Here is a 53979-nt window from a genome sequence, read left to right on the forward strand (position 1 = left end):
TGCTGCCGTTAGGCCCGAGGCTCGGGCATCTCAGGCGCGTTGGCGAAGGACCCACGGCGCTCCCGCATCGTCCGGTGCTGCCGTAGGCCCGAGGCTCGGGCATCTCAGGCGCCTTGGTGAAGGCCTCGCGGCGCTCCCCAAGCAGCCGGTACTGCCGTTAGGCCCGAGGCTCGGGCATCTCAGGCGCCTTGGTGAAGGCCTCGCGGCGCTCCCCAAGCAGCCGGTACTGCCGTTAGGCCCGAGGCTCGGGAAGTCCCAGGCGGCCTTCGGGGAGGACCCGCCCTCCCCCGTACGGCGGAGACGGTCTGCCGAACGGGACGAAGCCGGGGCCCCGCCGCCCCGGCCAGGCTGTACGTCATGACGACAGCGACCGCTCCCCGCCCCCACCGCCTCCACTCCCCCGCCCGCATCGCCCGTCGCGCCGCGCACCTGCTCGCGCTCTGCACCGTCCCGATGGGTCTGTGGCGGCTGGTGATGGCGACGGGCCTGCCCGTCGGCTACAGCGACGAGGTTCTGCGTGAGGTCTACGGGATCCCGGGCTGGGGCATCGCCTACGTCGTCGGCCTGACCGTCCTCCAGGAGGCCGCCGCGCTGCTCCCGATCCTCGTGGTCACCGGCCGCCTCCGGGTCCCCCGCCCCCGTACGGCCGTGGTCATCGGCTGGGCCCTGTCCGCCCTGGTGACGCTCTTCTGCCTGAGCCAGCTCGTCCTCGGCTTCCTCGTGGAGCCCGACCCGAACATGTCCCCCACCGGCCACACGGTCCTGAACCTCTGCATGGCTCCCCTGCTCGCCACGGGCCCCCTGCTGGCCTACGCCACCCGGGCGTACGCCAGGCAGCACCGCGCCTGAGCCGGCGGAAGGGGCGGTCAGAACTGGCTGGTGTCGAGGTCGAACCCGAGCGGCTCCGGGAGCGGCACGACCTCGGAGAGCTTGTACGTGGTCTTGCGGCCGTAGTCCTCGCCCTGCGGCTCCGTGCAGACGATCGCCTTGCCACCGTCGCGATCGATGAGCAGATAGACCGGAATCCCGGCGCGGGCGTACCCGCGGATCTTCTTCACCCGGTCGTTCCCGGCGGGGGAACGGGAGGTCACCTCGGCGACCAGCAGGACGGGGGACGGGTCGTGGTACTCGAGCTGGTCGGCGAAGCTGCCCTTCGGCGCGAGCACGACATCCGGCTCGACCTTGCCGCTGATGGAGGCGCCCGGGACGAAGAGTCCGATGCCGGTGTACGTGCGTAGCTGCCGATCCTGACGGCGAAGAATCACCTGCTCCGCCACTTCCGACACAATCTCTTCGTGCTCGCCATTGGCGGGAGGCGTCACGCAGATCTCCCCTTCGATCAACTCCACGCGCCACCCTTCGGGGGCGAGCGCACTGAACATGTCGAAGGCTTCCTCCACGGTCATGCCCGGGATCTTGTTCCTCGCCGACAGGACGAGGGACACATAGTCGGGCGTCTCCTCGTGCGAATCGGACGGCTCGTACTCGGGTACAGGCAGTGCCACGGCAGACCTCCTTCGCGCGGAGCGACCCTCTCAGCGTAGACCGCGGCCCGCGGCCGCCATCCGATCCCGTTCACCCGAACGTGCGGGCGATCTCCCCATCCGTGACACCATCGGTCCGTGCTCGACATCGGCTACTCCCTCTCCCGCCGCTTTCCCGACCCGCCGCAGACCGACTACCGCCGCGCGGACGTCCAGGCCCTGCGGCACGACCTCTTCTGCGGGGACGTCTACCTCGCGGACACCAAGGCGGACCGTGAGGTGTCCACAGCCTGGGGATGGGTGCCGGTGCTCGACTTCGCGTGGGCGCTGTGCGACATCGTCGAGCAGCTCGACCGCGATCCGCGCGGCAGCCGGGCCGCACAGCCGCAGTACGCCGAGCTGGACTTCACCGAGTCCACCGACCGGATGCTCTTCGAGCGCCGCTTCGGCTGGGTCGACGTCGAGGCCGACTGGATGCACGGCGACGAGCCGCCGCTCACCTTCAACCACGCCGAACTGCGCCGCGAGGCCCGGGACTTCCTGCACGACCTGATCGCCGACCTCGCCGACATGCACGAAGGCCTCGCCGACAACCCCGTGATCTGGGACCTCCAGGCCCGCTTCCCCCGCACCCCTTAAGCCCGCCCTCGGCCGCCCGCGGTCAGTCCTCCACCCGCACCCCCAGATGCGCGGCGAACACAGGCGCCAGATCCAGCAGCTGGCCCGTACTGATCACCGCTCCCGCCAGGGCGTCCACCCCGCGCGCGATCTCCAGCCGCTCCACCGTCCGCAGATCCACGTCCTTCATCCGGGCCGCGCCGAAGTCCGCCCCCGTCAGCACACAGTCCCGGAACTCCACCCGCTCGAGCCGCGCGCCCCCGAAGTCCGGCTCGTTCAGCACACACCCCTCGAAGACGACGTCCCGCAGCTTCGCCGTCCGCAGATTCGGGTAGTCGATCTTCCCTCCTCGCACCAGCACCCTCTCCAGGACCGCCCCGTGCAGCTGCGTCCCACCGAGCCGGGCGTCCACGATCTCCACGTCCCGCAGCGAGGCCCCGGCCAGGTCCGTGCCGACGCCCCGTATCCCGGTCAGCACGCAGTCCAGCACCCGCGCCGCGGTCAGCCGTGTCTCGTCCACGACGCAGTCGCGCACCGCGCAGTCCATGAACCGGGCCCCCGCCCCCGCCTGACCCGCCAGGTCGAGCCCCGTGAACGCCAGCCCGTCGTAATCCCCGTCCGGCTCAAGACCTCCTTCGTACGCCGTGAGGTCCGGCAGCCGTACCTCCGCCCGCCGCGCGGCCGCCACCGTCTTCTTCCTGCCTGTCGCCATGCCACTCATAGTGACGTGCGCCACTGACAACGCCCCGATGTCACGAACCAGGCCCCCCGCGCCGTCGCATGCGTGAGACCGACCCCAAGGAGCGTCACATGCAAGGGAACAGGGCACACATCACCGTCATCGGCGGCGGATTCGCCGGACTGACCGCGGCCATCACCGCCGCCGAGTCCGGCGCGCGGGTGAGCCTGTACGAGTCGCACCGCACGCTCGGCGGCCGCGCCCGTACCGCCGAAGGCCCGTACCGCACCAACGAAGGCCCCCACGCCCTCTACAACGGCGGCCCGCACTGGGCCTGGCTCAACCAGCGCGGCCTGATCGGCCCGCTCGCCTCCCTGCCACCGCTCGAAGGCCTCCGCTTCCGCATCCACCACGGTGGCGCCCTGCGCCGCACCCCGCCGCTCGGCATGCTGAAGCTCGCCCGCCGCGCCCCCGAGCAGGCCCCCGTCGACCTCGACCACCGCACCTGGGCCATCTCCGTGGCCGGCCCCGAGGCGGCCCGTGCCGCCGGCAACTACGTGGGCGTCGCACTCTTCCACCACGACCCCGGCGCGCTCTCCGCCCGCTTCGTCCAGGAGCGCCTGCACCGGAGTCTGGCGCTGCCGCCCGAGGCGCGGTACATCCGCGGCGGCTGGGGGCCGCTCATCGACCGGATGGCCGCGCGCGCCGGGGAACTGGGCGTACGGATCGAGACCGGCGCCCGCGTGAACTCCCTGCCCACCGGCGACGGGCCGGTGATCGTCGCCACGTCCCTGGACGCCGCCCGCCACCTCCTCGGCGACGACACCCTGCGCTGGGAGAGCGGACGTACGGTCCTGATCGACCTCGGGCTGCGCACCCGCAAGGGCGACCCGTTCGTCGTCTCCGACCTCGACGCACCCGGCTGGCTGGAACGCTTCACCGCCCAGGACCGCTCCCTCGCCCCCGCCGGGCAGCAGCTCGTCCAGGGCCAGCTGCCCATCGCGCCGGACGCCGCCCGGGCCGAAGGCATCGCCCACGCCGAGCGCCTGCTCGACCTCGGCTTCCCCGGCTGGCGGGAGCGTACGCAGTGGCGGCGCGAGGCCGTCGCCACGGGCCGCACCGGAGCCGTCGACCGGCCGGGCACCACCTGGCGGGACCGGCCCGCGATCGACCGCGGCGACGGCGTGTACCTGGTCGGCGACCAGGTCGCGGCGCCGGGCGTCCTCTCGGAGGTGTCGTTCAACAGCGCCGTGGAGGCGGTCTTCCTGGCCCTGGGTGCCGTACGCCGTGGCGCACGGCCGGCGGGCGTCTGAGCCGCCCCACCGGCCACCTCTTGACCTCAACCATGGTTGAGGTCAGAGGCTTGCCGCTGTCACCACACAGACCACGTACACGACTTCCGCGTACACAACAGGGGAGCCCGCCATGCACGCCATCCGCCTCCACGCCTTCGGCCCGGCCGAGAACCTCACGTACGAGGAGACCGACGCGCCCGAGCCCGGCCCCGGGCAGGTGCGGATCGCCGTCGCCGCGGCCGGCGTGCACCTCCTCGACACCGCCCTGCGCCTCGGGCAGAGCGGGCCCTTCCCCGCCCCCGCCGAACTGCCCACGATCCCCGGCCGCGAAGTCGCCGGCACGGTCGACCGCCTCGGCGAAGGCACCGACCCCTCCTGGCTCGGCCAGAAGGTCGTCACCCACCTCGGCCTCGCCCCCGGCGGCTACGCCGAACTCGCCGTCGCCGACGCGGCCAGGCTCCACTCCATCCCCGACGGCCTCGACGAGGCCGAGGCCGTCGCCATGATCGGCACCGGCCGCACCACGCTCGGCATCCTCCAGTTCGCCGACCTCGGACCCGACTCCGTCGCCGTCGTCCCGGCCGCCGCCGGCGGTATCGGCACCCTGCTCGTCCAGTACGCCAGGCACACCGGCGCCACCGTCGTCGGCCTCGCCGGCGGCCCCGCCAAGGTCGCCCAGGTCGAGAAGAACCGCGCCCACCTCGCCGTCGACTACACCCTCCCCGACTGGCCCGAGCGCGTACGGGAGTTCCTCGGCGACCGGCAGGCCACCGTCGTCTTCGACTCCGTCGGCGGCGCCACCGGCCGCGCCGCCGTCGACCTCCTCGGCAAGGGCGGCCGCCACGTCGTCTTCGGCTGGGCGGGCAAGGGCCCCCACGACGGCGAACCCCTCACCTTCTCCGACGAGGAACTCGCCGCCCGCGGCATCACCTCGCAGAGCGTCCTCGGCCCGGTCATGATCCAGAAGGCCGGCGGAGACATCCGCACCCTCGAAACCCAGTCCCTGGCCCTCGCCGCCGAAGGCATCCTCCGCCCCGCCGTCCAACGCTTCCCCCTCCGGGAGGCGCCCGCCGCCCACCGCGCGCTGGAGACCCGCGGCACGATGGGCAAGGTCGTCCTGGAGCCGTAGACCCCAGGGGGCGGCCAACCGCGGCCGCCCCCTCGCCTCAAGACCGGCTCTCTATCCCAGGTAGGGCGAAGGCCGATGGTCCAAGTAGTGCTGGATACGCAACCGCTGGGTGTGATGCACGGGCAGGCCGGAAAGTTCCTCGGGCCTTACGAACCGGAGTTCGGTGGACTCCTCCGAAATGGCGAGCGATCCACCGACGACCCGCGCGGTGAAACAGATATTGAACTGCCGACGTACTTCCCCGTCGCCGTACGCGATCACATGGCGAGGGTCGGTGTAAGTGCCGACGAGGCCAGTGATCTCCACATCCAAGCCGGTTTCCTCGCGTACCTCTCTGACGGCCGTCCCCGGGAGCGAGTCCCCCATTTCCATGCCGCCGCCTGGGAGCGCCCACAGGTCGTTGTCCCTGCGCCGCTGCAAGAGGATGCGGCCCTCGTCGTCGGTAACCACGGCCGAGGCGGCCACCACCAGACTGTTCGGCTCGGGGGCGTTCGGATCGTCGTAATACTCGGTCCGTGCCACGGATCTACCTCTCCACTGGCCGCGCGGTCTCCCAGACGGCGTCGAAACTGGCCGCATACGTGTCGAACATTCCACCCGCTCCATTGCGGCGCAGATGCCACACGGGGGCCCCGTACGCGTTTACGCCCCACACGTGCGCGTTGACCAGCATCTGGTCATCTGCCCGGTAGAGACTGTTGTAGAGCGTGGTCCCGTGCCTCCGCAGCTCTACTCCCGGCGTCCCGAGCAACGGCCCGTAATGCATCAGGCGTTCCGGCAGCGGGACTCGATGCCGTGCCCGAATTTTTCTTCCCGTCCGCGTTGTTGCACGTTGACGCTGTCGGCGTCACCGATGGCGATACGAACGGTGCATCCCTCGGCGGCGCGTTCCCGCACCAACTCGTTGAACCGGGGGTACGCCTCATGCAGGAACACGGCCGCGTAGACCAGGATGTCAATGCGCTCCCTGCCCTGAGTGATCAGGTCGCCAAAGGCAGAGACGGGGATGTCTGCGCGCTGGCCGTAAAGCGCCACAAGTTCGGGGCTCACTGCCCGGCCGCACGAGCTTGCCTGAGGGCGGGCCATAGTGCGTACACGTCTTCTCCCAGTGCCTCAGCCGCTTTGGTTGCGGTCGCACGTCTTGGTGTGCGACCCAGATTCACCCAGCGCTCGACGGACTTCGGGTCGACCTCTGCGGCAGTGGCCAGGTCGTCGTAGGTCCAGCCCACAGAAGCCAAGGCGGCCCGTAGACGCTCGTTCGGCATCGCCAGTCTCTCCCACCTCTCAGGACGTCGTAAGGGACGTTCTACCGCCCTCAAGACGTCCCGGGGTGGGAAACGTACGAGGTTCCAGCGTCCCGTTGATCAGCGAGAAGCTCGGGCCACGATGCGAGGGGACAGTGACTCATGGCCGAGAAGTGGAGACCGGCCACCGGTCGGTACGCGGTGGACGCGAACGGGACGCTTGGCCGGGTGGACCGCCGGTACGAAGGCAGCGTGTACCTGCGTCCGCCGGGCGGGGGACGGGAGTGGGCGGTCCCGCCGAGGAGCTGCGGGAGCCGACGGCGGAGGAGCTGGCCCAGGCCCGCGTGTTCGCAACCCCCGTGCCGGCGGTGGCGAAGTGACCCGGATGATTTACCGGTTCGTAGCGCACCGCATCAAGCGTCACCCCGACTCGGAGGCTACGGCGTCGGCCCGGTGCCTGCACGGTGAGTGCGGCTGGCAGGCCGAGCCCAGAGTGGACGTGGGCACGGTGGACCAGCAGTGCATGGACCACACCGGCCTGAACAGGGAACACACCACCTCCGCCCGGGCGTTCGAGGACGTGGCCCTGGTGGAGTGTGTGGAGGGCCCGGCGTGAGATGGCTTCCGGCATGCCGGCCGGACCACCTGGTCCGTGAAGGCAAGGACTGGCGGCTCGCCGCCATCGAGATTCAGCGTGGCGACCACGTGCATACCGGCCGATCATGGCGAATCGCGGCAACAGTGATCCGACGCCGGTGCAGGCACCACACATGGATCCATGTGGATTGGGTGGGGCCGGTGCCGACCCGGACGATCTTCCACTCGACAGCACCGGTGCACCTCCGCCGCCGGCCTTAATCCGCCCGTGCCGCGCAGACGGCACCTGGCCTCCAGCTCCTCACCCCGACCGGTTCGGCCTGACAACCCTGCCGGGCAGGGGTGAGTGGGTCTGGCTGGACAAGCCGGCCAGCCGCTCCCGGCTACCGGCTGACCCACCCCTGGCCCCCCACGCGCCCCACAGCGCCCTACGCGCCCGCCCCCAGCTCCTCCAGCGCCTCGTCCGTCAGCCGGTACACCGTCCACTCGTCCTGCGGCTTCGCGCCCAGCGACTTGTAGAAGTTGATCGACGGGGTGTTCCAGTCCAGGACCGACCACTCCAGCCGCTCGTAGCCCCGCGCGACACAGATCCGCGCCAGCTCCGTCAGCAGCGCCTTTCCGTGTCCGCCGCCCCGCTTCTCCGGGCGGACGTACAGGTCCTCCAGGTAGATGCCGTGCACCCCACGCCACGTGGAGAAGTTCAAGAACCACAGGGAGAACCCGGCCACATCCCCCTCGTCCGTCTCCGCGATGTGCGCGAACGCGGCCGGACGCTCACCGAACAGCGCCTCACACAGCTGCTCCTGGGTCGCCTTGGCCTCGTCGAGCGCGCGCTCGTACTCGGCCAGCTCGCGGACCATTTGGTGAATGACAGGGACATCGTCAGGTGTCGCATTACGAATCATGCGGCCAGCCTGCACGGCACCGGGTCACCGTGCCAGCAGATTCCGAGCAATGAGAACCTGCTCCTCGTCCAGCTCGGGCTCCTCGCCCTCCTCCACCGCGTCCTCGATGTCCCACAGGCCGTTCTGGAGCACCCGCCCCAGAGACCAGGCCCGCGCCCGATCCCGGTCCAGGCCCAGCACCTCGGTCATCAGGTCGAACCGCCACAGCGTCTGCGCCGGGTCGAAGTTGTCCGTCAGCGCCGGCAGCAGGTCGAAGCCCGGGTCGCCCGCCAGCGGCTTCGGGTCGATCGCCAGCCACGGCTCGCGCGGATCGTCCGGATGCGCGGCCAGGATGTTGTCGTAGTGCAGGTCCCAGTGGAGCAGCCGGTCCCCCGGCTCGCCCATCACCTCCCGTACCGCCGCCGCGCAGTCCAGCAGCACCCGCCGGTCGTCCTCGTCCCCGAGGAGCTTCACCGCGTCCGGCACCTCGGCGAGCATCCTGGCCGCCACCTCGCCGAGCCCCCGCAGCCCCGCCGGCGCCTCCACGGTCACCAGCCGCGCCAGCAGCTCCGCGAGGATTCCGACGGCGGCCCGGTCGTCCTCCATCGTCGACAGATGGCGTGTCTCGTCCAGCCGCTCCAGCAACAGCGTCCCGGTCGCCGGGTCCTCGGCCAGCAGCCGTACTGCCCCGTCGCCGGCCCAGGTCCGCAGCGCGAGCCCCTCGCCCGCGCTCTCCTCGTCGAGGAGCTGCAGCTTCAGCGCGGCCGGCACTCCGTCGTCGGCCCGCACCACCGGCAGCACCAGCGACGCCCATCCGTACATCGACGGGCCGTTCAGCCGCAGCCCCCACTCGTCGAGGAACCGCTCGGCCCGCCCGGGCAGGGCCGCGATGAAGGCACGACCCGCGTCACCATTGAAGTTGGCCTGACTCCGTACCAGCTCTTCAGGAATCTCGATCACGGAGCCGAGGCTACGACCCGGACGGGGGAAGATCGCGCGAATATCCAGTAGCGTCCCAGCACCACTCCCACCGGCAGGGACAGAGGAAGACAGCATGACCACGGTCAACGGCGGCATATCGTTCTGGTACGCGCAGGAGGGCGTCCCCGCCCCCCGCGAACCGCTTCCCGGCGACACCCAGGCCGACGTCTGCATCGTCGGCGGCGGCTACACCGGGCTCTGGACGGCGTACTACCTCAAGAAGGCCGTCCCCTTCCTCAACATCGTCGTCCTCGAGGCCAAGTTCTGCGGCTACGGCGCCTCCGGCCGTAACGGCGGCTGGCTCTACAACGGCATCGCCGGCCGCGACCGCTACGCCAAGCTCCACGGCCACGACGCCGCCGTCCGGCTCCAGCAGGCGATGAACGACACCGTCGGCGAGGTCGTCGACGTCTGCGCCGCCGAGCAGATCGACGCCGACATCCACCGCGGCGGCGTCCTCGAAGTCGCCCACAACCCCGCCCAGTTGGTCCGCCTCAAGGACTTCCACGCCACCGAGCTCAGCTACGGCGAGAAGGACCGCGAACTCCTCGGCGCCCGCGAGACCGCCGCCCGCGTCCGCGTCGCCGGCGCTGTCGGCTCCAGCTGGACCCCGCACGGCGCCCGCCTGCACCCCGTCAAACTGGTCACCGGCCTCGCGGCGGCCGTCGAAGCCCTCGGCGTCACCATTCACGAATCCACCCCGGTCGCGGAGATCCGCCCCAAGCACGCCGTGACGCCGTACGGCACGGTCCGCGCGCCCTACATCCTGCGCTGCACCGAAGGCTTCACCCCGAACCTCAAGGGCCTCAAGCGCACCTGGCTCCCCATGGGCTCCTCCATGATCGCCACCGAGCCGCTCCCGGAGGAGACCTGGGCCGAGATCGGCTGGGACGGCCGGGAGACCCTCGGCGACATGGCCCACGCCTACATGTACGCCCAGCGCACCGCCGACGACCGCATCGCCCTCGGTGGCCGCGGCATCCCGTACCGCTTCGGCTCCCGCACCGACAACGACGGGCGCACCCAGCCCGCCACGATCGACGCCCTGCGCGAGATCCTCGTCCGCTTCTTCCCCCAGCTCGCCGGGGCCGGCATCGCCCACGCCTGGTCCGGCGTCCTCGGCGTCCCCCGCGACTGGTGCGCCACCGTCACCCTGGACCGCTCCACCGGCCTCGGCTGGGCCGGCGGCTACGTCGGCTCCGGCGTCGCCACCACCAACCTCGCGGCCCGCACCCTGCGCGACCTGATCCAACAGGACTCGGGCCAGTCCGGCCCCACGGACCTCACCACCCTCCCCTGGGTCAACCACAAGGTCCGCCGCTGGGAACCGGAACCCTTCCGCTGGTTCGGCGTCCACACCCTCTACGCGGCCTACCGCACCGCCGACCGCCGCGAATCCACCTCCCCCACGGCCACCACGGACCCCCTGGCGAAGGCCGCCAACCGCATCTCGGGCCGCCACTAGCCCCCTCGCGAAAGAAGGGCCCCGGACGCTCTCCGGGGCCCGTACTCCGTCCTACTCCACGTCGATCCCGAAGTCCCCGACCAGCTCCGCCAGACCGCCCCGGTAGCCCTTCCCGCCGAGGACGAAGTCCCAGCCCCCATCGGCCCCGGCGGCGGAACGAACCGAGCACCAGCGCCGTCTCCCCCGGACGCCCGTCCGAGACGACGAGCCGGTCCAGCTCCGTACCGGCCGCGTCCCGCAGCCGGATCCCCGCATCGGTGAAGCCGGACAGGTCGGCCTCCGGATTCACCTCCGGATCCACCGCCGCCACCAGCACCAGCCGGTCCGCCCGCGCGGGCAGCCCGTCGAAGCCCACTCGTACGGCGGCCTTGTCCCCCGACGACGCACGCACCATCCGCACCGCACCCTCCGGCGTGGCGCGGTTGTTGAAGAACACGAAGTACTCGTCGCCGAGCACCGGCGCGCCCTCACACACCAGCGCGCAGACGTCGAGCGCCACCGGCCCCGACCAGTCCATCCCCAGCACGTTGAAGTCCTCGGCCGGCTCGTCGAGCGAGCCGCCGGCCGCCGGCGTCGGCGGGCGGCGCCCCGTCGCCCAGCCGGCCCCGCAGCCCATGGCGGTGCAGCAGGTCGACCAGCTCCGTACCGGAGATCAGGGTCAGCGGCTTGCCGTTGGCGAAGGTGTACGAACCCGGGCCGAACCCCGACGTCGTCACCAGCACCCCCTTGTTGGCGCCCGCCGCCTGCACCGTCCCGTACAGATCACGCACCGCGCTCGGCGGCACCGTGTTCCGGTACCGCTTCACCTGAACCAGGATCGAACCTCCGCTGATCGGGTCGGGATCCACGGCGTCGACGTCCACACCGCCGTCCCCGGACCTCCGCGTGGTCACCGCCTGCAGCCCCCGCGCCCGGAACAGCTCGGCGACGAGCCCCTCGAACTCCACCGGGTCCATCGCCAGCAGATCCGGCTCCTCACCGTCCCCCCTGCGAGACCACCCCCGAGCCGACCTGCTCCGGAACCCAGCGCCGGCCGCACCGCCACCCGCTGGTCCGGCCGCGCCGACACCTGCCCCGACAAGGGCCCGGTCAGACAGTCCACCGCACTGACCGCCGCAAAACACAAGTGTCCCGGATCAGTGTGATCCGGGACACAAGATTGGCGGAGCCAGTGGAGCCCCCTGTCGGGTTCGAACCGACGACCCCCGCTTTACAAGAGCGGTGCTCTGGCCAGCTGAGCTAAGGAGGCGCTGCGCATGAGTGTAACCGGAGGACGCCTCGGGCCGGTCGGGAATTTCGGCGCCCGCGAGTGCTGACAGATCGGACAGCGGCAGGTAGCGTCTCCCGCAGTTCACCCAGGTGGACTAGACCTACATCCTTCCTTTACTCGGATCGTCCGGCACGTTCCTGCCGGTGAAGGGACACATCACCATGGCCTCTGTCACGTTCGACAAGGCGACCCGGCTGTACCCGGGTTCCACCAAGCCCGCCGTCGACCAGCTCGAGATCGAGATCGCGGACGGCGAGTTCCTCGTCCTCGTCGGCCCCTCCGGCTGCGGCAAGTCCACCTCCCTGCGCATGCTCGCCGGGCTCGAGGACGTCAACGGCGGTGCCATCCGCATCGGGGAACGGGACGTCACCCACCTGCCGCCGAAGGACCGGGACATCGCCATGGTGTTCCAGAACTACGCGCTCTACCCGCACATGACCGTCGCCGACAACATGGGCTTCGCCCTCAAGATCGCCGGCGTGAACAAGAGCGAGATCCGCACGAAGGTCGAAGAGGCCGCGAAGATCCTCGACCTCACCGAGTACCTGGACCGCAAGCCCAAGGCGCTCTCCGGCGGTCAGCGGCAGCGCGTCGCGATGGGTCGCGCCATCGTGCGGGAGCCGCAGGTGTTCCTCATGGACGAGCCGCTGTCGAACCTCGACGCCAAGCTCCGCGTCTCCACCCGTACGCAGATCGCCTCGCTCCAGCGCCGGCTCGGCATCACCACGGTGTACGTCACCCACGACCAGACCGAGGCGCTCACCATGGGCGACCGGGTCGCCGTGCTGAAGGACGGCCTGCTGCAGCAGGTCGACACCCCGCGCACCATGTACGACCGCCCGGCCAACCTCTTCGTCGCCGGCTTCATCGGCTCCCCGGCCATGAACCTGGTCGAGGTCCCGATCACCGACGGCGGCGTGAAGTTCGGCAACAGCGTCGTCCCCGTCTCCCGCGAGGCGCTCTCCGCCGCCGCCGACAAGGGCGACACCACCGTCACCGTCGGCATCCGCCCCGAGCACTTCGACGTCTCCGGCGCCGAGAGCGACGAGGGCCTGGCCGTCACGGTCAACGTCGTCGAGGAACTCGGCTCGGACGGCTTCGTCTACGGCTCCACCCGGGTCGGCGGCGAGGACAAGGACCTGGTCGTGCGGGTCGGCGGCCGCTCGGTCCCGGCGAAGGGCTCCGAGCTGCACGTGGTCCCCCGCCCGGGTGAAATCCACGTGTTCTCCACCTCCACGGGTGAGCGCCTCAGCGACTGATCCACCCGTTCCGCGGACGATCCGCGGCCGCAGTACCACCGAAAGGCCCCACGCGCCGCGTGGGGCCTTTCGCGCACTCCGCACTTATGTCGACAAATACCCCGGCAGATCGACCAATTCGGACTCTCGCGTCAACACCCGATTCGAAAAGAACCCTCGAACCATCCCCCGCCCGGGTGACTAAATGTCTCCTAATCATCACTGGCCGCTACGCTCGCCCCGTGACCCACTCAGCCCGCCGAATCGGCCGCTCCCTCGCCCTCGTCCTGCCCGTCGTCCTGGTGCTCTCCGGAACGCTTGCGGTCACCGCCGTTCCGTGGGCCAACCAGGGCTCGGGGACCCAGATGCTCACCGCATCCTCGAAAGACGTCTCCGCGCGCGCCAAGTCGCGTGCTCCGCAGGATATTCTCCGTGACCGCCTTCTCGCAGAGCTTCAGGAGAAGGACCCCGGCGTCGCGTTGACGAGTCTCCAGCGCGAGATGAAGTACACCCCCTCGCTCGCCAAGCACTGCGTCGCCATCGCCCGCGCGCTCGGCCAGGCCGCCGTCCGGCAGTACGGCCCCACGCGTGCCCAGTCCTACGCCCGCCCGGTCTGCGACACCGCATACGCCTCGGGCGTCATGTACCAGAGCTGAGCCTTCGCTGCCTGTCAGCCGGTACGCATATCGTGCGCGGTATGCATACCTCTCCGACGCAGGCCGTGATCCTGGCGGGCGGCCAGGGTTCGCGACTGCGCCCGTACACCGACGACCGCCCCAAGCCGATGGTCGAGATCCCGGGCACCGGGACCCCGATCATCGGCCATCAGCTTTCCTGGCTCGCGTCCGAGGGCGTCACGGACGCCGTGGTCTCCTGCGGTCATCTCGCCGAGGTGCTCCAGGACTGGCTGGCCACCGCCGAGCTGCCGCTGCGGGTCAAGACGGTCGTGGAGAGCGAGCCGCTGGGCCGTGGCGGCGGCCTGCGGTACGCGGCGGCGCATCTGCCCGACCCCGAGCGGCCGTGGTACGCCACCAACGGTGACATCTGGACCCGCTTCTCCCTCCGCGAGATGGCCGCGTTCCACGAGGAGCGCGACGCCACGGCGACCCTGGCGCTGGCCCGGCCGCGCATTCCGTGGGGAGCCGTGGAGACCGACACGTTCGGCCACATCACCGACTTCATCGAGTCCCCGCCCTCGCCGTATCTGATCAACGCGGGGGTGTACGTCTTCTCCGCGGAGTTCACGACGCTGCTGCCCGAGAAGGGCGACCACGAGCGCACCACCTTCCCGCGGCTTGCCCGGGAGCGGCGACTGGCGGGCTTCCCGCTGCCGCAGGGGGCGTACTGGCGGGCCATCGACACCGCGAAGGACCTGACGGAGGCCGCGAAGGAACTGGCCCTCCAGACGCCCTGAGAGCCCGCGCCGGCGCCCGGGAGGCGTCAGCGCCACCGGGACCGCCTCGAACCCGCCTTACAGACGCCCCGAGGGGCGCGAGACCCCAAGGGAAGAGGCGCCACCGGGCCCGCCCTGAAGTCCGCCTCCAGGCGCCCCGAGGGGCGGTGCCCCCGGCCAACCGGCCCACCCGCCTGAGGCCGGTGAGGCCCCGGCCGACAGTGGCCACCGGCCCACCCGCCTGAGGGCCGCCCGCACGCACGTCGAAGGGCGGCCACCGCATTGCGCGGTGGCCGCCCTTCTCGCGTCCGTACGTCAGCCCAGGAGGCCGCCGATCGGGTTGCGGCTGTCGCCGCCGGTCGAGCCGCCGTCACCGGAGCCGCCGCCCGTGTTGCCGCCGCCGGACGAACCGCCCGAGCCGCCGCCCGAGCTGCCCGAGGAGGACGGGCCGGCGCTGGTCGCCCGCGGGGGCGCCGGCTGGGTCTGCTGGGGCGAGCTGGCGCCCTGGGTGGCGCTGGGGCGCGTACCGCCCTCGATGCGGCCCGTCTCGCGGACCGTGCCCTCCGGGGAGGGCTTCTCCGTCTTGGGGCTCTCGGCGGTCTCCGAGGCGGAGGGCTTGGGCCGCTTCGAGGAGGGGGCCTCGGAGGACGGGCTGCGCCGGCCCGGCTCCTGCGGCAGCGGCTGTCCGGGCAGGTGGTTGACCGGGTCTTCGTCGGGTCCGGGGACGGTCACCATCTCCGTGGACCGTACGGCTCCACCGAGCACGGAACCGACGAGCAGGGTCAGGCCGACGACCACCGCGGCGACGAGCGAACCGCGGCGCAGGACACGCCGGCGCAGGTCCCAGAGCTGGGAGCGGGGGCCGAGGGTGCGCCAGGCCTCGCCCGCGAGGCGGCCGTCGATGGAGTAGACGGGAGCGCCCGCGATGATCAGCGGGGACCAGGCGGCGAGGTAGATGATGTCGGGCGCGTCGTAGACCGGGACGGTCTTCCAGCTGACCGTGAGGATCAGCGCGGCGGAGAGCAGGGCGCCGATGACGGCGGCGACCCGCTGCCAGAGGCCGAGGACGGTGAGGACGCCGACGACGACCTGCAGGAAGGCGATGGTCAGTCCGGCGCCGACGGGGTGCTGGAGGGCGAAGTCCCGCAGGGGTTCGGCGAGGGTCCAGGGGTGGAGCGAGTTGAGCCACTTCACCATCGAGCCGCGTTCGCCGCCGTCGAAGTAGACGGGATCGCAGAGCTTGCCCATGCCGGCGTAGATGGAGATGAAGCCGAGGAAGACGCGCAGCGGGAGCAGGACGACGCCGAGGTTCATGCGGCGCCCGGGGTAGTAGGCGTGCCGGACGGGGTCGTTGCCGTGGCGCTGGCGGCGTACTTCGAAGCCCTCGTCCTCGTCGGGCTCCTGCTGGTACGACTCGTACGCCGCGTATTCGTCATAGGCGCTCTCGGCGCGCCGCATCGGCGGCAGCAGGGGTGTGGCGGTGGTCGGCGCGGTCCGGCCGGCGGGGACCACGGGGTTCTCCATGGTCTCGGCGGAGAGGTCGAGGCGCGGGATGACCTGCGTGGAGCCCGCGTCGAGGGTGCCGACCGCGGTGTTCTCCCGGACGGCCTGGAGCAGTCCCGTGGCACCGGGGTCTCCGGGGGCGGAGCGGCCGCTCCATACGACGGGGGCTCTGCGTCGCCCGGCACCGGCTCCGGTGAGGCTGGCGGTACGGGCGCCCGCGGGGATCTTCGGCTTGTGGGCCGGGGCTAGCTGGACGCGGAAACTGGCGTGGTTCACGATGACCTGCGCGGGATCGCAATGCACCTTGACCATGCTCAGCGCAGGCTGATCGTCGAACCCCGGCCGGGGCGTTCTGGTGTCCACACTCATCTAACCGAGTGACGCGGGTTTAGGACACTGCCTTGACGGCCGGTAAATGTCCGAGACCCGTCAAGATCGCCGGACATGGGAAAGGGCCCTGATCAGAGCGGTGTCCGCGCCGATCAGGGCCCTGTTCCGGGGCCGGGGCTCAGCCCTTGCGGCGCCGGGCGACCTCGTAGAGGACGATGCCGGCGGCGACGCCGGCGTTCAGCGACTCGGCGCCACCGGGCATGGCGATCCGGACGCGGTAGTCGCAGGTCTCGCCGACGAGGCGGCCGAGGCCCTTGCCCTCGCTGCCGATGACGATGACGACCGGGCCGTCGAGCGCCTCCAGGTCCTCGACGGTGTGCTCGCCGTTGGCGGCGAGGCCGACGACGGTGAGGCCTTCCTTCTGGAAGCCCTCCAGCGCGCGGGTGAGGTTGGTGACGCGGGAGACCGGGGTCCGGGCGGCGGTGCCGGCCGAGGACTTCCAGGCACCGGCGGTCATGCCGGCCGCGCGGCGCTCGGGGACGACGACGCCGTGGCCGCCGAAGGCGGAGACGGAGCGGACGATGGCGCCGAGGTTGCGCGGGTCGGTGACGCCGTCGAGGGCGACGATCAGCGGGTCCTCGTGGGCGTCGTAGGCAGCGGCGGTGAGGTCCTCGGGGTGCGCGTACTCGTACGGCGGGACCTGGAGGACGAGGCCCTGGTGGTTGAGGCCGTTGGTCATCCGGTCGAGCTCGGGGCGGGGGGCCTCCATCAGGTGGATGTTGCCGCGCTCGCCGGCGAGCTTGAGCACGTCACGGACGCGCTCGTCGTTGTCGATGAACTGCTGGACGTACAGCGTCGTCGCCGGGACGCCGTCGCGCAGGGCCTCGAAGACGGGGTTGCGGCCGACGACCATCTCGGAGGTGCCCTTGGGGCCGCCGCGGCGCGGGGCCGGGCGGCGGTGGGCGGCCTGCTTGGCCTGGGCGTTGGCGATGCGGTTCTTCTTGTGTCCCTTACGGGCGGAGGCGGGCGGCGTGGGTCCCTTGCCCTCGAGGCCCTTGCGCCGCTGGCCACCGCTGCCGACCGTCGCGCCCTTCTTGTTGGACGTGCGGCGGTTCCTGCGCTGGCTGTTCCCGGCCATGACTACCTGTTTCCTGTGAATCTCCATCTACACGTATATGTAGATCGTACGTTTATGAGCGTGTGCCGCCCGGCCTGCCGAGCGGCACATCAGTGGCGGCTCAGCGGCCGCCCAGCGTCCACCGGGGCCCGTCGGGGCTGTCCTCGATGGCGAGGCCGGACTGGTTGAGCTGGTCGCGGATGGCGTCCGCCGTCGCCCAGTCCTTGCGCTCCCGGGCCGCCTCGCGCTGCTGGAGCACCAGGCGTACGAGGCTGTCGACGACGCCGTGCAGATCCTCACCGCGGTCGGCCTCGCCGGCCCACTGGGGGTCGAGCGGGTCCAGGCCGAGGACGCCGAGCATGGCCCGTACCTCGGCGAGGCGGGCGATGGCCTCGTCCTTGTCGTCGGCGGCCAGGGCGCTGTTGCCCTGGCGGACGGTGGTGTGGATGACGGCGAGCGCCTGCGGGACGCCCAGGTCGTCGTCCATGGCCTCGGCGAAGACCGGCGGGACCTCCGCCGACGGCTCGACGGGGCCGCCCGCCTTCTCGACGACGCGCTGGATGAAGCCCTCGATCCGCGCGAACGCGGACTCGGCCTCGCGTAGGGCCTCCTCGCTGTACTCGATCATCGACCGGTAGTGCGGGGTGCCCAGGTAGTAGCGGAGCACGATCGGGCGCCAGTGCTTGACCATCTCGGAGACCAGCACCGAGTTGCCGAGCGACTTCGACATCTTCTCGCCGCTCATGGTGACCCAGGCGTTGTGCACCCAGTACGAGGCGAAGTCGTCGCCGTAGGCCTTGGCCTGGGCGATCTCGTTCTCGTGGTGGGGGAAGATCAGGTCGAGGCCGCCGCCGTGGATGTCGAAGGCGGAGCCGAGGTACTTGTGGGCCATGGCCGAGCACTCCAGGTGCCAGCCAGGCCGGCCCCTGCCCCACGGCGTCTCCCAGTCGGGCTCGCCCGGCTTGGTCGCCTTCCACATCGCGAAGTCACGCGGGTCGCGCTTGCCGGTGATGCCCTCCTCGGCGGGCTGGCGCAGGTCGTCGATGTCCTGGTTGGACAGCGCCAGATAGCCGGGGAAGGACCGCACGTCGAAGTAGACGCTGCCGTCCGCCTCGTAGGCGTGGCCGCGCTCGATGAGGCCGCGCATCATCTCGACCATCTCGGTGACATGGCCGGTCGCGCGGGGCTCGTACGTGGGCGGCAGGCAACCGAGCACGTCATAGCCGGAGTTGAAGGCGCGCTCGTTCTCGTAGCCGATGGACCACCAGGGGCGGCCCTGGTCGCCGGACTTCGCGATGATCTTGTCGTCGATGTCGGTGACGTTGCGGACGAAGGTGACGTCGTAGCCGCGGTACTCGAACCAGCGGCGCATGATGTCGAAGTTCAGGCCGGAGCGGATGTGCCCGATGTGCGGGGCCGCCTGCACGGTGGCGCCACAGAGGTAGATCGAGACGCAGCCCGGTGTGAGCGGGATGAAATCACGGATCTGCCGGGCGCTGGTGTCGTACAGGCGAATAGTCACCACTCCAGGGTAGTGGGCCCATAGCAGTGCCCCGCGACCCTTCCGCGGTCACGGGGCGCTTTTTTCGGAACTCCCGGGCGCCCGGGGCGTGGCGTACGGGCCCCAGGGTTGTCGCGCACAGGCCCGGGGGCTCAGGCCGTACGCACCACGAGCGCCGTGGCGATGGCGGCGAGGCCCTCGGCGCGGCCGGTGAGACCGAGCCCGTCGGTGGTCGTGCCGGAGACGGACACGGGCGCGCCGACCGCGGCGCTGAGCGCCTTCTGCGCCTCGTCACGCCGCTTGCCGACCTTCGGCCGTACGCCGATGACCTGGACGGCGACGTTGCCGATCTCGAACCCCTCGGCGCGGACGATCCGGGCGGCCTCGGCGAGGAGCGTGACACCGGAGGCACCGGACCACTCAGGGCGGGAGGTGCCGAAGTGGGCACCGAGGTCACCGATTCCGGCGGCGGAGAAGAGCGCGTCGCAGGCGGCGTGGGCGGCGACGTCGCCGTCGGAGTGCCCGGCGAGCCCGTACCCGTCGTTCTCGGGGCCGTCCCAGAGCAGTCCGGCGCACCACAGCTCGCGGCCCTGCTCGAAGGCGTGCACGTCCGTACCGATGCCCACGAGGGGCAGGCTGCTAGAAGCCATCGTTGGCCCTCCTGCGGGCGAGAACCGCCTCGGCGAGTACGAGATCCAGCGGCCGCGTGACCTTGAAGGCCTCTTCGTGGCCGGGGACGACGACGACCTGGAGGCCGAGCTGCTCCACCATGCTCGCGTCGTCGGTGACGTTGTCCCTGACGGTCGCGTGGGCGCGCACGAGCGTGTCGCGCTCGAAGCCCTGCGGGGTCTGCACCGCCCGCAGCAGGGACCGCTCGGGGGTGGCGACGACCGGCTCCGGCTCGCCCTTCTCGCCCGGCTGGACCTGCTTGACGGTGTCCGCGAGCGGCAGCGCCGGGACGACGGCCAGGGCGCCGTCCCGTACGGCCTCGATGACCGCGTCGACGGTGTCGACGGGAACGAGGGGCCGCGCGGCGTCATGGACGAGGACGGTCGTGATGGCGTCGGGGAGCGCTTCGAGCCCGAGGCGCACGGAGTCCTGACGGGTCTGACCGCCCGGGACCACGAGGTAGTCCGTGCGCTCGGGCAGGGCGTGGGTGTCGAGGAGGTTCTTGACCTCGCCGGCCCCGTCGGGCGGGGCGACCACGACCACGAGCGAGACGGCGCGGGAGGCCGCCATCGCGCGCACGGCGTGAATGAGCATGGGGGTGCCGTTCAGCGCGCGGAGCGCCTTGGGGGCGCCCGGGCCCAGGCGTACGCCCCGGCCGGCCGCGGGGATCACCGCGGCGGTGCGGGCAGGGCGCGTTTCGTCTGACATCGGTTGCTCTCCGGCAGGTTTGTTCGCTCGGCCGACGTGGGTATGGCCTTGGGGGCAACCCCCGGCCGAAGGTTGGGGGAAGGCCGGGCACGGCGCCCTTGACCGGACCCTTCCGTGACACTGGTTGAGACCAGCTGCGCCAACGGCCCGCCCGGCACGCGAGGGGTGGTTTCAGGGGAGTGATACGCAGACCGGTGCAGACATGCCGCAGCGCCCGGCGACAGGGCTGCGTTCACAGCTTGTCAGCGGGCACCGCGGCATTGGCCTATTGACCTGCGTCAGGACGCGAGGACCTCGTCGAGCAGGGCCTCGGCCTTGTCCTCGTTCGTGTTCTCCGCGAGGGCCAGCTCGCTCACCAGGATCTGCCGAGCCTTGGCGAGCATCCGCTTCTCACCTGCGGAAAGTCCGCGCTCGCGCTCCCGGCGCCAGAGGTCGCGTACTACTTCGGCGACCTTGATGACATCGCCGGAGGCGAGCTTCTCGAGATTTGCCTTGTAGCGACGGGACCAGTTCGTCGGCTCTTCGGCGTACGGCGCGCGCAGCACCTCGAAGACCCGGTCCAGCCCGTCCTGACCGACCACATCGCGCACACCGACGAACTCCGCATTGTCCGCGGGCACACGTACCGTCAAGTCGCCCTGGGCGACCTTGAGCACCAAGTAGGTCTTGTCCACGCCTTTGATCTGGCGAGTTTCGATGGCCTCGATCAGCGCGGCCCCGTGATGGGGATAGACCACGGTGTCGCCAACCTTGAACGTCATGTGACAGGTACCCCTTCCGTGGCTATCCAGGGTAACACGGATACGGCTTCTTCTGAATGGCGTTTTCGCAGGTCAGGGCATATCTCAGGGCTTGACAACAGCAACCGGAACGTGCTGCGGAGGACTTGCGGAAGGGGGTATTCGCAGGTCGGAGCCGCTGCACAGGGGGGCGGAAACGCGCACGCTACACACACTTGGCGGGCCTCAGGAGAGGCCGAACGTCCCGTTTTGCCGGTTCCTACAGGTGATCTTCCCGTACTCCGTTCGGCCGTCGGTCACCCGTACGGATGCATCCTCGCCGAATCTTGGAAATTGATCACCTTGCGATCGCTGAGTGATCGGGGATGGGTATTCGGGTAACGACGCGGACGGAATGCGGGACGGTTCCTGAATTGATCAAGGCAGTTATGTGAACAGCGGCACAAACGCCGGGGAGCGGCGTACGGAGCGGCCGTCGCCGCCGCCTTGGGGCGGGTCGGGTGCGGCGGGGGAAGGACGGCTCGGTAACCTGAGCGCGCTGACACAAGCACAGCCTGTCCAGTCCGTCCCGTACGTCCTAGGAGATGCCGCCGCCGTGAGCCGCAGCCTTCGACGCGGCGCCCTCGCCGCCACCGCCATCGTCTTCTCGATCGCCTCGCTCTCCGCCTGCGGCGCCGGCAACGACGCCCAGACGCTCGGCGTCAAGCCGGACACCGACACCGTCGCGGTGGACGGCGTCAAGATCCAGAACGCCCTGGTGATCACCCAGCCGAAGGCCGGGGAGGGCCCTGCCGTCGTCTCCGCGACGATCTTCAACAGCGGTCGCGAGGAGCAGACGATCGACTCGATCACTCTGCCCGGCACCAAGGCCACCGTGAAGCTGACGCCGGCCACGGGCGCGGACGCCGTCACCGTCCCGGCCGGCGGTTCGGTCATCCTCGGCGGCAAGGACAACGCCTCCGCGGTCGTCGAGAACGGCAGCGAGGCGGGTCGGGTCGGCGACTTCCAGGAGATCGTCTTCAAGCTGAGCGAGACCGGCGACGTCAAGATGGAGGCGCTCGTGGTCCCCGCCAAGAGCTACTTCAGTGAGTTCGGCCCCACCGAGGTCCCGCAGCCGACCGCGCCGCAGCCGGGCGCGTCGGGCTCCCCGGCCACCGGCGCGAGCAAGCCGGGCAAGCCCGGCGAGCCGGCCGACGACCCGGCGAAGGGCGCCTCCACGGCCCCCTCGGACGCCGCCTCGGCCTCGTCGTCGGCCTCCCACGGCGCCGGTCACTGATCGCGCGTACGGACACGTACACATACGGGTGCGCCCCGCCGGTGAAAACCGGCGGGGCGCACCCGTATGAGGCGGCCTGGTTCGTAGGGCTTACGAGTAGGGGCCTGGCCGTGAGGTCTACGGCTCGAACTTGTAGCCGAGGCCGCGGACCGTGACCAGGTAGCGCGGGGCGCCCGGGTCCGGCTCGATCTTGGCGCGGAGGCGCTTGACGTGGACGTCGAGGGTCTTGGTGTCGCCGACGTAGTCCGCGCCCCACACCCGGTCGATGAGCTGCATACGGGTCAGCACGCGGCCCGCGTTGCGCAGCAGCATCTCCAGCAGGTCGAACTCCTTCAGCGGGAGGTCGACCTTGCCGCCCGAGACGGTGACGACATGGCGGTCCACGTCCATCCGGACCGGGCCCGCCTCCAGGGCGGCCGGGGTGACCTCCTCCGGCTCGCCGCGGCGGCGCAGGACGGCGCGGATGCGGGCGACCAGCTCTCGCGAGGAGAAGGGCTTGGTGACGTAGTCGTCGGCTCCTATCTCCAGGCCGACGACCTTGTCGATCTCGCTGTCCTTGGCGGTCACCATGATGACCGGGACGTTGGAGCGCCCGCGCAGCTGCCGGCAGACCTCCGTACCGGGCAGCCCGGGGAGCATCAGGTCGAGCAGGACGAGGTCGGCACCGTTGCGCTCGAACTCGTCGAGGCCGTCGGGCCCGGTGGCCGCCACGGCGACCTCGAAGCCCTCCTTACGGAGCATGTAGGAAAGGGCGTCGCTGAAGGATTCCTCATCCTCGACGACAAGCACTCGGGTCACGGAAGGACCTCCGGGGCGGGGAGCGGTTCGGTGGTGTTCACGGTGTCGCGGTCGGGATCGGGATCGGGATCGGGGTCAGGATCGGCGGTGTCCGCACGGGACGGGCGGGCGCGGCCCGCTCCCGCCTCGGGCAGCCGCAGGGTGAAGGTGGAGCCCTGTCCTTCTGTGCTCCAGACGGTGACCTCCCCGCCGTGCGAGGCGGCCACGTGCTTGACGATGGCCAGGCCCAGGCCCGTACCGCCGGTGGCGCGGGAGCGGGCGGGGTCGACGCGGTAGAAGCGCTCGAAGATGCGCTCCTTGTCCTTGTCGGGGATGCCGATGCCCTGGTCGGTGACGGCGATTTCGATGAGGTCCCCGCCGGGTGCGGCGACCCGGCGCGCGGCGATGCCGACGCGGGTGCGGGCCGGTGAGTAGTTGACGGCGTTCTCGACGAGGTTGCCGAGGGCGGCGGCGAGCTGGCCGCGGTGACCCCACAGGCGCAGCTCGGAGGTGCCTCCGGCGGCCATGGTGATCTGCTTGGTGGAGGCCGTGTGCCGGGAGCGGTCGATGGCCTCGGCGACCAGTTCGTCGACCCGTACGGGCTCGGCGCCCTCCAGGGGGTCGTCGTTCTGGACCCGGGAGAGGTCGATGAGCTCCTGGACGAGGTTGGTGAGCCGGGTCGCCTCGATCTGCATACGGCCGGCGAAGCGGGTGACCGCCTCCGGGTCGTCGGAGGCGTCCATGACGGCCTCCGAGAGCAGGGAGAGCGCGCCGACCGGGGTCTTGAGCTCGTGGCTCACATTGGCGACGAAGTCGCGGCGTACCGCTTCTATACGGCGGGCTTCGGTGAGGTCCTCGACGAGCAGGAGGACCAGACGGGAGCCGAGGGGGGCCACTCTGGCGGAGACGGCGAGGGCCTCGCCGCGTCCCGTGCCGCGCCGGGGAAGGTCCAGCTCGACCTGTCGTATCTCGCCGTCTCGGCGGGTGTCGCGGGCCATGTGGAGCATCGGCTCCACGGCCAGCTTGCCGCCCCGGACCAGTCCGAGGGCGTACGCCGCCGAGCTGGCCTTGACCACGGAGTCGCTCTCGTCGAGGACGACCGCGGAGGAGCGGAGCACGGACAGCACCGTGTCTACGCCGGGCGGAAGCACGGCGTCGGTGTGCAGTGACGTACGGGTGGGTCTCGCCTGGTCGCGCTCGCTCCAGCGGAACGCCAGCATGGCGATCACGCCGGTGCACACCCCGGCGATCGCGGCCAATGCGGCGACCGCCGCGTTCACGTCCATGTATCCAGGTTATGCGTGGCCGCGGACACTCTCCCAGCCGTCTGAGTGGCTGCTCGAACAGTCGTCGCCCAGAGTTCACCGTGGGGATGTGGCTGGTTCATTTGGGGGGAAAGGGATCACTGGGCACGTCGCCCAGAGTTCACCGAGGGGAAAGGGCCGGTTCACTTGTCATGGAGAAGCCGGACGCGTAGGGGTCCGACCGTGGGAGCGTGAGGGTCCGAAGCCTCACCCGGACCCCGGTCGCTGTGTAGAGAGGGACATCCAATGCGGGACGCGTACCACGAGGAACTTGACTCGATCGGCGAGGGCCTGGTCGAGATGGCCCGCCTTGTCGGGTCGGCGATCGGGCGCGCCACGACCGCCATGCTCGACGCCGACCTGAAGCTCGCCGAGAGCGTCATCGCGGCGGACCAGAAGGTCGACGACCTCCAGCACGACCTGGAGGCCCGGGCGATAGCGCTGCTGGCGCGCCAGCAGCCGGTCGCCACCGATCTGCGGATCGTCGTCACGTCGCTGCGGATGAGCGCGGACCTGGAGCGCTCCGGCGACCTGGCCCAGCACGTCGCCAAGCTGGCCCGGCTGCGCTTCCCGGACACGGCCGTGCCGCGGGACCTGCACGCCACGATCCTGCAGATGGGGCAGCTGGCGCAGCGCCTGATGGCGAAGGCGGCCGAGGTCATCATCACGAAGGACGTCGACCTCGCGCTCCAGCTGGAGCACGACGACGACGAGATGGACCTGCTGCACCGGACGCTCTTCCAGCACCTGATGGACGACCGCTGGAAGCACGGCATCGAGACGGCCGTCGACGTGACGCTGCTGGGCCGCTACTACGAGCGGTTCGCGGACCACGCGGTCTCGGTCGCCAAGCGGGTCGTCTACCTGGTCACCGGCGAGTACGCGGACGAGCTCCAGCAGTCCGAGGCGCCGGTCGAGGGCGCATAGGCGTTCGTTCGACCCCTGTGCGCCGTTGATGCGCCCGGCTGTGTGGGCATGCAATGGGGAGAGGCGACGTACGCCTTTGAGGAGGACCCCATGGCCGAATCCCCCACGACCGACACCCAGCAGGACGCTCCGGTGGACGTCGTGTTCCTGCCCGTCCTCGGCGCCTGCGGCTGCGGTTCGGGCTGTGGCTGCGGCTGTCAGTCGGGCGCGCCGTGCCAGTGCGGTGGCTGCTGCGGCTAGCGAGGCCATCGAGTCCGAAGGGCTCCGCCTGCGGAAGGGCGGGGCCCTTCGGTGTCAGGCGCCCGTCGCGGGAGGAGCGTCGCCGGTGACGGCGGGTGACGTTGCACGGTGCGCGTCGAGGCGCGCGTCCAGGTCCCGGTCGAGGTCGAGGACGCCGACGGTCTGGCGGCCGGCGGTCTCGCCGGTCGGCAGGAAGCCGAGCTTGCGGTAGAACTCCCCCGGGCCGTGCTCCCCCGGCTCCCAGGACACGTACATCCGCGTCTCCCCGCGCCGCCGGACCTCCTCGGCCACGGCCGCCACGGCGAAGGTCCCGTACCCGCGCCCCTGAGCGTCGGCGGAGATGTTGAGCCGCCACAGGCCGCTGCGGCGGTCGTCGGGGTCCTTCTCCGCGTCCCACTGGATGTCGAGGAACGCCATCAGGAACCCGACCAGCTGGTCGCCGTCGAACATGAGCCGCGGCCAGGCTGTCTCGCCGTACGCGTACGCCTCGGCTAGCGAGTGCGTGACGGGGGCGACGTTCTTCTCCTGATCGGGGCGGACGCGCAGGCCGAGGGCGGCGTCGACGTTGTCGGGGGTGATCTTCTCTAGTCGAAGGGTCATCCGCGCACCGTAAGCGAAACGATCATGACGGCGCCCCTGGATTTCGTGCCCCGTGGCGGAGCCCCGGATTTCGGGCCCCCATGGCAGAGCCCCCGCCCGCGGAGGACCCGCGGGCAGGGGCTCGGTCGCGTCTTGCCAGGGGGTTACTTCTTGCCCTGGTTCTTCACGGCCTCGATCGCCGCGGCCGCCGCCGTCGGGTCGAGGTACGTGCCGCCCGGGTTGAGCGGCTTGAAGTCGGCGTCGAGCTCGTAGGAGAGCGGGATGCCGGTGGGAATGTTGAGGCCCGCGATGTCGGCGTCGGAGATGCCGTCCAGGTGCTTGACCAGGGCGCGCAGGCTGTTGCCGTGGGCGGCGATCAGGACCGTACGGCCGGCCAGCAGGTCCGGGACGATGCCGTCGTACCAGTACGGCAGCATGCGCTCGACGACGTCCTTCAGGCACTCGGTGCGCGGCCGCAGCTCCGGGGGGATCGTCGCGTAGCGGGCGTCGTTCGCCTGCGAGAACTCGTTGTCGTCGGCGAGGACCGGCGGCGGGGTGTCGTACGAGCGGCGCCAGAGCATGAACTGCTCCTCGCCGAACTCCGCGAGCGTCTGCGCCTTGTCCTTGCCCTGCAGCGCGCCGTAGTGGCGCTCGTTCAGGCGCCAGGAGCGGTGGACCGGGATCCAGTGGCGGTCGGCGGCCTCCAGGGCGAGCTGCGCCGTGCGGATGGCGCGCTTCTGGAGGGAGGTGTGCAGCACGTCGGGGAGCAGACCGGCGTCCTTGAGCAGCTCACCGCCGCGGACCGCCTCCTTCTCGCCCTTCTCGGTGAGGTTGACGTCCACCCAGCCGGTGAACAGGTTCTTCGCGTTCCAGTCACTCTCGCCGTGGCGGAGCAGGATCAGCTTGTACGGTGCGTCGGCCATGCGTACGAGCGTAATGGACGGCCGGTACGGAGACGGACCGGTGGCGGACGGCGGCGACGGTTGACGGCTCCCGTCAAATGAATGGCCGTCGAGACGCCCCGGCCAGTAGGTTGCAGTAGTAAGCCGCGGCCTCGCGGTCAGCCACTTACAGGGTCTGCCTGCCGCCTGCTGTCACACGCTGTCACCCCGGGGGAACGTCGTATGTCCATCGCCACGCTCAGACGCGCCGCCAAGGAGACCGTCTCAGGGCTTCCTCCCGCGTTCTGGTGGCTGTGGACCAGCACCCTGGTCAACCGCCTCGGCGGCTTCGTCGCCACCTTCATGGCCCTCTACCTGACCCTGGAGCAGGGCCACTCCGCCTCGTACGCCGGTCTGGTGGCCGCCCTGCACGGCCTCGGCGGGGTGATCTCCTCCCTCGGCGGGGGTGTGATGGCCGACCGCCTCGGCCGGCGCCCCACGCTGCTGATCGCCCAGCTCTCGACCGCGGTCTCGGTCGCCGTCCTCGGCCTGATGCACCACCCGGCCGCGATCGCCGCCATGGCCTTCGTCGTCGGCGCCGCCTCCAACGCCTCCCGGCCCGCCGTGCAAGCGATGATGGCGGACATCGTCCCGCCCGAGGACCGGGTCCGCGCGTTCTCCCTCAACTACTGGGCCATCAACCTCGGTTTCGCCGTCTCGTCGGCGGGCGCCGGGTTCATCGCCGAGTACAGCTACCTCGCCGGCTTCCTCGGCGAGGCCGCGCTGACCCTGGTCTGCGCGATCGTCGTCTTCCTCAAGATCCCCGAGTCCCGCCCGGACGGGACGGCCGGCCCGCTCTCCGCGCGGAAGCCGGACGAGGAGATCGGCCTCCGGGACGTGCTGCGCGACGGACGGTTCATGGGAGTCGTCGGACTCTCCTTCCTCATCGCGCTGATCTTCCAGCAGGGGTACGTGGGTCTGCCGGTGGCCATGGGCGCCGACGGCTTCTCCAGCTCGGACTACGGCATCGCCATAGCCGTCAACGGCGTGCTGATCGTCGCCCTGCAGATCCCCGTCACCCGCTTCATCCAGTACCGCGACCCGCGCAAGCTGCTGATCGTCTCGGCCGTGGTCGCGGGCTACGGCTTCGGGCTCACCGCCTTCGCCGACTCGATCGCCGTCTACGCCCTGACCGTGTGCGTCTGGACCCTCGCCGAGATCGTCAACTCACCCGTGCAGAGCGGTCTGGTCGTCCTGCTGTCCCCGGTCCACGGCCGCGGGCGCTACCAGGGCGTCTCCACGATGTCCTGGGCGGTGGCGGCGCTCGTCGCGCCGCTGATGTCCGGCTGGGTCATCGACCGGTACGGCGCCGAGTGGCTGTGGGGGGCGTGCGCGGTGATCGGCATGGTCGCCGGGCTCGGGTACTGGGTGCTGATGCGGGGCCTGCCGCGCGAGCCGATGGTTGAGAAGCCCTCGATGGAGAAACCCTCGGTGAAGGAGAAGGAGAAGGAGAAGGAGGCGGGGGCGGCGGAGGTCGTCGCGTGAGCCCGGTGCCGGGGCCTGCGCCCCAGGACGGACGTCCGTCAGTCCTCCGACGCTCCGGTCAGGTTCCGGAACGCGTCCAGGTTCCGCGTCGACTCGCCGCGCGACACCCGCCACGCGTACTCCTTGCGGATCGCGCTCGCGAAGCCCAGCTCCAGCAGGGTGTTGAACGCGCCGTCCGACGCCTCCAGGACCGAGCCCAGGAGGCGGTCCAGCTCCTCCGGGGTTACCGCCGCGAGGGGGAGCTTGCCGGTGAGGTAGATGTCGCCGAGCGGGTCGATCGCGTAACTCACGCCGTACAGCCGCAGGTTGCGCTCCAGCAGCCAGCGGTGGACGCCCTCCGCGTTCTCGTCCGGATGGCGGATCACGAAGGCGTTCAGGGACAGCGAGTGGCGGCCCACCCGCAGGGACAGGGTCGTGGACAGCTTGCGCGTGCCGGGGAGTTTGACGACGTACGTACCCGGCTCGGGGGACTCCCAGTCCAGTTCCGCGTCGTTGAGGGTGTCTTCGACGACCTGTCGCACGTCAGCCATGGTGCGAGCGTACGCGACGCCGGTGTTCCTGCATCGCCGCAAGGTACACGTCCGCCGTGCCGGACGCGGCCGTGTCCCAGCCGAAGGAGCTCGCGTGGCGGGCCGCCGCCGCGCCCATGCGCGGGGTGAGGCCGGGGTCGGCGGTGAAGCGCCGCAGCGCCCGCGCGTAGTCGTCCGGGTCGTGGCCGGAGACGAGGAAGCCGGTCACCCCGTCCCGTACCGCCACCGGCAGTCCGCCGACCGCCGCCGCGACCACCGGTGTCCCCGCCGCCTGGGCCTCGATGGCGACCAGGCCGAAGGACTCGCTGTACGACGGCATGACCAGCACGGACGCCGCGCGGAACCAGTCGGCGAGCCGGTCCTGGCCGACCGGCGGGTGGAAGCGGACCACATCGGCGATGCCGAGGCGCGCGGCGAGCTTCTGCAGCCCCTCCGGCTTGGCGAGCCCGCTGCCGCTGGGGCCGCCGACGACCGGGACGACCATCCGGGACCGCAGCGACGGGTCCTCCTCAAGGAGCCGGGCGGCCGCCCGCAGCAGGATGTCGGGGGCCTTCAGGGGCTGGATACGGCCCGCGAAGACCGGGATGAAGGCGTCCGCCGGCAGTCCGAGCCGGGCCCGGGCGGCCGCCCGCCCGTCCAGCGGGCGGAACCGGTCGAGGTTCACACCGGGGTGGACGACGGCGACCTTCGCCGGGTCCGCGTCGTAGAAGCGCGCCAGCTCGTCGGCCTCTTCGGCGGTGTTGGCGATGAGCCGGTCGGCGGCGGCCACGATCTGGGTCTCGCCGATGACCCGCGCCGCGGGCTCGGGGGTGTCACCCTCGGCGAGAGCGGCGTTCTTGACCTTGGCCATCGTGTGCATGGCGTGGACGAGGGGGACGCCCCAGCGTTCGGCGGCGAGCCAGCCGACATGGCCGGAGAGCCAGTAATGGGAGTGGACCAGGTCGTAGTGGCCCGGGCGGTGGCCGGCCCAGGCCTGCATCACCCCGTGGGTGAAGGCGCAGAGCTGGGCGGGCAGGTCCTCCTTGGGCAGTCCCTCGTACGGACCCGCGTCGACGTGCCGTACGAGCACACCGGGGGCGAGTTCGACGACCGGCCGCAGCCCGCCCGTGGTCGCCCGCGTGAAGATCTCGACCTCGATGTTGATCGCGGCCAGGCGCTTCGCGAGTTCCACGATGTAGACGTTCATGCCGCCCGCGTCCCCGGTGCCCGGCTGGTGGAGCGGAGAGGTGTGGACGCTGAGCATGGCGACCCGGCGCGGGGGCCGGGGCCGGCCGGGAAGCCGGAGCCTGGACGGCCCGGCCAGGGAGCCGGCGAACCGGGACACGTACTGGCTCACGGCGACGGTCCTTCCGCTGGGGGCGGGTCACTGGTCATCGGTCACTGGTCATCGGTCACTCGGCAGGTCGCGCCCTGCGCCGGCGGGCCGGCGGTCGGGCATGACGACCGGAGGGCGCGCGGCGTCCTCCAAGCCGCACAACACCGGAATGTGGTCTTTCATTTCCGCTTTGCCAATTCATTGCCGTGCCGGTCGGCGCGTCCTGACCGCTTACGCTCCTTCCATGGCCCCGCGCACCACCCTCCCCCAGAGCTCCGCCTGGGGGCACCCCCAGTCCGCTTCGCTCGTCGGCACGACGACCCGCGGGACCACCAACCCCAACCGGCTGCGCCGCATGGACCGCTGGATCGCCGCCGTCCACGGCCCGGCCCTGCGCCGCTGCGCCGACGCCCCGGTCGCCGTCGACCTGGGGTACGGGGCGGCCCCCTGGACCGCCGTGGAGCTCCAGACCCGGCTGCGTACGGCCGATCCGCGCACCCGGGTCGTCGGGATCGAGATCGAACCGGCCCGGGTGGCCGCTGCGAAGCCGTACGAGCGCGAGGGGCTGACCTTCGTCCACGGCGGCTTCGAGGTGCCGGTACCCGGTCAGGTCGACCTCATCCGCGCGGCGAACGTGCTGCGCCAGTACGACGAGGGCGAGGTCGCCCAGGTCTGGCGGCGGCTGTGCGGGCGGCTGGCGCCGGGCGGGCTGCTGGTGGAGGGAACCTGCGACGAGATCGGCCGCCGGCACGTGTGGGTGGCGCTGGGGCCCGAGGGGCCGCGTACGGTCACCTTCGCCACCCGCCTCGGATCGCTGGAGCGCCCCTCCGACCTGGCCGAGCGGCTGCCCAAGGCGCTGATCCACCGCAATGTGCCGGGCGAGCCGGTGCACGCCTTCCTGCGCGACTTCGACCGGGCCTGGGCGGCGGCCGCGCCGTACGCCTCGCTGGGCGCCCGGCAGCGCTGGATCCGTACGGCGCGGGAGCTGGCCGCCGACTGGCCGCTGGTGGACCCGCGGGGCCGCTGGCGGCAGGGCGAGATCACCGTCACCTGGGACGCCCTGGCGCCCAACTCGCCCTGACCCGGCGCCCCGGGCACGCCTGGCGGACGTGGCGCAGGGCACGGCCGGACGAGGGAACGCACTCGGACGATCTTTCGTCTCAGACGGGTGGATGTGGCCCGCCGGGCCGCCAGTACCTCTGTTGCTTTGGCATGACACATGGCACCATCGCCGATGTCATTGAAAGTTACTGACGGTAAATCAGGTTTCGTGTGTACTGGTGTGCATCCGGAGGGGGAAGCTTGTGAACCGACGCCGTAGCGCCACCGCCGCGATCACCGTGGCCTGCGCCCTGACGGTGCTGGGCACGTCCATGCAGACGGCGTACGCCGCCCCGCTGCCACCGCCCCCGCCGAAGAAGAGCCTCGAAGAGGTCCGCAAGGAGATCGACGGGCTGTACCGCAAGGCGGCCGTCGCCACCGACGCGTACAACCTCGCCGAGGAGCGGGCCGAGCAGCAGTCCGCCGAGATCGTGCGGCTCGCCAAGGCGATCGTCGCGGGCCAGGCCAGGATCGACGACCTGAAGGCCCGCGCGGGCGCGGCCGCCCGCGCCCAGTACCGCGGCGGCGGCCTGCCCCCCGAGGCGCAGCTCGTGCTCACCGACGACCCCCAGCTCTTCCTGGACGGCGCGGGCCGCATCCGGCAGGGCCAGAAGGCCACCAAGGACCTGATCGCCGAACTGACGCGGACCCAGGGCGAGTTGCGGACGTACACCAAGGACGCCAGCACCGAGTGGACCAAGCTGGAGGCCAACCGCGTCAGGCAGGCCAAGGCCAAGAAGGACATCAACGACAAGATCGCCGCCGCGAAGAAGCTGGAATCCCAGCTGGAGGCCGCGGAACTGGCCCGCCTGCTCAAGCTGGAGGAGCAGGAGCAGTACAAGAAGCAGAACGACTGGCTGAAGTCCGGCGTGCTCAAGGGGCTCAAGGGCGCCACGACCGAACAGGGCAAGGCGGCGGTCGCGTTCGCCACCAAGCAGATCGGCAAGCCGTACGTGTGGGGCGCCGAGGGCCCGGGATCGTACGACTGCTCCGGGCTGACCCAGTCGGCCTGGGCGGCGGCGGGACGCGGCATCCCGCGCACCTCGCAGGAGCAGTGGCGGCTGCTGCCCCGCGTGGACATCAAGGACATGCGGCCCGGCGACCTGATCATCTACTACAAGGACGCCAGCCATGTCGGGATGTACGTGGGCGGCGGCGCGATGGTGCACGCGCCGCGGCCGGGCCGGAACGTGACGATGGCCGGCGCGGGGTCGATGGAGATCCTCGGGGTCGTCCGCCCGGCGTCGTAGCGGCAGGGATCGTAGCGGCGCGTGCCGTGGGGCCGGGGCTCGTGGCGGCCGGCGTCGTGGCAGCGCGTGTGACCGATGTGCGCGGCCCCTTTGTGGGCATTCGTGCGTGACCGATGCGCGCGGCCCCTTTGTAGGTATTCGTGTGTGACCCACGCCATGTACCCGATGTGACCTACGACATGACGCACTGAAGCCGCTCCCGCGTGATGTTCGTCATGGCCCGGCGGTCAACTACCTCCCCATGCGCGGCATATGCCATCCACACTTCGTCGATCACCATTCCGCTGGGCCGCCGCGTACCGCTATGGTCCCCGTCTGGCGGGACGTCGATCGGCGTCCTGCCGCGCCCTCGGGGGGAGGGAAGGAAACCGGACCGATGCCCGTACCCGTACCGCGACAGCGGACCACCGCCTCCGTGGAGACCGTCGTCGCGGAGACCGCCCAGGGGACCGCCGCCCAGGCGACCCTGTCGAGCACCCAGTGCACCCCCGGCGGCGTCAGCGGCGGCGATCTCACCCTGCTGGTGATCGAGGACGACCCGGCGGGCACCTTCACCGTCCCCGAACTGCTCGACGCGGCCGGCACCCGCGTCCGGATCCGCACCGCCCGCAACCTCACCGAGGCCGAGCGGCTGCTCACCGACGACGTGCACTGCGTCCTGGTCGACCTCGCGCTGCCCGGCCGGCCGGACGACGCCCTGGCCCCGCTGCGGCAGGTCCTGCGGCTCGCCCCGCGCCACGCCGTACTCGCGCTCGCCGCCTCCGCGGACGCCGAGCTGGCGGCCGAGGCCGTACGTGTCGGGGCGCAGGACCATCTCTTCCGCGAGGAGCTGGACGGCCGGCTGCTGAGCCGGGCCATCCGCTACGCCGTGGAGCGCAAGCGCGCCGACTCGGTGCAGGTGAAGCTGGCCGAGTCCCGGCTCCGGGCGCAGGAGAACGCCCGCCTGGAGCGCGGGCTGCTGCCCACCCCGCTGCTGGACGGCTCCGACCTGCGGTTCGCCGCCCGCTACCGGCCGGGCCGGTCCCGGGCGCTGCTCGGCGGCGACTTCTACGACACCGTCCGCACCCCGGACGGCACGGTCCACGCGATGATCGGCGACGTCTGCGGCCACGGCCCGGACGAGGCCGCGCTCGGCGTGGAGCTGCGGATCGCCTGGCGGGCGCTGACCTTCGCGGGCCTGTGCGGCGACGAGCTGCTCTCCACGCTCCAGCAGGTGCTGGAGCACGAACGGGAGAGCGAGGAGATCTTCGCGACCATCTGCACGGTCGACATTGCGCCGGACGGCCGCCGGGCCGGTCTGTGCCTGGCCGGGCATCCGTCCCCGCTGATCGCCCGGCACGGCCGGGCCGCGCAGCTGCTGCCGTACGAGGACAGCGGCCCGGCGCTCGGCCTGCTGCCGAACGCCCGCTGGCCGCGCCGCCAGGTGGAGCTGGGCGGCACGTGGAGCCTGATGATGTACACCGACGGCCTGATCGAGGGCCGCTCGGCGGGGCCGGGGACGCCGCGGCTGGGCCAGGAGGGCATGGTCGACATGATCAACCGGCAGCTGGCGGAGGGCCTCGGCGGCGAGGATCTGCTGGAGGCGGCGGTGGCGCAGGTGCGGGAGCTGAACGGCGGCGAGCTGACCGACGACGTGGCGGTGCTGCTGCTCGACCGGCCCGGAGGCCGGTCCTAGGCCGGTCCTGGGCCGTCCTGGACCGGGCGTTACGGGCGTTCCAGGGGCGCGTTCGTCAGCGGTTGCCGTTGTACGGGCCGTACGGGCCGTCGCTGCTGGATCCGCCGCGCCGGCCGCCGCGGCCGCCGCCGGAGACCTGCTGGAGCGCGGGCCGGACGTCGACCATGAAGACGATGGTGGCGATGAGCCCGGCGATCTGCAGGAACAGCATCGGGACGAAGAGGTTCACGGCGACCACGATGCCGAGGATCACCAGCCAGAACGGCTTGGTCTTCTTGTCGGCCGCGCGGTAGGCGTCCTCGCGGGCCACGGCCGCGAAGACGAAGGCCACCACGGCGAGGACGAGCATGGCGAGGTAGAGCAGGGAGAGGAATGTGCCGAATCCCGTGAGCAACATGCTGAGCACCGCCTAGAGAGTGGAAAAAGCGCCTCGCGGCCAAGGTACCCGTAGAACGCCGTGGGCACCCCGATGGTGCCCACGGCGTTCCCGGATCTCCTCGTCGGTCACTTCTCGGCCGCGGGGGCCTTGCGGGCCGTGGCCTTGCGGGCGGGGGCCTTCTTGGCCTGGGCGCCCTGCGCGGGGACGTCCTGCCCCGTGGTCTGCCGGGCCTTCGCCGCGTCCTCGCTCTTGGCGGTCGCGGAACCGTTGGCGGCGCTCTTGGTCTCGGAGCCGTGCGCCTCGTCGCCGTTCGGCTCGACGGCCACGGCGATCTCGACGATCTCCTCGGCCGCCCCGCCGCGCCAGGCCTTCACGGCCTCCTCGCCGTGGGCGGCGACCTCCTCGTACTTCTCGCGCGCCTTCACCGCGTACTCGGCGGCCACACCGACCCCGCGGAGCGCCAGGTCCTGGGCGGTCTCACCGAACTTCTTCAGGTCGGTGTCGAGGCTGCCGAGCACCTCGGTGACCTTCGCCTGGACGGTGGCCCCGGCCTCCTTGGCCTGGGTGGTGACCTTCTCCTGGACGGCCTTGGGGTCGGCACTGCGCACGGCCTCGATCCGCGCGGGCGCCTCAGCGGCCAGCTGCTCGATCAGGCCGGGGACCTTGCGGGCCTGCTGGACGGCGAGGTCGGCCGTACCGGCGGCGAAGTAGAGGGGCGTACGCAGCTCTTCGATGATGGCCATGACTGGGGTTCCTCCCGGATGCGGTTGGGTGCTGCGAGGTCAGTCTTCGGAGGGGGGTGCGACGGCTGCGGCATCGGCGGTGTCGAGACCGTTCTCCTTGCGGAAGGAGTCGTAGATCTGGAGCAGCACCTGCTTCTGCCGCTCGTTGATCGAGGGATCGGCCAGGATGACGGCGCGCGTCTCCAGCTCCTCCCGCTCCCGCTCGTCCAGAATCCCGGCGCGTACGTACAGCGTCTCGGCGGAGATCCGCAGGGCCTTGGCAACCTGCTGGAGCACCTCGGCACTGGGCTTGCGCAGCCCGCGCTCGATCTGGCTCAGATACGGATTGGACACCCCGGCGGCTTCGGCGAGCTGCCGCAGGGAGAGCTGCGCGGTGCGCCGCTGCTCGCGGAGGTACTCACCGAGATTGCCGACGTTGAGCGATGCCATGCTTCCGAGGATGCCTCGCATCGCTAACAATTGCAAGCAAGCCGCTAGCTGGAGTGTCGCCACCGGCGTGTAGCCACCGACTCCCCCGGGAGCCGAACATCGTCGCGCCGCGCGTAGGGATCAGTCGACGGGAGCGCCGAACCACTGGCGCAGGCGGTCCAGCAGCTCCTGCTGGTCGTCGCCGACCCATGCCACGTGTCCGTCCGGCCGCAGCAGCACCGCGGGGACGTCCAGTTCCTCGGCCGGGTCGACGATGTGGTCGACCCGGTCCGCCCAGCCCGCCGCCGAGAGTCGGCCGGTGCGGTCGAGCAGCAGGCCACGGGCGCCGTGCATCAGCTCGTAGAGGCGGCCCTCCTTCAGCCGTACGTCACGCATCCGGCGGCCCAGCAGGTCGTGGCCCTCGCCGAAGTCGTAGCGGACTCCGACGGCGGTGACCATCTCGGTCACGTACCGGTTCACCTCCTCGAAGTCCATCAGCTTCGAGAACAGCTCCCGCAGCGCGGTCGCCCCCGGGTCGGTCCCCAGGAGGGTGATCTGCGCGCGGGTGTTCTCCAGGACGCGGGCGCCCACCGGGTGCCGTTCGGCGTGGTAGGTGTCGAGGAGCTCTTCCGGCGCCCAGCCGTTCACCTCGGCGGCGAGCTTCCAGCCGAGGTTGAACGCGTCCTGGATGCCGAGATTGAGCCCCTGCCCGCCGGTCGGCGGGTGGATGTGCGCCGCGTCGCCGGCCAGCAGCGCGCGGCCGACCCGGTAGCGCTCCGCCTGTCGGGTGGCGTCGCCGAAGCGAGACAGCCAGCGCGGCGAGTGCACCCCGAAGTCGGTGCCCGCGTACGCCCGCAGCTGCCGCTTGAACTCATCGAGGGTCGGCGCGGTCGCCCGGTCCTCGCGCACGCCGTCGGCGGGCACGACGACGCGGTACCTCCCCTCCCCGAGGGGCTGGAGGCCGAACCTCAGTTGGGTCTTGTGGACTTCCGCGACCACGGCGGCGATCGTCGCCGGGTCCTCGGTCGCCTCCATGTCACCCAGCAGCGTCTCGACCGTGGCGGGCTGGCCCGGGAAGCCGACGCCGAGCAGCTTGCGCACCGCACTGCGGCCGCCGTCGCACCCGACGAGATAGCGTGAGCGCAGCCGCTCTCCGTCCGCCAGTTCGACGGTCACCCCGTCCTGGTCCTGGCTCAGCCCGACCACTTCGCGGCCGCGCCGGAGTTCGGCACCCAGCTCGAGGGCGCGCTCTTCGAGCAGCCGCTCGGTCACCGGCTGGGGCGTGGCGAGGCCGTAAGGGTGGGCCGTGTCCAGCTGGTCGGGCCACGGCTTCATGATGCCGCCGAAAAGACCTCCGACCTGGAACTTCTCACTGACCGCGAGGAACCGGTCCAGCAGGCCGCGCTGGTCCGTCAGCTCGACGCTGCGCACATGCAGGCCCTGCCCGCGAGACTGCCCGGTCGGCTCGGTGAGCTTCTCCAGCACGACCACGCGCACGCCGTGCAGCCGCAGCTCGGCGGCGAGCATCAGCCCGGTCGGACCGCCGCCGACCACGATCACGTCGATCATCACACGCACCCATTTCCGCAGGTAGTTGGCTTGAGACCGGTGATTCTGCGCCACGACCGGGGCCTTGCCGCAAGCCCCCCGGTGCGCTATATGTTGAGAGTGGCAAGGAGCGGGTGACCTCCTTGCCTTTCCTATTTGCCCGGCGCCGAAGTTTCCGGGGCCGAGGAAAGTCCAGTTCTGGATAATCCGCGACGGACCGAATTGTTACGCTGGCGGCATGACCGCCATGGCACCCGCCCGCACCGAACCGGACCTGTCGTTCCTCCTGGACCACACCAGTCATGTCCTGCGTACGCGCATGTCGGCGGCGCTCGCCGAGATCGGGCTGACCGCGCGGATGCACTGCGTGCTCGTCCACGCGCTCGCCGAGGAGCGGACCCAGGCGCAGCTCGCCGAGATCGGCGACATGGACAAGACCACGATGGTGGTGACCGTGGACGCGCTGGAGAAGGCCGGACTGGCCGAGCGCCGACCCTCCGAGCAGGACCGGCGGGCGCGGATCATCGCGGTGACCGAGGAAGGCGCGCGGGTCGCCCGGCGGAGTCAGAAGATCGTGGACGGGGTCCACGAGCAGGCGCTCGCCTCGCTGCCCGAGGCCGACCGGGCGGCGCTGGTCAGGGCGCTCGGGCTGCTGACCGAGGGGCACCTGGCCACCCCCGTCGAGAGCCCCCGGCCGGCCCGGCGCGCCCGCCAGCGCGAGCAGTAGCGGCCTCTCACCCCGCCCCCCTCGCAAGAGGGTCACAAACAAATAGTCTGCAACGGAACTATCTGCTACGGTCTTTCTTGTCGGGCCCCTTCGGCGTGGGCCCCCGCGAACAGGAGAGACCCATGTCCGCCGCCTCCGCCCGCTCGTCCGGCCCTGTCCCCCGCTCCCGCTGGCTGGCCCTCGGAGTCATCGCCACCAGCCTCCTGATGATCGTTCTCGACGGCTCGATCGTGACCGTGGCGATGCCGGCCATCCAGAGCGACCTGGGCTTCACCCCCGCCGGCCTCAGCTGGGTCGTCAACGCCTACCTGATCGCGTTCGGCAGCCTGCTGCTGCTCGCCGGACGGCTCGGCGACCTCATCGGCCGGAAGCGGATGTTCCTCGCCGGCACGGCGGTCTTCACCGTCGCCTCCCTCCTCGCGGGCATCGCCACCACCCCGGCAGTCCTCATCGCCGCCCGCTTCCTCCAGGGCATCGGCAGCGCCATGGCCGCCGCCGTCAGCCTCGGCATCCTCGTGACGCTCTTCACCGAGCCCAAGGAACGCGCCAAGGCGATCGCCGTCTTCAGCTTCACCGGCGCCGCCGGAGCCTCCATCGGGCAGGTCCTCGGCGGAATCCTCACCGACGCCCTCGACTGGCACTGGATCTTCTTCATCAACCTGCCGATCGGCGTCGCCGCCCTCGCCCTCGCCGTCCCCGTCCTGCCCGCCGACCGCGGGCTCGGCCTCAAGGCGGGCGCGGACGCGATCGGCGCGCTGCTCGTCACCGCGGGCCTGATGACCGGCATCTACACCGTCGTCAAGGTCGAGGAGTACGGCTGGACCGCGGCCCACACCCTCGGCTTCGGCGCCCTCGCCGCCGTACTGCTCGCCGGCTTCTTCGTCCGCCAGGCCACGGCCCGCAGCCCCCTGATGCCGCTGCGCGTCCTGCGCTCCCGCAGCGTCGTGGGCGCCAACCTCGTCCAGATGCTGATGGTGGCCGCGCTCTTCTCCTTCCAGATCCTGGTCGCCCTCTACATGCAGAAGGTCCTCGGATACGGCGCCGCCAAGACCGGGCTCGCCATGCTCCCCGCGGCCGCGGTCATCGGCACCGTCTCGCTCGGCGTCTCCGCCCGCCTCAACGCCCGCTTCGGCGAGCGCAACGTCCTGCTCACCGGCCTCGTCCTGCTCGTCGGTGTCCTCGGACTGCTCGCCCGCGTCCCCGTCCACGCCAGCTACGTCACCGACCTGCTCCCGGTCATGCTGCTCGCCGCGGGCTTCGGCCTCGCCCTGCCCGCGCTGACCACGCTCGGGATGTCCGGCGCGAAGGAGGAGGACGCGGGCCTGGCCTCCGGGCTCTTCAACACCACCCAGCAGATCGGCATGGCGCTCGGGGTGGCCGTCCTCTCCACGCTCGCGGCGTCCACCACCAAGAGCAGCCTCGCGGCCGGCGCCGCCCCGGCCCAGGCGCTCACCGACGGCTACCACCTGGCGTTCGCCGTCGGCACCGGGCTCCTTCTCGCCGCGTTCGCCGTCGCCTTCACCGTGCTGCGGCGGCCCAAGGCCCCGGCCGACGACACCGCCACCGGCCCGGCGAACTCCTCCGCCCCCGTCCACGCCGCCCTCTGACCCCCGCCACCACCTGCCGGAGGCCCTCACGCGCGCGTGAGGGCCTCCGGCAGGTCGCGCGCGTGGACCACGTCAAGCCGGGAGACCGCCCGGGTCAGCACCACGTACAGCCGGTGCAGCCCGCGACGTTCGGCCGCCACGATGGCGGACGGCTCCACCGCCACCACGTGGTCGTACTCCAGCCCCTTGGCGATGCTCGCCGGCAGGACCGTCACGCGCGCGTGGGGCGGGAGCGCCTCGGCCAGACGCGGTACGAGCCCGTCCTCCGCGATCACCCCGACCGACCCCTCGTGGTCCAGCGCGGCCCGTACCGCCTCGGCCGCGCCCGCGACCACGTCGTCCACCCGGCGGAACGTCAACTCCCCGTCGCTCCGGAGCGATCGGGCCTCGGGCACCTCGGCCGCGAGCGACGGCAGCAGCCGGTTGGCGAGCTCGACGACCGCCGCCGGCACGCGGAAGCCGGTCGTCAACGGCACCACTGCGGCCTGCGGTTTGCCGAGGTGCGAGAGGTGCTCGGACCAGCTGCGGGCCGCCCAGGGCGTGGTGCCCTGGGCCAGGTCGCCCAGGACCGTGAGCGAACCGAAGTCCGCGCGGCGGCCGATCGCCCGGCACTGCATCGGCGAGAGGTCCTGTGCCTCGTCGACGACCACGTGGCCGTAACCCGCGGGCCGTTCGATCAGGCAGGCGAGCTCGTCGAGGAGGACGAGATCGGCCGCCGACCACTTCGCGGACCGGTACGAACGCGGGGGCGCGACCCAGCGGATCGCCGCCCGCTCCTCGGGGGTCAGCAGTGCGTCGCGGGGGTCGGTGAGGAAATCTGCGAGGACCTCCTCGGGGGTGACCTTCGGCCAGCAGGCGTCCACGAACGCGCTCACCGCCCGCGCCCGGGCGATCTTCCCGGTCCAGGCGGCGCCGCGCGGGCCCGACCGCCGCTCGGCCTGGAGCTGGACGGCGCGCACGGCGCGGGTCCGGATCCGCTCCCGGCCGACCGCGTACGGCGGCGCCTCGGCCCGTACCTCCTCGACGATCTCCGCGAGCGCCTCGCACGGCACCCGCCAGCGGTACGAACCGTCCGGCACCGCGAGGGAGTCGGCCGGGGCCGCCACCCGGGCGTAGAGCGCCCGGTGCAGCACGCGGGCCATCCGGGCGTCGTGCTTGACGACCGCCGCGGCCTCCGAATCGACGGCCCGGACCTCATGGCCGCGGCCGATCTCCTCCTCGACCGTCGACTGGCGGATGCCGGTCTCGCCGAGCGAGGGCAGCACTTCGGAGATGTAGGAGAGGAAGGTGCGGTTGGGGCCCAGGATCAGCAGGCCGCCGCGCTGGATCCGCTGCGGGTGGGTGTAGAGGAGGTACGCGGCCCGGTGCAGCCCGACGGCGGTCTTGCCGGTGCCTGGAGCGCCCTGGACGCAGACGGTCGTGGCCAGGTCGGCGCGGACGAGGTCGTCCTGTTCGGGCTGGATGGTGGCGGCGATGTCGCGCATCGGGCCCACGCGCGGCCGCTCGATCTCCCCGGCGACGATGGCGCTGATCCGGCTGTCGCCGGCCGCGAGGTGTTCGTCCTCCAGGCCGGTCAGATCGGCGGAGGCGCCGGTGCTCGCGGGAGCCCAGCCGAATCGGCGGCGTACGTCCACACCCTGTGGATCGCGGGCGCTCGCCTGGTAGAAGGAGCGCGCGACCGGGGCGCGCCAGTCGATGACGAGGGGCGGATCGGCCGGGCGCTCGCTGATCCTGCGGCGGCCGATGTGGTGGCGCCGGCCGTCCTGGAGGTCGAGCCGGCCGAAGAAGAGCGGGCCGGGTCGCTGCTCGCGGAGCTCCTTGGCGTGGCTGCGCAGGTGGTAGCCGAGGGCTTCGGCGTCGGCGCCGGACGCGGCGACGTCCTCGCCGGTGACGACCTGCTCGGCGGCGCCGTCGACCATGCGGTCGAGGGCGGTGCGGCAGGTGTCGTGGTAGGCCCGTTCCGTGGTGAGTTCATGGTCGAGTGACGTCATTGCACCGAGCATAGCCAATGACATAACCGAGTAACGTTTTTTACTTGGTAAAGATCGGCCCGTCCGAATCAGGTGAGCCCGTCCGTCAGCTGCCGGAAGGCGAGGTCGGCAGCGGCCACCGCGTCCGGGTACACCGCGTCGGCGCTCTCGCCTGCGGCGATCCGGCGGCCGTTCTCCTCGGCGAGGACCCGCCGGACGGCGACGATCTGCCCCGCTGCGAGCCGTGCGGCGAGCCCGCCGCCGAGGGCCTCGGCGAGCGCCTCCTCGGACCGCTGCTGGTACGCGTACAGCCGGGCCACCAGACTCGGCGTCCCGTACAGCAGCCGCAGGAAGGCGAGCACGCCGGCGTCGTCGCTCAGCCCCGTCACGGGATCGCGGCGGGCCAGCCCGTCCAGGAAGTGGCGGTGCAGCGCGGCCAGGGGGGACTCGTCCTCGGGGCGGGCGGCCACCACCCGGGACTCCTCGGCCTCATGGTCCGCGAAGCGGTGCAGGACCAGGTCCTCCTTGGCCGGGAAGTACCGGAACAGGGTCGGCTTGGAGACGTCGGCGGCGGCCGCGACCTCGGCGACCGAGACCGCGTCGAAGCCCCGGTCGAGGAAGAGGGCGATGGCGGCGTCCGAGAGGGCGCGGCGGGTCTGCCGCTTCTTGCGCTCACGCAGTCCGGTGGTCTCCATACGAGGAGGGTACGAGGCCACGCCGGACCTTCCCGCTCACATGCCCGCCGCCCGTCACCGCTGGAGCTTGGCTCAGAAGACGTCCGGGCACCAGGGCCGCCGCGACGTGCGCAGCAGCGTGTCCGCCAGCGCGGCCGCCCCCGGCGCCGCCTCCTCCACCCGGCCGAGCGCCACCAGCCGTACGACCGACTCGTCGCCCAGGCTCAGCGTCCCCAACTCGGCTATGTCCATGACCAGATCGGGCGACTCGGTGGCCGGCGCGCAGGACGCGCCGCCCGGCTCCGCCTCCAGCCGGTAGCGGCCGCCGGCCAGCCCCAGCCCGTCACGCAGCTCAAGCACCAGCCGCCCCGACGCGCCGTACGTCCTCGACTCAAGGAGCCGTACGGGATCGAGCACCCGCACCCACAGCATGTCCGCGTGCGTGATCAGCTGGGCCGCGCGCGGGTCCGGCAGGAGCAGCGGCAGCAGGTCGTCGGGGGCGCGGTAGCCACTGCGGACCGTGGTGATCCAGTCGACCGAACAGAGGTAGTGCCACAGCGCCCGCTCCGCCGCCGGTGTGAGGGCGAGGAAGTCCTTGACGGTGGCGGTGTTCAACGGCTGCTTGTTGTCCCCCCACTTGTCGTCGGCGGTGTAGGTGAGCATCCCCTCGGTCTCACCCGTCGCCGAGCGGTAGAGCACGGAGAACGGCTCGGTGTACGGATACGACTCCTCCCGCACCTGCCCCGTCACCAGATCCCAGCCACGCGTCTGACGGCTCACCACGCCGTGCTGCCGGGCGCGCAGCCGATCGTGCACCTCGGGGCCGGTCTTGCGGATCTCCGTGGTGTCCACGAGCTCGATCCGGCCCCCGTCCTCGGGCCCCGACCAGCGCGGATCGATCCCGGCGCGGCGCACGTCGACGGCCCACTCGGCGGCCCACGTCGCCGGGCCGAAGCCGTACCGGCCGTAGATCGGATACTCGGCGGCGATCAGCGTGGCGACCGCGTCACCCCGCTCCTTCGCCACCGCCAGATCGGCGGTGATCATCCGGCTGAGCAGCCCCCGGCGCCGGTGGGTCGGCGAGACGGTCACCTGGCTCACGGCGTTGGCGGCGAGCGGGGCGCCGCCGACACCGGTCAGCTCCTGGGCGAAGGAGCGGTACGTGGCGACGATACGGCCGCCGTCGAACACGCCGTGGACACGGGAGAGGTCGACGTGCCGCAGCCGGTGGGCCGCCTCCTCGGCCGCAATCACCGGCGGCTTCAGGAAGCCGGTCTTCAGGGCCTTCAACCAGTCGGGGAATTCGGACGCGCTGACCGTACGGACATCGAGGCTCATGACATCCACGCTAGGCGCACGCGTGAACGAGCCGCACCAGGATTTCCACAGCCCCGGTCATATCAACCGAGGGACAAGCGTCGGTCGTTCCCTCACATCAACAGGTCGTCGACCTGCGCCTCGCCTTCGCGGTAGCGGCGGGCGATCTCCGCGCTGCAGTCGTCGGCCGTCCGCTGCAACTGCTGACGGCGCCGCGAGACCTGCTGCTCGTACGCCGCCAGCCGCCCCATCGCCGCCTTCAGCTCCTCGTCCGTACGCGCCCCGAGGTCGGAAAGCTCCACCTCGCCGAGCATCTCGGCGGCCAGCAGGCGGTACTCCTCCCCCCGCGGCGTGGAGACCGTCACATGACGGGCGGAGGTGCGGTGCCGCGAGGGCGAGTCGGCCAGGATCTCCGACAGCCGGCCCACCACCCCCCGGTCCACGACATCCCGGTCCACCACCGGCGTGTCCGAGTCGGACCGGCGCGACAGCTCCGCCCGCAGGATGTCGATCCGCCCCTGGAGCAGCCGCCGTACGTAACTCAGATCGGCCTCGTCGCCCTGCGCGTCACGGCGCAGCGCCCGCAGCTCAGGAAGGCGCAGTTCCGCGATCTCGGGCCGCCGCTGGTCGGGCAGGGCCAGATCGACACTCCGTTGCACGGGCGGACGCATACTGCCGCCGCTCGCACGGGCCCGTGCCGTCGATACCGGACCGGGCGTCTGCCCGGCGCCAGGTGTACTCATCCACATCAGTCCCCTCGACCGGTGCGCAGCCGCACCGCCTGACTGGCATCGTGCCACTCCTCACCGTGCACGTGCAGGCGCTCTGCACCCGTTCGGCCCCCGGATAGGTTGGTGCGTATGCGAGCAGTGGTGCAGAGGGTCGACGGCGCGAGCGTCGTCGTGGCCGGTGAGACGGTCGGCGAGATCGTCGGCGAAGGGCTGTGTGTGCTGGTGGGAGTCACCCACGAGGACACACCGGAGAAGGCGGCGCAGCTGGCCAGAAAGCTGTGGTCCGTCCGCATTCTGGAGGGAGAGAAATCCTGTTCGGACGTGAATGCGCCCTTGCTGGTGATTTCTCAGTTCACCCTCTACGGGGACGCCCGCAAGGGCCGCCGGCCCACGTGGAACGCGGCGGCCCCGGGCGAGGTGGCCGAACCCCTCGTCGACGAGGTGGTGGCGCAGCTGCGGAAGCTCGGCGCGCGCGTGGAAACGGGCCGGTTCGGAGCGGACATGCGCGTCTCGCTCACGAATCACGGCCCGTTCACGGTGATCGTCGAGGTCTGACCCGCCGGCCCCATGGCCGGCCCGGGCCACGACCCCCCTCCGGCCGGGGCTACGGCTCGACGACGACTTCCTGCGCCGCCGCCGTGTCCCCGGCGACCAGCTGAGCATCCAGGGGCACATTGCGCTTCACCATCGCCAGCGCGATCGGCCCCAGCTCGTGGTGGCGGGCCGAGGTGGTGATGAAGCCGAGCTGGCGGCCCTCGGCACCGTCGGCCGCGAGCCGTACGGGCGTGCCGTGGCCCGGCAGGTGCACCTCACTGCCGTCCAGGTGCAGGAAGACCAGCCGGCGCGGCGGCTTCCCCAGGTTGTGGACGCGGGCCACGGTCTCCTGCCCGCGGTAGCAGCCCTTCTGCAGGTGCACCGCGCTGCCGATCCAGCCCAGCTCGTGCGGAATGGTCCGGTGGTCGGTCTCGAAACCGAGCCGCGGGCGGTGCGCCTCGATACGCAGCGCCTCGTACGCCAGGATGCCGACCGCCGGGCCGTGCTCGGCGGCGTACGACTCCAGCTGGGCCCGCGGCAGGAAGAGATCGCGGCCGTGCGCGGTCTCCCGTACGACCACGCCGTCCGGGACCGGGGAGATGGAACCGGCCGGCAGGTGGACCACCGCGAACTCGTCCGTACGGTCGGCGACTTCCACCCGGTAGAAGAACTTCATCGACTCCAGGTAGCCGATGAGCGCCTCCTGAGTACCGGGTTCGACATGAGCCCAGACCGTCTCGCCGTCGTCGACGAGATAGAGGGCGTGCTCGATGTGGCCGTTCGCCGACAGGATCAGCGCCTCGGTGGCTCGGCCGGGCGGCAGCTCGCTGACGTGCTGGGTCAGCAGCAGGTGCAGCCAGCTCAGCCGGTCCTCACCGGAGACGGTGACGACACCGCGGTGCGAGAGATCGACCAGGCCGGTGCCGGCGGCGAGGGTGCGCTGCTCACGGAACAGGTCGCCGTAGTGGGCGGCGACACCTTCGTCGCTTCCCTCGGCGGGGACGGCGCCGGGCAGCGACAGCAGAGGGCTCTTCATACGGGCAAGCCTACGACTCGGCGCTCCGCGCCTTCAGGGAGCAGTCCCGGCACCGCCCGAAGATCGCGAAGTGCTTGAGGTCCGTCTCGAAGCCGAACGTCTCGCGGAGCTTGCCGGTGAACTCGGCGGCGATGTCGACCTCCGCCTCGATCACGTCCGTGCAGTCCCGGCAGACGAGGTGGAGGTGGTGGTGCCGGTCGGCGAGATGGTAGGTCGGAGCGCCGTGCCCGAGATGGGCATGGCTGACCAGACCCAGCTCCTCCAGGAGCTCCAGCGTCCGGTACACCGTCGAGATGTTCACTCCCGACGCGGTCTTGCGCACCTCGACGAGGATGTCGTCGGGGGTCGCGTGCTCCAGGGTGTCCACGGCCTCCAGGACAAGCTGGCGCTGGGGCGTCAGCCGGTAGCCGCGCTGCCGCAGGTCGCTCTTCCAGTCGGTGCTCACCACGCCCTCCAGTGTAGGAGGACGCGGCGAGCCGCCCACAGGAAGAGAACGGCCTATTTGAACCTCTTGAACTACTTGAAGAAGGCGATGCCGTCGTCCGGCAGGTCACCGAGGCTGCGCGCCATGTCGGCGACCTCCTCGGGCGTGACGACCTTCTTCAGGTGCGCCGACATGTACGGCCGCAGCGGGACCTCGGGGGTGGCCTTCTCGCCCACCCACATCAGGTCGCTCTTGACGTAGCCGTAAAGTCGCTTGCCACCGCTGTACGGCCCGGAGGCGGCGGTACGCGCGACGGCGTCCGTCGCCAGGTCGATCTGCGGCTTCTGGTCGGCCAGCTCGCCGTACCAGACCTCGACGATGCCCTGGTCACGGACCATCGTGACCTCGACCTTGCGGTCCTTGTCGATACGCCAGTAGCCGGCCTCGCTCTCCAGCGGGCGGACCTTGTTGCCCTCGGTGTCGAGGACCCAGGAGTGCGAGACGTACTCGAGGAAGTCCCGACCGTCGTGACTGAAGGTGACCGACTGACCGAAGTTGCACTTCTCGGCGCCGGGGAAGTCGGAGACACCCGCTCCCTCCCACGTACCGAGGAGGAACGCGAGGGGGACGAGGTCCGGGTTGAGGTCGGACGGGATCTCGATCATGAGTTCAGCTCTGCCGGTCTCTCTGGGGGATTAGCGCTGGCCCTGGTACAGCTTCTTCACGGCCAGTCCGGTGAAGGCGAGCACGCCGACGCAGACCAGGACCAGGAGAGCTTCGAAGAAAACGATCACGGGTGCTCCTCGAATGAGCGTGAAGGCAGAACGGGCCGGACTCCAGCTTAATGGGCCGGGGTCCGGCGCTCGCTGTGAGGTGTGCGTCAGCCGAGCAGCTGGTTCTGCAGGGCGACGGTCTGCTGGAACGGCACCAGCGGCGCCGTCCCCTTGCGGGACTGGACGATCAGGGCGAGCGTGTCCCCCGCCTGGACGTAGGCCCACCGGGTCTGCTCAGGTCCGTGCGGCGCCTTCTCCGTGAAGGGGTACACCGCCGTGTACGCCACCCGGATCTCCCCGCTCAGGTCACTCTCGATCCGGCCCTCGGACGCGCCGACGAGCGCCGGCCCCGAGTCCGATCCGACCTTGAGGACGTTGTCCTTGAAGCCCTCGGCGTACGCCACCGAGCTGAACCGCACCAGATGGATCCGGGTGGTGGTGCCGTCCGGCATGGTCCAGGCGCGGGCGGCGATACCCCGCGGTGCGGCGTCCGCCAGGGCCTGCTTGAGCGCCGGCACGGCGTCCTTCTCGTAGACGGAGAGGAACTGGTCCACGGTGCCCCAGCCGCCGTTGATCTTCGCGTCGGGCTTCGCGCCGGCCGGCGCCGGCAGCAGCAGCGCGCGCAGGTCGGCGTGGTGGACCTCGCCGGTGTTGCCGGGGGTGAAGGGGCGCGGGGAGCCGGCCGGCAGGGCGGGCCGGGTCAGCTTCGGGTACGCCCAGCGGCCGTCGTCCTCGGTGGCGAGCCCGGGCACGTCGGTACGGTCCAGGGCGGTGATACCGGCGGCCGCTGCCGTGCCGAGCCCGGCACAGACCACCACGGCGGCGGTCCAGCGGGCGACGGCCCGCAGCACGCGCCGGTCGCGCGGCTTCGGCGCCGCGGGGGCGTCAGGGACGTCGGGAGCGCCGGGAGCGGCTTCGGTGACGATCTGGTCGGTCATACGTACTCCCCCGGGGACGCGATGTGGTCGAGCTGCTTCTTCACCAGCTCGGCGACCTCCGCCTTGTCGAACGGCTTGCTGCCGTACGCCGAGACGGTCACCGACAGCTCGGAGTCGTACGCCGAGCAGATCATTCCGTCGAGCCGGTCCCCTGGCTTGGTGCCGTCCTCCTCCTCGACCTGAGGCGCCACGAAGCACGCCGCCTTCGCGTGCCCCTTGACCTTCGGCCCCTTCGGGAACTCCAGCAGCGCGAAAAGGCCGGTGCGGAGCCCGTGCAGGTCGGCGAGATGCTTCTTGTTCTTCATGCGGGTGATCCTGATCTCGACGACGAGGACGTCCGCCTCCCGCTGGGAGACGAAGGAACGCATCGCCATGCCCTGAATGCCCAGCTTGCCGACCTTCTTCTCGAAGTCGCGGCGCTTCTTGCCGGACAGACCCCGGCCGTCCTCCTTGAGAACGGCGACCGCCTGCTTCTCGGTCAGCTCGCTGTCGTTGCCGTAGGAGTCGATGTCCGGCCCGAGGCGGTACCCACGGGGCACGGGCAGCAGCAGCTTGCTCATCGGCGTCGAGGCGCGGCCCTTCTCGACAACGTCGGCCGCCGGGTCCTTCCCGGCCGCGTCGGGCGTGGCCCAGACCGTGGTCGGCGCGGTGCGATCGGCGCCCCGCGCGGTGCTCACCGTGTAGGTGATCCCGCCGCCGACCGCCCCGAGGACGAGTACGGAGGGCAGCGCGGCGGCGAGCAGCCTGCGACGCCGAGCGCCCGCTGACGGCGCGCCTGTCGCCGGGGCCTCGGAAGCCGTGGGCGCCTCGGGAGCCGTAGGCGCCTCGGGGATCGGGTTCCGGTCGTCGCTCACAGGCGCTCCAGCTGTCGTTCGGCCAGCGTCCGGATATCGGCGCCGCTGATCTTCTTGGAGTCGAAGATGTGGATCTCGACCAGGACGTCGCCGCGGTGGACATAGGCCCGGGCCTCGTAGAGGTCCTCGTAGCCGGCCTTCTGCCACACCGGAAGAACGTAGTAGCGGCCGTTTCCGCTGCCCTTGACGGCTTCTCCGTCGCCGCCCGCATCGTCCGCCGCGTCCGCGCGCAGCCCGTCGCCGTGCTCGACCGCGCCGACCGAGTCGCCGGGACGATACTGCGTCAGCGAGATGACGATGCTCCGATCGGCGCCCGTGTCCCAGCTGGTGACGGCAGTCCGGCGGATCCCCAGTTCCAGCTGGTACGCAAGAGCGCCGTTCGGCCGCACGAAATCTTCGGCGTACTCGTCCGCGCCCATCCAGCCCTCGCGCAGCCAGCGCTCCTCGGGCTCACGCGCCCCCGCCGGCCGCGGCAGCAGCAGCTTGCGCAGATCGCCGTCCGTCCTGACCTGGTGGTCGGCCACCACGCCGGGCGGCAGCGGCTTCGCCGGGTACGCCAGCGCGGGCTGGTTCAGCGGCGGCAGCGGCGTCGGCGCCCGGCCCGCCTGGATCGTGTAGCCGACGGCGGTGCCCCCGGTGATGCCCAGGAGCGCCGCGGCGGCGATGAGCAGGGCGGTACGCCCCCTGGGCCGCGTCTTGCCCTGAGCGGGCACTTCGGGTGTTTCTTCGGATTCCAATTGGGTCCCCCCACAAGACCTGAACCGCGGGTTCGTCACCCGCGCACCCAACTGACCTGCGGGAAGCGGCCCCGGTTGTACCGCCTCGTATTACAGTTCGGCATATGGCGAAGAAGCTCGTGATCAAGGTGACCGCCGGGGCCGACGCTCCCGAGCGGTGCTCGCAGGCCTTCACCGTGGCGGCCGTCGCCGTGGCCAGTGGGGTCGAGGTGTCGCTCTGGCTGACCGGGGAGTCCTCGTGGTTCGCGCTGCCCGGGCGGGCCGCCGAGTTCGAGCTGCCGCATGCGGCGCCGCTGCCCGATCTCATCGACGGAATCCAGGCGGGCGGCGGGCGGATCACCGTCTGCACGCAGTGTGCCGCCCGGCGCGGTATCGAGGAGAAGGACCTCATCGAGGGGGCGCGGATCGCCGGGGCGCAGGTGTTCGTCTCCGAGGCGCTCGTGGACGGCGTCCAGGCGCTCGTGTACTAGCTCGTGCCCCAGGGCGAGCGGGGACGGGCTCAAAGCCCGCGGCGCTTCTTCCCGTCCAGTTCGTCCCACCACTCGTCGGACTTCGGGTCGCCCGAGGGGTCGTCCCACCAGCGGTCCTCCGGACCCCGCCGGTTGGCGATCATCGCGGCGACCGGCGGAATGAGCATGGCGACGACGCACATCCCGATCGCGACCGGCATCGACCACAGCCGGACCACGGCCCACGCGCCCACGAAGAGCGCCAGGCAGGCCCCCATCATCACGAAGTAGACGTGACGGCGCCGCGCGTACATACCCTCACGGTACGCCCGCGCGCGCGGGCATGACCGAAGGGCCGCACCTCATGTCCTGGTCGGCGTCCAACCCCCCAGGAGGTGCGGCCCTTCGGCCGGTCCGGTGTGCGGTGTCACACCGCGATGGCGACCTCCGCGAGACCGCCGTGCTGCGCCACGACCGTACGGTCGGCGGTGCCGCCCGGGACGAGGGCGCGCACGGTCCAGGTGCCCTCGGCCGCGTAGAAGCGGAACTGGCCGGTCGCCGAGGTCGGCACCTCGGCGGTGAACTCGCCGGTCGAGTCCAGCAGGCGCACGTAACCGGTGACGGGCTCGCCGTCCTTGGTCACGTAACCCTGGATCGTGGTCTCACCGGGCTTGATCGTCGAGGCGTCGGGGCCGCCGGGCTGCGCTCCACACATGTTTTCTGTCCTTACGGTCGAGGGGTCCGGAGGTCTGACGTCCGGGGTTCTACTTGTTGGCGCCGAGCTCGATCGGCACGCCGACGAGGGAGCCGTACTCGGTCCAGGAGCCGTCGTAGTTCTTGACGTTCTCGACGCCGAGCAGCTCGTGCAGCACGAACCAGGTCAGCGCGGAGCGCTCACCGATACGGCAGTACGCGATGGTGTCCTTCGCCAGGTCGACCTGCTCCTCCTGGTAGAGGGCCTTGAGCTCGTCGTCCGACTTGAAGGTGCCGTCGTCGTTGGCGTTCTTCGACCAGGGGATGTTGCGGGCGCTGGGCACGTGGCCGGGGCGCTGCGACTGCTCCTGCGGGAGGTGGGCCGGGGCGAGCAGCTTGCCGCTGAACTCGTCGGGCGAGCGGACGTCGACCAGGTTCTGGGCGCCGATCGCGGCCACGACGTCGTCGCGGAAGGCGCGGATGGAGGTGTTTTGGGCCTTGGCCTTGTACTCGGTCGCGGGGCGCTGCGGGACCTCGGCGACCAGGTCGCGGGAGTCCAGCTCCCACTTCTTGCGGCCGCCGTCGAGGAGCTTGACGTCCTGGTGGCCGTAGAGCTTGAAGTACCAGTAGGCGTAGGAGGCGAACCAGTTGTTGTTGCCGCCGTAGAGGACCACGGTGGTGTCGTTCGCGATGCCCTTCGCCGAGAGGAGCTTCTCGAAGCCCTCCTGGTCGATGAAGTCGCGGCGGACCGGGTCCTGGAGGTCCTTGGTCCAGTCGATCCGGATGGCGTTGCGGATGTGGTTCTTCTCGTAGGCCGAGGTGTCCTCGTCGACCTCGACGATCGCGACCTGCGGGTTGTCGAGGTTGGCCTCGACCCAGTCGGCGTCTACCAGGACGTCGCTGCGAGCCATGCTGTTTCTCCTCCGGGGCAGTGTGCGGCGGGGTGGTGCGGGGTGTTTCGGGTACGCGTCATCGGCGGGCGTACGGCTACACGGGGTGGCCCCGACGAAGTCGAAGGGCCTGAGGAATACGGGACGTGAGCGTCCCGCTCAGACGGAGCGACAGAGCATGGCGGCGACGCGGCACAGGTCTACTGCCCGCCGCTTCGTGAGATCCGCCTGTCGCTTCATGCGTCCGATCGTAGGGACGGACGGGCGGCCATGTCACCGGTGTGTCGTATTTTGAGACGCGATCGTCCGCGATGTGGGATGTGATCGCGGGAGCAGGGGGTCACGGCGGGGGCGCGGGACGGGTGTCGGGCGCCGCTATCTGCGGAGCGGACAACGGTGTCTCAGTATGTGGCGGGAGCGGTGACAGGACCGCTCGTGGACGGCGGCAGGACCGCCTCCGGGCGGGGTCGGGCCGCCTCCGGACCGCCGCCGCGCCAGGGTTCAGCCCGCCAGGACGACGTTCTTGCCGGTGACCGTTATCGCCACGCCGTCCTCGCGCGCCTCGACCTTCGACAGCTTCATGCCCTGCGGCAGGTCGCCTATCTGCCGGTCGAAGTCGGTGCGCTTGCGGATGAGGTCTTCGAGCCCGGGGATGCCCTCGCCGGGCACCTCGTCGGCCCTGACCCGGATCGTGTTCCCCTCCGCCAGCGTCACCGTGGAGACCACGCTCCGCGAGAGGGTGCGCCCGAAGATCTGGAAACCGCCGGTGACCTTGACCTTGCCGTTGCCGCCGTACGAGACGGTGACGTCGTTACGGGCGGCCCGGGTGAGGTCCTCGTACGAGATCAGCGCGGTGCCGGAGGCGGTGGCGGCGGTCGCGCCGGAGTAGTCGTCGTCGACCTTGACGTCCTGGAAGGCGGCCGTCATCTCGCTGATCGTGATGCGACGGCTGCCGGCGCTCGCCTCGACGCCGGTGAGGGTGACGTCGACCTCGTCGAAGCGCTTGTCCGCGGCCTGGGTGAGGAAGGGGAAGCCCTTGATGGAGACGTCGGTCGAGGCCGCCCGCGCGGCCCCCACCTTGATGCGGTCGGCGGCCTCGGACTCCGCGTAGGTCACCGCTATTCGGTCCACGGCGACGAAGACGCCGCCGAGGATCACGGCGACGATCAGCAGTATGCGCAGTGCTCGCATGGCCTGTAAGTCCCCCGCCCCGGTCCGGCCCTCGGCGTCCGGCCCTCGTCCAACATGATCGACGAGCCGGAGGGCCGGATGGTTCCCCCGGGACCCGTCGGCGCAGGTCAGGGCCGGGGACGGGGCGCGGGTCAGGCCAGGGCGCGGCCCAGCAGGTAGACGGCGGGAGCGGCCGCGGCGAGCGGCAGGGCCACACCGGCGGTCATGTGCACGAACCGCGACGGGTAGTCGTAGCTCGCCGCCCGCAGCCCGACCAGCGCGCACACGCCGGTCCCGAGGCCGAGCAGCGCGCCCGAGGAGCCCAGGTCGGTGAGGCCGCCGGCCGCGATCCCGGCGCCGGTGGCGGCCAGCAGGGACGCCACGACGGACACGGCGCCCGGCAGCGGCAGGGCGCGGGCCAGGGTGGCGACGGCGACGGCGACCCCGCCGACGACGACGGCGTCCGGATCGGCGCCGAGGTGCCCGGCCGCGACGATGGTCAGCGCCGCCGAGGCGACGGTGGCCATCAGCCCGTACATCCGCTCGTCGGCGGCCGCCCGGCTGCGCAGCTGGAGGACGAGGGTGAGCAGCACCCACACACCGAGGGTGCCGATGATGGCGGCGGGCGCGTTCTCCCGGCCGGCGGCGAGGAGGGCGATGTCGGCCGTGACGCCGCCGAGGAAGGCGAGCGCGATGCCCTGGCGGGCCGGCCACATGCCGTTGAGCCGGAACCATCCGGCGGCGGTGACGGCCTGGAGCAGGACGAGCGGGACGAGCAGCCCGTACGGGCCGAGGCCCGCGCCGATCGCGAGCAGCACGCCGAGGACGGCGGTGAGGGCAGCGGGCTGCATCCCGGGCTCGATGATCGGGGACCGGCCCTCGGCACGCGCGCGTTGCGCGTCGGTGATCCGGGCGTTGCCCATGGTCGTGGGCGCGCTGTAGGAGGGGCCGTCACCGGCCGGGGGCTCGTACGCGGCGGGCTGCTCCGCGGGCGCGCGGTGCGGCGCCTCGTGCGTCTGATACGTGCCGTAGGACTGAGCCGCGGCCTGCGGCATCGGCTGCGGCTGGGCGTGCCGCGGCTCGTAGGCGGCGGGGCCGGGCACCTCCGGCGGCAGCGGATGCGCGGTCTGCG

57 protein-coding genes, 1 tRNA gene and 2 pseudogenes (1 of these 60 only partly in view) are annotated in these 53979 nt (G+C 71.3%); 20 read left to right on the top strand and 40 right to left on the bottom strand.

Annotated features, from left to right (window positions below):
- Window positions 1-357 precede the first annotated feature (357 nt).
- A complete protein-coding gene (locus tag IEZ01_RS27540) occupies window positions 358-849 on the top strand; it encodes a hypothetical protein (protein WP_189204336.1) in 492 nt (163 codons plus the stop codon).
- Window positions 850-866: 17 nt separating this feature from the next.
- On the opposite strand, the gene IEZ01_RS27545 is transcribed toward IEZ01_RS27540, so the two are convergent.
- Window positions 867-1505, bottom strand: a complete 639-nt coding sequence (locus tag IEZ01_RS27545) for a Uma2 family endonuclease (protein ID WP_189204338.1) — start codon at window positions 1503-1505, stop codon at window positions 867-869.
- Between the two features lie 117 nt (window positions 1506-1622).
- Here IEZ01_RS27545 and IEZ01_RS27550 point away from each other — a divergent pair, with 117 nt between their 5' ends.
- Complete coding sequence (locus tag IEZ01_RS27550; RefSeq protein WP_189204340.1) at window positions 1623-2123, top strand: hypothetical protein; 501 nt, start codon at window positions 1623-1625, stop codon at window positions 2121-2123.
- A 22-nt stretch (window positions 2124-2145) separates the two neighbouring features.
- Here the strand turns inward: IEZ01_RS27550 and IEZ01_RS27555 are convergent, their stop codons facing one another.
- Window positions 2146-2814: a pentapeptide repeat-containing protein gene (locus IEZ01_RS27555; protein WP_040875151.1), complete on the bottom strand. Its 669-nt coding sequence runs from the start codon at window positions 2812-2814 to the stop codon at window positions 2146-2148.
- 98 nt (window positions 2815-2912) lie between these two features.
- On the opposite strand from IEZ01_RS27555, the gene IEZ01_RS27560 reads away from it, so the two are divergent.
- Both IEZ01_RS27560 and IEZ01_RS27565 read left to right on the top strand, forming a co-directional pair.
- Window positions 2913-4094 (top strand): NAD(P)-binding protein, encoded by a 1182-nt coding sequence (locus IEZ01_RS27560; RefSeq protein ID WP_189204342.1) that lies wholly within the window; start codon window positions 2913-2915, stop codon window positions 4092-4094.
- Window positions 4095-4206: 112 nt separating this feature from the next.
- Window positions 4207-5205, top strand: a complete 999-nt coding sequence (locus IEZ01_RS27565) for a zinc-binding dehydrogenase (RefSeq protein ID WP_019887442.1) — start codon at window positions 4207-4209, stop codon at window positions 5203-5205.
- Window positions 5206-5256: 51 nt separating this feature from the next.
- Here the strand turns inward: IEZ01_RS27565 and IEZ01_RS27570 are convergent, their stop codons facing one another.
- Window positions 5257-5727 carry an NUDIX domain-containing protein gene (locus tag IEZ01_RS27570; RefSeq protein WP_189204344.1) on the bottom strand — a complete coding sequence of 157 codons (471 nt, stop codon included), beginning with the start codon at window positions 5725-5727 and terminating at the stop codon, window positions 5257-5259.
- Between the two features lie 4 nt (window positions 5728-5731).
- A pseudogene (locus tag IEZ01_RS27575) lies at window positions 5732-6470 on the bottom strand (helix-turn-helix domain-containing protein).
- A gap of 364 nt (window positions 6471-6834) precedes the next feature.
- On the opposite strand from IEZ01_RS27575, the gene IEZ01_RS27580 reads away from it, so the two are divergent.
- Window positions 6835-7065 carry a DUF7848 domain-containing protein gene (locus tag IEZ01_RS27580; RefSeq protein WP_444545494.1) on the top strand — a complete coding sequence of 77 codons (231 nt, stop codon included), beginning with the start codon at window positions 6835-6837 and terminating at the stop codon, window positions 7063-7065.
- A gap of 409 nt (window positions 7066-7474) precedes the next feature.
- On the opposite strand, the gene IEZ01_RS27585 is transcribed toward IEZ01_RS27580, so the two are convergent.
- Window positions 7475-7951 carry a GNAT family N-acetyltransferase gene (locus tag IEZ01_RS27585; RefSeq protein ID WP_189204348.1) on the bottom strand — a complete coding sequence of 159 codons (477 nt, stop codon included), beginning with the start codon at window positions 7949-7951 and terminating at the stop codon, window positions 7475-7477.
- Between the two features lie 24 nt (window positions 7952-7975).
- On the bottom strand, window positions 7976-8923 hold the full coding sequence (locus IEZ01_RS27590) for an aminoglycoside phosphotransferase family protein (protein ID WP_373287673.1): 948 nt from the start codon (window positions 8921-8923) through the stop codon (window positions 7976-7978).
- Between the two features lie 61 nt (window positions 8924-8984).
- Between IEZ01_RS27590 and IEZ01_RS27595 the strand changes: the two genes are divergently transcribed.
- Window positions 8985-10376 (top strand): NAD(P)/FAD-dependent oxidoreductase, encoded by a 1392-nt coding sequence (locus IEZ01_RS27595; RefSeq protein WP_189204352.1) that lies wholly within the window; start codon window positions 8985-8987, stop codon window positions 10374-10376.
- Window positions 10377-10427: 51 nt separating this feature from the next.
- Here the strand turns inward: IEZ01_RS27595 and IEZ01_RS27600 are convergent.
- Together IEZ01_RS27600 and IEZ01_RS27605 are read right to left on the bottom strand one after the other, a co-directional pair.
- Window positions 10428-11487 (bottom strand): annotated as a pseudogene (locus tag IEZ01_RS27600) (restriction endonuclease); the annotation flags it as partial.
- Between the two features lie 61 nt (window positions 11488-11548).
- Window positions 11549-11625 (bottom strand) — tRNA-Thr (locus IEZ01_RS27605).
- Window positions 11626-11807: 182 nt separating this feature from the next.
- On the opposite strand from IEZ01_RS27605, the gene IEZ01_RS27610 reads away from it, so the two are divergent.
- The 3 genes from IEZ01_RS27610 to IEZ01_RS27620 all read left to right on the top strand — a co-directional run bounded on the left by IEZ01_RS27610 (window position 11808) and on the right by IEZ01_RS27620 (window position 14298).
- The gene (locus IEZ01_RS27610; protein WP_028797691.1) at window positions 11808-12905 is read left to right on the top strand and encodes an ABC transporter ATP-binding protein; all 1098 of its coding nucleotides are present in this window, start codon (window positions 11808-11810) and stop codon (window positions 12903-12905) included.
- A gap of 221 nt (window positions 12906-13126) precedes the next feature.
- On the top strand, window positions 13127-13540 hold the full coding sequence (locus IEZ01_RS27615; RefSeq protein WP_028797692.1) for a hypothetical protein: 414 nt from the start codon (window positions 13127-13129) through the stop codon (window positions 13538-13540).
- A gap of 41 nt (window positions 13541-13581) precedes the next feature.
- Window positions 13582-14298 (top strand): nucleotidyltransferase family protein, encoded by a 717-nt coding sequence (locus IEZ01_RS27620; RefSeq protein WP_019887453.1) that lies wholly within the window; start codon window positions 13582-13584, stop codon window positions 14296-14298.
- A 294-nt stretch (window positions 14299-14592) separates the two neighbouring features.
- Here IEZ01_RS27620 and IEZ01_RS27625 read toward each other — a convergent pair whose 3' ends face one another.
- From IEZ01_RS27625 to IEZ01_RS27650, 6 genes are all read right to left on the bottom strand, one after another.
- Window positions 14593-16149, bottom strand: a complete 1557-nt coding sequence (locus IEZ01_RS27625; RefSeq protein ID WP_078513326.1) for a DoxX family membrane protein — start codon at window positions 16147-16149, stop codon at window positions 14593-14595.
- Window positions 16150-16288: 139 nt separating this feature from the next.
- Complete coding sequence (gene rlmB / locus IEZ01_RS27630) at window positions 16289-17248, bottom strand: 23S rRNA (guanosine(2251)-2'-O)-methyltransferase RlmB (RefSeq protein WP_189204354.1); 960 nt, start codon at window positions 17246-17248, stop codon at window positions 16289-16291.
- Window positions 17249-17348: 100 nt separating this feature from the next.
- Window positions 17349-18749 carry a cysteine--tRNA ligase gene (cysS, locus tag IEZ01_RS27635; protein ID WP_019887457.1) on the bottom strand — a complete coding sequence of 467 codons (1401 nt, stop codon included), beginning with the start codon at window positions 18747-18749 and terminating at the stop codon, window positions 17349-17351.
- Between the two features lie 131 nt (window positions 18750-18880).
- Window positions 18881-19378, bottom strand: coding sequence for a 2-C-methyl-D-erythritol 2,4-cyclodiphosphate synthase (ispF, locus tag IEZ01_RS27640; protein WP_028797693.1), 498 nt, complete (start codon window positions 19376-19378; stop codon window positions 18881-18883).
- The gene (ispD, locus tag IEZ01_RS27645) at window positions 19368-20105 is read right to left on the bottom strand and encodes a 2-C-methyl-D-erythritol 4-phosphate cytidylyltransferase (protein ID WP_028797694.1); all 738 of its coding nucleotides are present in this window, start codon (window positions 20103-20105) and stop codon (window positions 19368-19370) included. Before ispD ends, ispF begins: the two co-directional genes overlap by 11 nt.
- Window positions 20106-20383: 278 nt before the next feature.
- A complete protein-coding gene (locus IEZ01_RS27650; protein ID WP_003953493.1) occupies window positions 20384-20866 on the bottom strand; it encodes a CarD family transcriptional regulator in 483 nt (160 codons plus the stop codon).
- Between the two features lie 574 nt (window positions 20867-21440).
- Between IEZ01_RS27650 and IEZ01_RS27655 the strand changes: the two genes are divergently transcribed.
- The gene (locus tag IEZ01_RS27655) at window positions 21441-22121 is read left to right on the top strand and encodes a hypothetical protein (protein ID WP_019887465.1); all 681 of its coding nucleotides are present in this window, start codon (window positions 21441-21443) and stop codon (window positions 22119-22121) included.
- Between the two features lie 117 nt (window positions 22122-22238).
- Here IEZ01_RS27655 and phoP read toward each other — a convergent pair whose 3' ends face one another.
- Both phoP and phoR read right to left on the bottom strand, forming a co-directional pair.
- The gene (gene phoP, locus IEZ01_RS27660) at window positions 22239-22910 is read right to left on the bottom strand and encodes a two-component system response regulator PhoP (protein ID WP_465270246.1); all 672 of its coding nucleotides are present in this window, start codon (window positions 22908-22910) and stop codon (window positions 22239-22241) included.
- A 5-nt stretch (window positions 22911-22915) separates the two neighbouring features.
- Window positions 22916-24184 (bottom strand): two-component system sensor histidine kinase PhoR, encoded by a 1269-nt coding sequence (phoR, locus tag IEZ01_RS27665; protein ID WP_189204356.1) that lies wholly within the window; start codon window positions 24182-24184, stop codon window positions 22916-22918.
- Window positions 24185-24448: 264 nt separating this feature from the next.
- On the opposite strand from phoR, the gene phoU reads away from it, so the two are divergent.
- Both phoU and IEZ01_RS27675 read left to right on the top strand, forming a co-directional pair.
- Window positions 24449-25129 carry a phosphate signaling complex protein PhoU gene (gene phoU, locus IEZ01_RS27670; RefSeq protein WP_019887467.1) on the top strand — a complete coding sequence of 227 codons (681 nt, stop codon included), beginning with the start codon at window positions 24449-24451 and terminating at the stop codon, window positions 25127-25129.
- A 90-nt stretch (window positions 25130-25219) separates the two neighbouring features.
- The gene (locus IEZ01_RS27675; RefSeq protein WP_169392990.1) at window positions 25220-25369 is read left to right on the top strand and encodes a hypothetical protein; all 150 of its coding nucleotides are present in this window, start codon (window positions 25220-25222) and stop codon (window positions 25367-25369) included.
- A gap of 54 nt (window positions 25370-25423) precedes the next feature.
- Here the strand turns inward: IEZ01_RS27675 and IEZ01_RS27680 are convergent, their stop codons facing one another.
- Window positions 25424-25969 (bottom strand): GNAT family N-acetyltransferase, encoded by a 546-nt coding sequence (locus tag IEZ01_RS27680; RefSeq protein WP_189204358.1) that lies wholly within the window; start codon window positions 25967-25969, stop codon window positions 25424-25426.
- Window positions 25970-26112: 143 nt separating this feature from the next.
- On the bottom strand, window positions 26113-26871 hold the full coding sequence (locus IEZ01_RS27685) for a phosphoglyceromutase (protein ID WP_019887469.1): 759 nt from the start codon (window positions 26869-26871) through the stop codon (window positions 26113-26115).
- Between the two features lie 201 nt (window positions 26872-27072).
- On the opposite strand from IEZ01_RS27685, the gene IEZ01_RS27690 reads away from it, so the two are divergent.
- Window positions 27073-28374, top strand: a complete 1302-nt coding sequence (locus IEZ01_RS27690; RefSeq protein WP_189204360.1) for an MDR family MFS transporter — start codon at window positions 27073-27075, stop codon at window positions 28372-28374.
- Between the two features lie 38 nt (window positions 28375-28412).
- On the opposite strand, the gene IEZ01_RS27695 is transcribed toward IEZ01_RS27690, so the two are convergent.
- Window positions 28413-28904, bottom strand: coding sequence for a type III secretion system chaperone family protein (locus IEZ01_RS27695; protein ID WP_019887471.1), 492 nt, complete (start codon window positions 28902-28904; stop codon window positions 28413-28415).
- On the bottom strand, window positions 28897-30240 hold the full coding sequence (gene mshA / locus IEZ01_RS27700) for a D-inositol-3-phosphate glycosyltransferase (RefSeq protein ID WP_019887472.1): 1344 nt from the start codon (window positions 30238-30240) through the stop codon (window positions 28897-28899). Before mshA ends, IEZ01_RS27695 begins: the two co-directional genes overlap by 8 nt.
- A gap of 223 nt (window positions 30241-30463) precedes the next feature.
- Between mshA and IEZ01_RS27705 the strand changes: the two genes are divergently transcribed.
- The 3 genes from IEZ01_RS27705 to IEZ01_RS27715 all read left to right on the top strand — a co-directional run bounded on the left by IEZ01_RS27705 (window position 30464) and on the right by IEZ01_RS27715 (window position 34245).
- A complete protein-coding gene (locus IEZ01_RS27705) occupies window positions 30464-31300 on the top strand; it encodes a class I SAM-dependent methyltransferase (protein WP_019887473.1) in 837 nt (278 codons plus the stop codon).
- A 223-nt stretch (window positions 31301-31523) separates the two neighbouring features.
- Entirely contained in the window at window positions 31524-32570 is a 1047-nt protein-coding gene (locus tag IEZ01_RS27710) for a C40 family peptidase (RefSeq protein WP_189204362.1), read from the top strand.
- A gap of 376 nt (window positions 32571-32946) precedes the next feature.
- A complete protein-coding gene (locus tag IEZ01_RS27715) occupies window positions 32947-34245 on the top strand; it encodes a PP2C family protein-serine/threonine phosphatase (RefSeq protein WP_189204364.1) in 1299 nt (432 codons plus the stop codon).
- Between the two features lie 55 nt (window positions 34246-34300).
- Here IEZ01_RS27715 and IEZ01_RS27720 read toward each other — a convergent pair whose 3' ends face one another.
- From IEZ01_RS27720 to rox, 4 genes are all read right to left on the bottom strand, one after another.
- Entirely contained in the window at window positions 34301-34642 is a 342-nt protein-coding gene (locus IEZ01_RS27720) for a DUF2516 family protein (protein ID WP_019887478.1), read from the bottom strand.
- A gap of 107 nt (window positions 34643-34749) precedes the next feature.
- Window positions 34750-35367, bottom strand: a complete 618-nt coding sequence (locus IEZ01_RS27725) for a hypothetical protein (protein ID WP_019887480.1) — start codon at window positions 35365-35367, stop codon at window positions 34750-34752.
- A 39-nt stretch (window positions 35368-35406) separates the two neighbouring features.
- A complete protein-coding gene (locus IEZ01_RS27730; protein ID WP_019887482.1) occupies window positions 35407-35796 on the bottom strand; it encodes a helix-turn-helix domain-containing protein in 390 nt (129 codons plus the stop codon).
- Between the two features lie 120 nt (window positions 35797-35916).
- Window positions 35917-37344 (bottom strand): rifampin monooxygenase, encoded by a 1428-nt coding sequence (gene rox, locus IEZ01_RS27735; protein ID WP_019887484.1) that lies wholly within the window; start codon window positions 37342-37344, stop codon window positions 35917-35919.
- A 217-nt stretch (window positions 37345-37561) separates the two neighbouring features.
- On the opposite strand from rox, the gene IEZ01_RS27740 reads away from it, so the two are divergent.
- Both IEZ01_RS27740 and IEZ01_RS27745 read left to right on the top strand, forming a co-directional pair.
- Complete coding sequence (locus IEZ01_RS27740; protein WP_019887485.1) at window positions 37562-38050, top strand: MarR family winged helix-turn-helix transcriptional regulator; 489 nt, start codon at window positions 37562-37564, stop codon at window positions 38048-38050.
- 122 nt (window positions 38051-38172) lie between these two features.
- A complete protein-coding gene (locus tag IEZ01_RS27745; protein WP_019887487.1) occupies window positions 38173-39657 on the top strand; it encodes an MFS transporter in 1485 nt (494 codons plus the stop codon).
- Between the two features lie 26 nt (window positions 39658-39683).
- On the opposite strand, the gene IEZ01_RS27750 is transcribed toward IEZ01_RS27745, so the two are convergent.
- From IEZ01_RS27750 to IEZ01_RS27765, 4 genes are all read right to left on the bottom strand, one after another.
- Entirely contained in the window at window positions 39684-41648 is a 1965-nt protein-coding gene (locus tag IEZ01_RS27750; RefSeq protein ID WP_189204366.1) for a HelD family protein, read from the bottom strand.
- 68 nt (window positions 41649-41716) lie between these two features.
- Window positions 41717-42322 (bottom strand): TetR family transcriptional regulator, encoded by a 606-nt coding sequence (locus tag IEZ01_RS27755; protein ID WP_019887492.1) that lies wholly within the window; start codon window positions 42320-42322, stop codon window positions 41717-41719.
- 72 nt (window positions 42323-42394) lie between these two features.
- A complete protein-coding gene (locus IEZ01_RS27760) occupies window positions 42395-43639 on the bottom strand; it encodes a GNAT family N-acetyltransferase (RefSeq protein ID WP_189204368.1) in 1245 nt (414 codons plus the stop codon).
- 92 nt (window positions 43640-43731) lie between these two features.
- Window positions 43732-44361 carry an RsiG family protein gene (locus IEZ01_RS27765; RefSeq protein ID WP_028797697.1) on the bottom strand — a complete coding sequence of 210 codons (630 nt, stop codon included), beginning with the start codon at window positions 44359-44361 and terminating at the stop codon, window positions 43732-43734.
- A gap of 117 nt (window positions 44362-44478) precedes the next feature.
- Between IEZ01_RS27765 and dtd the strand changes: the two genes are divergently transcribed.
- On the top strand, window positions 44479-44904 hold the full coding sequence (dtd, locus tag IEZ01_RS27770; protein WP_028797698.1) for a D-aminoacyl-tRNA deacylase: 426 nt from the start codon (window positions 44479-44481) through the stop codon (window positions 44902-44904).
- A 49-nt stretch (window positions 44905-44953) separates the two neighbouring features.
- Here the strand turns inward: dtd and ygfZ are convergent, their stop codons facing one another.
- The 6 genes from ygfZ to IEZ01_RS27800 form a co-directional block, all read right to left on the bottom strand.
- Complete coding sequence (gene ygfZ / locus IEZ01_RS27775; protein ID WP_019887502.1) at window positions 44954-45919, bottom strand: CAF17-like 4Fe-4S cluster assembly/insertion protein YgfZ; 966 nt, start codon at window positions 45917-45919, stop codon at window positions 44954-44956.
- 10 nt (window positions 45920-45929) lie between these two features.
- Window positions 45930-46367: a Fur family transcriptional regulator gene (locus tag IEZ01_RS27780; RefSeq protein WP_028797699.1), complete on the bottom strand. Its 438-nt coding sequence runs from the start codon at window positions 46365-46367 to the stop codon at window positions 45930-45932.
- Between the two features lie 68 nt (window positions 46368-46435).
- The gene (locus IEZ01_RS27785) at window positions 46436-47008 is read right to left on the bottom strand and encodes a heme-binding beta-barrel domain-containing protein (protein WP_019887504.1); all 573 of its coding nucleotides are present in this window, start codon (window positions 47006-47008) and stop codon (window positions 46436-46438) included.
- 215 nt (window positions 47009-47223) lie between these two features.
- Entirely contained in the window at window positions 47224-48054 is an 831-nt protein-coding gene (locus IEZ01_RS27790) for a hypothetical protein (protein WP_189204370.1), read from the bottom strand.
- A complete protein-coding gene (locus IEZ01_RS27795) occupies window positions 48051-48908 on the bottom strand; it encodes a hypothetical protein (protein ID WP_019887507.1) in 858 nt (285 codons plus the stop codon). Before IEZ01_RS27795 ends, IEZ01_RS27790 begins: the two co-directional genes overlap by 4 nt.
- Window positions 48905-49621 (bottom strand): hypothetical protein, encoded by a 717-nt coding sequence (locus tag IEZ01_RS27800; protein ID WP_019887508.1) that lies wholly within the window; start codon window positions 49619-49621, stop codon window positions 48905-48907. Before IEZ01_RS27800 ends, IEZ01_RS27795 begins: the two co-directional genes overlap by 4 nt.
- 128 nt (window positions 49622-49749) lie before the next feature.
- Between IEZ01_RS27800 and IEZ01_RS27805 the strand changes: the two genes are divergently transcribed.
- A complete protein-coding gene (locus tag IEZ01_RS27805; protein WP_019887509.1) occupies window positions 49750-50115 on the top strand; it encodes a DsrE family protein in 366 nt (121 codons plus the stop codon).
- Window positions 50116-50144: 29 nt separating this feature from the next.
- Here the strand turns inward: IEZ01_RS27805 and IEZ01_RS27810 are convergent, their stop codons facing one another.
- The 6 genes from IEZ01_RS27810 to IEZ01_RS27830 all read right to left on the bottom strand — a co-directional run.
- Window positions 50145-50408: a DUF3099 domain-containing protein gene (locus tag IEZ01_RS27810; protein WP_019887510.1), complete on the bottom strand. Its 264-nt coding sequence runs from the start codon at window positions 50406-50408 to the stop codon at window positions 50145-50147.
- Between the two features lie 113 nt (window positions 50409-50521).
- A complete protein-coding gene (locus IEZ01_RS27815; RefSeq protein ID WP_019887511.1) occupies window positions 50522-50809 on the bottom strand; it encodes a DUF1416 domain-containing protein in 288 nt (95 codons plus the stop codon).
- A 49-nt stretch (window positions 50810-50858) separates the two neighbouring features.
- Window positions 50859-51698: a sulfurtransferase gene (locus IEZ01_RS27820; RefSeq protein ID WP_019887513.1), complete on the bottom strand. Its 840-nt coding sequence runs from the start codon at window positions 51696-51698 to the stop codon at window positions 50859-50861.
- 138 nt (window positions 51699-51836) lie between these two features.
- Entirely contained in the window at window positions 51837-51917 is an 81-nt protein-coding gene (locus IEZ01_RS36105) for a putative leader peptide (RefSeq protein WP_350497993.1), read from the bottom strand.
- Between the two features lie 261 nt (window positions 51918-52178).
- Window positions 52179-52868 (bottom strand): LmeA family phospholipid-binding protein, encoded by a 690-nt coding sequence (locus tag IEZ01_RS27825; protein WP_019887515.1) that lies wholly within the window; start codon window positions 52866-52868, stop codon window positions 52179-52181.
- Window positions 52869-52999: 131 nt separating this feature from the next.
- Window positions 53000-53979, bottom strand: partial view of a hypothetical protein gene (locus IEZ01_RS27830; protein WP_019887516.1) — the 3' portion only. It continues 208 nt past the right edge of the window; only the last 980 of its 1188 coding nucleotides appear in the window; the start codon falls outside the window, past its right edge; its stop codon occupies window positions 53000-53002.

This window comes from Streptomyces purpureus (genome assembly GCF_014648195.1).
In the GTDB taxonomy this organism is placed as follows: Bacteria; Actinomycetota; Actinomycetes; order Streptomycetales; family Streptomycetaceae; genus Streptomyces; species Streptomyces purpureus.

Bases quoted from the DNA above. Each gene is read 5' to 3' on its own strand.
- IEZ01_RS27540 (WP_189204336.1), top strand. From the start codon at position 358: ATGACGACAGCGACCGCTCCCCGCCCCCACCGCCTCCACTCCCCCGCC.
- IEZ01_RS27555 (WP_040875151.1), bottom strand. From the start codon at position 2,814: ATGGCGACAGGCAGGAAGAAGACGGTGGCGGCCGCGCGGCGGGCGGAG.
- IEZ01_RS27560 (WP_189204342.1), top strand. From the start codon at position 2,913: ATGCAAGGGAACAGGGCACACATCACCGTCATCGGCGGCGGATTCGCC.
- IEZ01_RS27565 (WP_019887442.1), top strand. From the start codon at position 4,207: ATGCACGCCATCCGCCTCCACGCCTTCGGCCCGGCCGAGAACCTCACG.
- IEZ01_RS27580 (WP_444545494.1), top strand. From the start codon at position 6,835: ATGATTTACCGGTTCGTAGCGCACCGCATCAAGCGTCACCCCGACTCG.
- IEZ01_RS27585 (WP_189204348.1), bottom strand. From the start codon at position 7,951: ATGATTCGTAATGCGACACCTGACGATGTCCCTGTCATTCACCAAATG.
- IEZ01_RS27595 (WP_189204352.1), top strand. From the start codon at position 8,985: ATGACCACGGTCAACGGCGGCATATCGTTCTGGTACGCGCAGGAGGGC.
- IEZ01_RS27610 (WP_028797691.1), top strand. From the start codon at position 11,808: ATGGCCTCTGTCACGTTCGACAAGGCGACCCGGCTGTACCCGGGTTCC.
- IEZ01_RS27620 (WP_019887453.1), top strand. From the start codon at position 13,582: ATGCATACCTCTCCGACGCAGGCCGTGATCCTGGCGGGCGGCCAGGGT.
- IEZ01_RS27625 (WP_078513326.1), bottom strand. From the start codon at position 16,149: ATGAGTGTGGACACCAGAACGCCCCGGCCGGGGTTCGACGATCAGCCT.
- rlmB (WP_189204354.1), bottom strand. From the start codon at position 17,248: ATGGCCGGGAACAGCCAGCGCAGGAACCGCCGCACGTCCAACAAGAAG.
- ispF (WP_028797693.1), bottom strand. From the start codon at position 19,378: ATGGCTTCTAGCAGCCTGCCCCTCGTGGGCATCGGTACGGACGTGCAC.
- ispD (WP_028797694.1), bottom strand. From the start codon at position 20,105: ATGTCAGACGAAACGCGCCCTGCCCGCACCGCCGCGGTGATCCCCGCG.
- IEZ01_RS27650 (WP_003953493.1), bottom strand. From the start codon at position 20,866: ATGACGTTCAAGGTTGGCGACACCGTGGTCTATCCCCATCACGGGGCC.
- phoR (WP_189204356.1), bottom strand. From the start codon at position 24,184: ATGGACGTGAACGCGGCGGTCGCCGCATTGGCCGCGATCGCCGGGGTG.
- phoU (WP_019887467.1), top strand. From the start codon at position 24,449: ATGCGGGACGCGTACCACGAGGAACTTGACTCGATCGGCGAGGGCCTG.
- IEZ01_RS27675 (WP_169392990.1), top strand. From the start codon at position 25,220: ATGGCCGAATCCCCCACGACCGACACCCAGCAGGACGCTCCGGTGGAC.
- IEZ01_RS27680 (WP_189204358.1), bottom strand. From the start codon at position 25,969: ATGACCCTTCGACTAGAGAAGATCACCCCCGACAACGTCGACGCCGCC.
- IEZ01_RS27685 (WP_019887469.1), bottom strand. From the start codon at position 26,871: ATGGCCGACGCACCGTACAAGCTGATCCTGCTCCGCCACGGCGAGAGT.
- IEZ01_RS27690 (WP_189204360.1), top strand. From the start codon at position 27,073: ATGTCCATCGCCACGCTCAGACGCGCCGCCAAGGAGACCGTCTCAGGG.
- IEZ01_RS27695 (WP_019887471.1), bottom strand. From the start codon at position 28,904: ATGGCTGACGTGCGACAGGTCGTCGAAGACACCCTCAACGACGCGGAA.
- IEZ01_RS27705 (WP_019887473.1), top strand. From the start codon at position 30,464: ATGGCCCCGCGCACCACCCTCCCCCAGAGCTCCGCCTGGGGGCACCCC.
- IEZ01_RS27715 (WP_189204364.1), top strand. From the start codon at position 32,947: ATGCCCGTACCCGTACCGCGACAGCGGACCACCGCCTCCGTGGAGACC.
- IEZ01_RS27720 (WP_019887478.1), bottom strand. From the start codon at position 34,642: ATGTTGCTCACGGGATTCGGCACATTCCTCTCCCTGCTCTACCTCGCC.
- IEZ01_RS27725 (WP_019887480.1), bottom strand. From the start codon at position 35,367: ATGGCCATCATCGAAGAGCTGCGTACGCCCCTCTACTTCGCCGCCGGT.
- IEZ01_RS27730 (WP_019887482.1), bottom strand. From the start codon at position 35,796: ATGGCATCGCTCAACGTCGGCAATCTCGGTGAGTACCTCCGCGAGCAG.
- rox (WP_019887484.1), bottom strand. From the start codon at position 37,344: ATGATCGACGTGATCGTGGTCGGCGGCGGTCCGACCGGGCTGATGCTC.
- IEZ01_RS27740 (WP_019887485.1), top strand. From the start codon at position 37,562: ATGACCGCCATGGCACCCGCCCGCACCGAACCGGACCTGTCGTTCCTC.
- IEZ01_RS27745 (WP_019887487.1), top strand. From the start codon at position 38,173: ATGTCCGCCGCCTCCGCCCGCTCGTCCGGCCCTGTCCCCCGCTCCCGC.
- IEZ01_RS27750 (WP_189204366.1), bottom strand. From the start codon at position 41,648: ATGACGTCACTCGACCATGAACTCACCACGGAACGGGCCTACCACGAC.
- IEZ01_RS27755 (WP_019887492.1), bottom strand. From the start codon at position 42,322: ATGGAGACCACCGGACTGCGTGAGCGCAAGAAGCGGCAGACCCGCCGC.
- IEZ01_RS27760 (WP_189204368.1), bottom strand. From the start codon at position 43,639: ATGAGCCTCGATGTCCGTACGGTCAGCGCGTCCGAATTCCCCGACTGG.
- IEZ01_RS27765 (WP_028797697.1), bottom strand. From the start codon at position 44,361: ATGAGTACACCTGGCGCCGGGCAGACGCCCGGTCCGGTATCGACGGCA.
- dtd (WP_028797698.1), top strand. From the start codon at position 44,479: ATGCGAGCAGTGGTGCAGAGGGTCGACGGCGCGAGCGTCGTCGTGGCC.
- ygfZ (WP_019887502.1), bottom strand. From the start codon at position 45,919: ATGAAGAGCCCTCTGCTGTCGCTGCCCGGCGCCGTCCCCGCCGAGGGA.
- IEZ01_RS27785 (WP_019887504.1), bottom strand. From the start codon at position 47,008: ATGATCGAGATCCCGTCCGACCTCAACCCGGACCTCGTCCCCCTCGCG.
- IEZ01_RS27790 (WP_189204370.1), bottom strand. From the start codon at position 48,054: ATGACCGACCAGATCGTCACCGAAGCCGCTCCCGGCGCTCCCGACGTC.
- IEZ01_RS27805 (WP_019887509.1), top strand. From the start codon at position 49,750: ATGGCGAAGAAGCTCGTGATCAAGGTGACCGCCGGGGCCGACGCTCCC.
- IEZ01_RS27810 (WP_019887510.1), bottom strand. From the start codon at position 50,408: ATGTACGCGCGGCGCCGTCACGTCTACTTCGTGATGATGGGGGCCTGC.
- IEZ01_RS27815 (WP_019887511.1), bottom strand. From the start codon at position 50,809: ATGTGTGGAGCGCAGCCCGGCGGCCCCGACGCCTCGACGATCAAGCCC.
- IEZ01_RS27820 (WP_019887513.1), bottom strand. From the start codon at position 51,698: ATGGCTCGCAGCGACGTCCTGGTAGACGCCGACTGGGTCGAGGCCAAC.
- IEZ01_RS36105 (WP_350497993.1), bottom strand. From the start codon at position 51,917: ATGAAGCGACAGGCGGATCTCACGAAGCGGCGGGCAGTAGACCTGTGC.
- IEZ01_RS27825 (WP_019887515.1), bottom strand. From the start codon at position 52,868: ATGCGAGCACTGCGCATACTGCTGATCGTCGCCGTGATCCTCGGCGGC.